This window comes from Embleya sp. NPDC008237 (assembly GCF_042956465.1).
Classification (GTDB): domain Bacteria; phylum Actinomycetota; class Actinomycetes; order Streptomycetales; family Streptomycetaceae; genus Embleya.
On the sequence record NZ_JBIBGL010000016.1, the window covers coordinates 76,350 to 132,295 of the forward strand.

The following is a 55,946-nucleotide window of genomic DNA, read 5'->3' on the forward strand; positions in this document are numbered from 1 at the left end:
CTCGTCCCGCGCCGCATCGGCCCGCCTCGCGCCTCGTCCCGCGCCGCATCGGCCCGCCTCGCGCCTCGTCCCGCGCCGCATCGGCCCGCCTCGCGCCCCGCCCCGCGCCGCATCGGCCCGCCTCGCGCCTCGTCCCGCGCCGCATCGGCCCGCCTCGCGCCCCGCCCCGCGCCGCATCGGCCCGCCTCGCGCCCCGCCCCGCGCCGCGCCGGCCCGCCGCGCGCCGTGCCGTGCCGTGCGTGTCCCTTGGGAATAGCTCGGTCGGGATCTCGCTTTGAGTGGGTGATTGAGAGTTCAACTACTGAGAGAGTGATCATCGTGCAGTTCGGGATCTTCACCGTCGGAGACGTCACCGTCGACCCCACCACCGGCCGGGAGCCCACCGAGCACGAGCGGATCAAGGCGATGGTGGCGATAGCGCTCAAGGCCGAGGAGGTCGGCCTCGATGTGTTCGCGACCGGAGAGCACCACAACCCGCCGTTCGTGCCCTCGTCGCCGACCACGCTGCTCGGCTACGTCGCCGCGCGGACCGAGCGGATCATCCTCTCCACGTCCACCACGCTGATCACCACGAACGACCCGGTGAAGATCGCCGAGGACTACGCGATGCTCCAGCACCTGGCCGACGGCCGGGTGGACCTGATGATGGGCCGCGGCAACACCGGGCCGGTCTACCCGTGGTTCGGCCAGGACATCCGCCAGGGCATCCCGCTGGCGATCGAGAACTACGCGCTCCTGCACGAGCTGTGGCGCAACGACGTGGTCGACTGGGAGGGCCGGTTCCGCACCCCGCTCCAGGGCTTCACCTCGACCCCGCGACCGCTGGACGGCGTCCCGCCGTTCGTGTGGCACGGCTCGATCCGCAGCCCAGAGATCGCCGAGCAGGCCGCCTACTACGGCGACGGATTCTTCGCCAACAACATCTTCTGGCCCCGGGACCACTTCATCCGGCTGATCAACCTCTACCGCGACCGCTTCGAGCACTACGGCCACGGCACGCGCGAGCAGGCCATCGTCGGCGTCGGCGGACAGGTGTTCATGCGCAAGAACTCGCAGGACGCGGTGCGCGAGTTCCGTCCCTACTTCGACAACGCGCCGGTGTACGGCCACGGTCCGTCGCTGGAGGAGTTCACCGATCAGACGCCGCTGACCGTGGGCAGTCCGCAGGAGGTCATCGACAAGACGCTGACCTTCCGCGACTCGTTCGGCGACTACCAGCGCCAGCTGTTCCTGATGGACCACGCGGGGCTCCCGCTGAAGACCGTGCTGGAGCAGCTCGACCTGCTCGGCGAGGAGGTACTCCCGGTGCTGCGCAAGGAGTTCGGGGCTCGACGCGCAGCCGACGTGCCCGCGGGCCCGACCCACGCGGCGCTGGTCGCCCGGCGGGACGAGACGGCGGCGCAGGCCGCGGCGAACGAGGGCGCGCCGGCGCTCTGACCCGCCGTACCCAGCGCGGTACGGGGTGCTCCGCACGGCGCCGCACCAACCGCCGGACACGCCGCGGTACGGGGCGCTCCGCACCAACCGTCGAACACACCGTCGAACACCCGACGAACACCCCACGCGAGAAAGGAAGAAGAGATCACCATGGCGCAACCGGTCAAGCTCGTGGTCGTTTCGGCCGGACTGGGCAAGCCCTCGTCCACCCGCATGCTCGGCGACCGACTGGCCGAGGCGGCCCGACGACAGCTGGTCGATCGGGGCGTCGAGGTCGACGTGCACACCGTCGAACTGCGCGACGTCGCGGTGGACATCGCACACAACCTGGTCACCGGCTTCCCGCCGCCGGGCCTGCGCGCCGCGATCGAGACGGTCACCCGCGCCGATGCCCTGATCGCGGTCACGCCGATCTTCACCGCCTCCTACAGCGGGCTGTTCAAGTCCTTCTTCGACGTGCTGGACAACACCGCGCTCGCCGGCAAGCCGGTGCTGATCGCGGCTACCGGCGGCACCGCGCGGCACTCGCTGGCCCTGGAGCACGCGCTGCGCCCGCTGTTCGCCTACCTGCGGGCCACGGTCGTACCGACCTCGGTGTACGCGGCGACCGACGACTGGGGCGCGGCGGCGGGCGCCGGCGGCGACGACCTGGCCGCGCGGATCGCCCGCGCGGGCGGCGAACTCGCCGACCTGGCGGCCGGACTGCCTCGGGCCGCATCCGTGCCCGCTGCGGAATACGAGGAAGTGGTCCCGTTCGCCGAGCAGTTGGCCGCGCTGCGCCGCGGATGAGGACACCGCGGAGAGGGGCCCCGCACACGAGAACGCCGTAGCCGGAACATCCACCCGGCCACCCGGGCGCCGAAGGTGCACTTCGGCGCCCGGGTCCACGATCGGCGCCCGCGTCAGGTGCGTTCGAACCACCGGCGCGGGTTGTCCACCAGCATCGTGGTCAGATCCTCGTCGGGCACGCCGTGCGCCCGCAGCGCCGGGAGCACGTCGTTCAGCACGTGCCGGTAGTGCCAGTCCGGCAGCAGCGGCATCAACTCCGGATCGATCCAATCGATATGGCACGCCGCGTCCTGGGAGAGCACCATGCTCGACGCATGACCCCGGCGACACATCTCGACCACGATCGCGACCCGCTCCGCGAACGGCATCGTGGTGTCCAGGCCGAACCGGTCCATCCCCAACAGGTAGCCCGCCTCGGCGAGTTCGGTCAGGTGATCGGCGTCGTCGGTGTCCCCGCTGTGCGCGAGTTGCACGCGTGCGGCGGGCACGCCCTCCTCGTTCAGCACCCGGCGTACGTGCGATCCGGTCCGGGTGCGCGGGTGGGTGTGCACCATGATCGGCACATCCGTCTCCAGATGCGCTCGGGCGACCGCACGCAACACCCGCTCGACGCCGCCGGTCAGGCCCGGTTCGTCGATCGCGCACTTGAGCAGCGCGGCCTTGACCCCGGTGCCCTGGATGCCCTCGCGGATGTCCCGGACGAACAGGTCGACCATCGGATCCGGCAGCCCCGGCAGCGCCCCCGGCCCTCGATGGCGGAAGAACGCCGGGACGTCGACATACGTGTAGATTCCGGTCGCGACCACGATATTGAGGTCCGGGACCTGTTCGGCGATCCGCCGCACGCGCGGCACGTTCCGCCCGAGCCCGTCCACCGTGGGGTCCACGATCGTGGTCACACCGGCCGCGCGCAGCGCGCGCAACCGCTCGACCGCGTCCGCGACCCGGGCCTCCTCGTCCCAGTCCGGGGACCAGTTGGCCTGACTGTCCGGAGTCAGCACGAAGATGTGCTCGTGCATCAGGGTCGTCCCGAGCGCGGCGGTGGGCACCGGCCCGAGCACCGTCTCGATCTCGTCCACCGGCACCTGCGACTCCTTCGGGCTGCGTCGGCTGTGTCGCGCCGGTCCGAGCCGGGCGGCACGGCGCCGCCGGCTCGGACCGGGTGGTCAGCCTTCCTGCGCTCGGCCCTCCTTCGCAAACTCCAGACGGGTCTGGAGTTTGCGCATTCCGGCCAGCCAGCGGTCCGGATCGGCGGCCCGGGCCGCGTACATCCGGGCCACCTCGGGATGCGGTAGGACCAGGAACGGCGTGCCGTTCGTGACCGCCTCGGCGACCACGTCGGCGACCTCCGCCGGCTCGATCGCGCCGTCGTCGAGAATCACCCGGGCGGCCTCCCCGGTCGCGCCGAGCAACCGCGTGCGCACGCCCTGCGGGCAGACCGCCTGGACCGTGATGCCCTTGGCGCCGTAGGTGATCGCCATCCACTCGGCGAACGCGTACGCCGCGTGCTTGGTGACCGAGTACGCCGACGCGTCCAGCATGGTGAGCACGCCGGCGGCGGAGACCGTGGTGACCAGGTGGCCGCGGCCCCGGGCCAGCCAGGCCGGGGTGAGCAGTCGCGCCGCGCGTACGTGCGCCATCACGTTGACGTCCCACGAGCGGCCCCAGGCATCCTCGGAGGCGTCCAGGCCCATGCCCTCGCCGATGCCGGCGTTGGCGCAGTAGATGTCGATCTCGCCGCCGAGCGCCTTGCGGGCACCGGTGATCAGCGCCGTGACGCCCTCCTCGCCCGCCGCGTCGCCGGGCAGCGCGATGCCGTCGATCTCGGCGGCGACCGCGCGGCACGCGTCCGCGTCCAGGTCGTTGACCACCACGCGGGCCCCGTCGGCGGCGAAGCGCCGGGCCAGCGCCGCGCCGATCCCGGCACCGGAGCCGGTGATCACCACGTTCGCGCCGGCGAGCGTGGTCATCCGACACCGCCGGACAGGCTCACGCCGCCGTCGATCAGCAGTGTCTGGCCGGTGATCCAACTCGCCTGCTCGGACAACAGGAACGCCACCGCGCCGGCCACGTCCTCGGGCACGCCGAGCCGGGCCATCGGGTACGCCGCCGCGACCTCTTCCTCGCGGCCCTCGTACAGCGCGGTCGCGAAGACCGTCTTGACCACGGCCGGGGCCACCGCGTTCACCCGCACCCGCGGCCCGAGTTCGCTCGCGAGCTGGGCGGTCAGGTGGGTCAGCGCGGCCTTGCTGACGCCGTAGAAGCCGATTCCGTGCGCGGGTCGCGCGCCGGCGAGCGAGGACACGTTGACGATCGCGCCGCCGTGCTCGCCCAGCCACGCCTTGTGCACGCGCTGGGTCCAGGCGAGCGCGGCGAGCAGGTTGACCTCCAGGATCTTGCGCCCGGCGTCCAGGTCGAGTTCCACCAGCGGGCCGTACACCGGGTTGATGCCGGCATTGTTGACCAGCATGTCGATCCGGCCGAACGCCTCCAGGGTCGCGCTCACCGCGGCGTCCTGGTGGACCGGGTCGTGCGCCTTGCCGGCGACGCCGATCGCGTGTTCGGGACCGCCGAGCGAGGCGACCACCTCGGCCAGCGTGTCCGCGCCGCGCGCGGTCACGCAGACCCGGTCGCCGCGCGCGACCAGGGCCTGGGCGATGCCCAGGCCGATGCCTCGGCTCGCGCCGGTGACGATGGCTACGGGACGGGACGAGTCGCTCACTGGGCGGCTGCCTCTCGGTAGGACTTGAGCTCGCGGTGGGCGAGCGAACGACGGTGTACCTCGTCCGGGCCGTCGGCCAGGCGCAGCGTGCGGGCATGCGTCCACAACGACGCGAGCACGAAGTCCTGGGACAGGCCGCCCGCGCCGTGCGCCTGGATGGCCTTGTCCAGGATCCACTCGACGGTGAGCGGCGTGGCGATCTTGATCGACTGGATCTCGCGGTGCGCGCCGCGGTTGCCGACGGTGTCCATCAGCCACGCGGTCTTGAGCACGAGCAGGCGCAACTGCTCGATGCGCACCCGGGATTCGGCGATCCACTCCTGGATCACGCCCTGATCGGCGAGCGGCCCGCCGAACGCCTCGCGGGCGACCACCCGCCGGCACATCAGCTCCAGGCCGCGCTCGGCCATCCCGATCAGCCGCATGCAGTGGTGGATCCGGCCGGGGCCCAGCCGCGCCTGTGCGATGGCGAAGCCGTCGCCGGCGTTGCCGACCAGGTTCGCGGCGGGCACCCGCACGTTGTCGAAGACCACCTCGGCGTGGCCGCCGTGCGGCCCGTCGGTGTAGCCGAAGACGTGCATCCCGCGGCGGATCCGCACGCCCGGGGTGTCGCGCGGCACCAGGATCATGCTCTGCCGGCGGTGGCGCGGCGCGTCCGGGTCGGTCTTGCCCATCACGACCAGGATCTCGCAGGTGGGCGCCATCGCCCCGGAGGACCACCACTTGCGGCCGTCGATCACGTACTCGTCGCCGTCGCGGACGATGCGCGTGGTGATGTTGGTGGCGTCGGAGGAGGCGACGTCGGGCTCGGTCATGCAGAACGCCGAGCGGATGGTGCCCTCCAGCAGCGGCTTCAGCCACCGCTCCTGCTGCTCGGGCGTGCCGAAGTCGTGCAGCAGCTCCATGTTGCCGGTGTCGGGCGCGGCGCAGTTGAGCGCCTCCGGGCCCAGATGCGGACTGCGGCCGGCGATCTCGGCCAGCGGTGCGTACTGGAGGTTGGTCAGACCCGCGCCCTCGGCGCCCGGCAGGAAGAGGTTCCACAGCCCGCGTTTGCGGGCCTCGGCCTTGAGCTCCTCGATCACCGGCGGCCGGCCCCACGGGTCCGCACCCGGCTCGGCCACCTGTTCGGTGAACACGGCTTCGGCGGGGTACACGTGCTCGGCCATGAACGCGAGCAGTCGCTCGCGCAGTTCCTCGGTCCGTGCGTCGTAGCTGAAGTCCACCGACGCCTTCCTCTCCCTGGTCGCGGACGGCGGGGACGTTTCGTGGCCTCGGGTTTCGTGGCCGTAGGGTGCGCGAAACGTGCCGTGCGCGAAATACGGTACCGACCGGTCGGTATCTTGGCTAGGGTAGCGTCGAACGCTCCCTCGAAAGGTTGGAAACCATGGCGGCTAGAGGTCGCGACAACGCGGCACCGGTTCTGTCCGAGGCCGATGAGACACCCCTGCCGCAGCGGCTGCTGCGGATCGCCTCGCGGATGTTTGCCGAGCGCGGCTTCGAGAGCACCTCGGTCCAGGAGATCGTGGCCGCAGCCGGGGTGACCAAGGGGGCGATGTACCACTACTACGCGTCCAAGGACGACCTCCTGGTGGAGATCTACCACCGGATGCTCGCGATGCAGACGGAGCGGCTGAACACCATCGCCGACGGCTCCGAGCCGGTCGTGGACCGACTGCGCGAGGCGGCGGCGGACGTGGTGGTCACCACGCTGGACAACATCGATGACGCGGTCGTCTACTTCCGCTCGATGCACCTGCTCGCACCGGACAAGCGGAACGAGATCCGGGCCGAACGGCGGCGCTACCACGAGCGCTTCCGTTCGCTGATCGAACAGGGCCAGCGAGAGGGCCTGTTGCGCGCGGACGTGTCGGCCGACATCGCCACGCACAACTTCTTCGGCGGCGTGCACCACCTGAACAGCTGGTACCAGCTCGACGGGCCGATGTCGCCGCGCGAGGTGGGCGACGTATTCGCGGACCTGCTGCTGCACGGGCTGGCGCCGACGACGGGGGAGCGGTAGCGGGTGGACGTGGCGGCTACGGCGGCGGATATTCGCTCGCGGCCGGCCGGGCATCCCGTCGAGAATCGACCATGCTCACTGACCATTGGCCGGTGTTCGGCCTACGGTTGACCACGCCTCGACTGGAGCTTCGACCGGCGAGCCAGGACGACCTGGTGGCGCTCGTGGAATTGGCCGCGCGCGGCATCCACGCCCCGGACCGGATGCCGTTCAGCGAGCCGTGGACACGCCAACCGCAACCGGCCTTCGCCCGCAACGGCCTGAAACACTTCTGGGCCTCGTGGGCGAACTGGGAGCCGGACGACTGGCGACTGGTCCTCGCGGTCGTGCACGAGGGCGTGATCGTCGGTACGCAGGACTGCGGCGCCAAGGACTTCGCCCGTCGGCGGGAAGTCGGCTCGGGCTCCTGGCTGGGCCTGACCCACCAGGGCCACGGCTTCGGCACGGAGATGCGCGCCGCGATGCTGGAGTTGGCCTTCACCGGCCTCGACGCCCGCTGGGCGATCTCCTCCGCCTTCCCGGACAACGCCCCGTCCCTCGCGGTCTCCCGACGCCTCGGCTACGCCGACGACGGCATCGAGATCCTCCCGGCCGACGAATCCGGCCGCCCACGCTCGCTCCGCCGCCTCCGCCTGACCCGAGAGGCATGGCACGAACACCGCACCATCCCCACCACGATCGAGGGCCTGGACGCGTGCCGGGAGATGTTCGGCGCCCCGTAGGCGGACCTCACCTGTCCGGCACTCCGTCCGCCGGGTCCGAGGTTCCGGTGTCGCCGGGACTACTTCGGCGTACCGCCGGGCGCCGGAATGACGCCGAGCTGCTGGAGGAAACCGAAAACGTCCTTGTCCGACCACTTCTCCGCGAGCCTGCCGTTTTCGATGCGGTGAATCACCGTCGCCGTCATCGTGAGCCGGTTACCGGTGGCGGGGATGCCGGGAAGGTCTCCCTCGTGCACTCCGTGGGCCGTCAGCCGGGTCACCACCTTGTCGCCCTCCGCGATCTGGTCCTCGATCTCGTGGGTCCCGGGCGTGGCCTCCCAGAAGAGACGGAACGCCTGCTTGAGCCCTTCGCGACCGGACCCGAGCCCCGGAAACGGTGGCGGTGAATGGTCCTGGTAGTCCTCGGCCACGAGGTCGTCCATGGCCTCGATGTTGCCCTTGTCGATCTCCGCGTAGAAGCGGCGAACCAATCGCTTGTTCTCTTCGCTCGACACGGGACTCCTACACGCACGTTCTGTACCGCCGGAACCGGCATGACGCCGAAAGCATGGCCGTCCAGCCATGGGACGACGCCACAGGCGCGCCGTGACTCCGTGCGCGATCACCCGGAAGCAGCCATGCGCGTGATTCGGAACGCCGGCACGGCAAACGTCGCCTGACGCGGCACTGGACTTCCGGGTGTCGTCGAGGCCGACTGAGGTCACCCGGCCCGAAGGGATGCGGCTACCACGCCACATCCCGCCGAGTAGTCGCAGACCTCGCCTCCCGAGAGCGCCACTGGCCGACGCCGCTCCTCGCGCTCGCCGACCGCTTGCGCATCGCTTGGAACGCGGTGCGGACGGCGGCGATTCAGTGGCGGAGGGCGTTGGTCAGTGCTGTCCAGGATGCCGCGCCGATTGTCAGGTGCCCGATGCTCGGGTCCTTCGAGTCGCGTATCGGGACGAGGCCCGGGAGATCATCGCGGACCTCGACGCAGTTGCCTTGATCCCCGTTGCTGTACGAGCTCTTGCGCCACGTGGTGACGTCTGCGTCTTCGGTTCCGTACATGGCTGCAGCTCCTTGATGGTTGCCCGGATCATCGCTGCCGACTCTTTCGGGGAAAGGGCGTAGGCGCGCAGACGATTGTACGCCGCTTGGAACCCCGTGACAGTAGTCGGATCCTCACGCAACTGCCCGGCATGGCTTCCTTCGAGGTAGGCCACGGGCTCACTGTCCGGCGGAGTCAACAGCGTCAACGATCCACCCAACTGCGGGTGTGCGCCGGAGTCGAACGGTAGAACTTGGATCGTGCCGTACGGCGTGTCCATCCGGGGCAACAGCGTTTCGAGCTGCGCGCACATGACAGCTGGGCCGCCGATCGGGCGACTGATGGCCGCCTGGTCGAGGATCGCGCCGTATTGCGGCGGGTGTTCCCGAGTGAAGATGCGTTGCCGATTGATGCGTGCGATCACGCGTCGTTCGATCTCGGCGTTGGATGCCCCGGGTTCGAAGCCGATGAACTGTGCGCGGGCGTAGTCAGGGGTCTGCAACAGCCCTGGCACGGTGTGCCCCGCGTACTCCCAGATCTCGATCGCTGTCGCTGCAATCCCCATGAACGCGCGGTAGCGGTCCGGGAATTGGTCGTGTTCTACCATCTCGTACAGCCGCCCGAACAACCCGTCCGTCTCGAACGCGATATCCAGCCTCGCCGGCATGTCCGGCGGGATCGGGCTCTCGCCGGTTTCGTATCGAGACAGTGCTGCCTTGCTGTAGCCCAGGACCGAGGCGCATGCCGTCAGTGACATCCCCAGGGCGTTGCGCTTGACCCGAATCTCACGCCCATACATCTGGCGTGGCGAGCCTTTGAGGTTGACGTCTTTTTCTTGGTATCGCACGGGTGTTCCCCCATTCCGTTCCAGTGCAAATCGGTAACGGTACCGAGATGCACAGGCTGGTCCTCCCGTCCCATGATGGGACTCAGAGCGACAGCGCGTGTACGGAATGGAGACAACTCCCCTTGCTCAAAACGTCGCAGGCCGAAAGGTGGGGCTGTGACGGGCGTAGGGAGTGGGGCTCAACTTTGGCGAGTCGCCCCACTCCCCGCGTGCCTCACAGAAAGGACACGTACCCACGATGACACATCAATTCGGGTGGACTCAACGTGGTTCGGTACCCGTGCCGGTGTTGGATCGCGACTGGCAGGACGAGCGGTTGAGCCTGCCGATCAGGGAGTGGGTCGGCGGGATGGATGCCGAGGCTCCCGCGTCTACCCGGCCTCCGCGGCCGCGAGTTCGGTCGCACCTTCGTTCGTTGTGGACCTGGCGGTTGTCGATTCGGATCCGCGTGGTGCGCCCGAGCGCAGGGAACGTCCGATGAGCACGAGACAGCGGGCTTCGGGGAGTACGCAGGGGGATCTCGATCGGGGGCGGGCGTTTTTCGAGCGCTATCGGCACGCGTGGTGTCGCGACGCCTATTCGGGTCGCGAGGGTGTGCTTATGGACGTGCAGGGGCGGCAGGTTCACCTGCGGTTGCGTAGCGGAATCGAATTCGCTTGCTACGTACGAGACTTGGCCATTCTGCGACCCCCTCCGCCGATTCTGTACCGGAGCGTGCGGTACGTCGGTGCGGGAGACGCGGCCCTTCGGCCGGACGGCACGCTGACGGAATTGTGCGCCGTGGACAAGGGCATGTTGGCGACCGTTCAACCGCCGGACGGCCCCGAGTGGTTCGCATTGTTGGCCGATCTCGAACGAGTCGGCTGCCTGTCGGGTGCGGTGGCCGATTGGTCGGAACCACCGTTCCTGTTCGATGAAGAGCAGGGGCGATGACGCCGATACCGATATCGATGCCACCACCGACCGACGCCGGCTCGACACGCACCAATTCGGGAGAAGCGACGATGGCGAACCACGCCAAGGACGACAAGGACGGGGACGCCAAGACTCCCCGACGGCAGCAGGATGGCCAATGGGACAGGCCCGTGCCGCCGAAGGACAAGGACCGCGACAAGGAGAAGGACAAGTGAGCACCTCGGTCGACTGGGACGGCGTGTTCGCGGACACGCCCCGGAGTTCGTATGTCCCGGCGGTGGTGTGGGGGAGTGACGATGCCCTGATCGACCGCGACACCGACCCCGAGGCGTGGGCGGACGCCGTTGCGGCCGACGCCCCGCTAGTCACCCAGATGGATGACGGCATGCCGGATGGGAACCTGATCCCGACATCGTCGTCGTCGCAACCCTCGCTCGTGCGGCTCATGCTCGAACAACTCGACGTCGACCCGGATCACCACATCCTCGAAATCGGGACCGGCACCGGGTGGTCCACCGCGTTGTTGTCCGCCGCGCTCACGGGCGGCCGGTTGACCTCGGTCGAGGTGGATCCCCTCGTGGCGATCCAGGCACACGAGTCCTTGCGGGCTGCCGACCCGATGCCGACCCTGATCGTCGGCGACGGGTTGCGCGGGTACAAGGAGGGCGCCCCCTACGATCGCCTCATCGCCACCATGGCGGTACGGAACGTGCCCTACGCGTGGGTGGAGCAGGTCCGGCCCGAAGGGGTGATCCTCACGCCCTGGGGCACGGCATACCACAACTCCGGGCTCTTGCGCCTGGTCGTCGCGGGCGACGGAACGGCGTCGGGCCGGTTCGTGGGGAACGTCAACTTCATGTGGGCCCGGTCGCAACGTCCGAGGTTCGAGGCCCGGCGGTTCGTGGGCGACGTGATCGCGGACCCGAGCGCGTGCAGGGTCCGCCACACGGCGACGGATCCGCGACCCCTCCAGGAGGAGCACGCGGATTTCGCGATCGGGCTTCGCCTGCCCGATGTCGAGCAACGTACGTTCTTCGGATCGGGCGCGCACGCAGGGGAGTTCACCACGTGGTACGCCGACGGGGAGTCCTGGGCATCCGTCGACTACGTACCGGACGCGGCCTCGTTCGAGGTGAACGAGGGCGGCCCGCGCGATCTTTGGCGAGAGATCGAGGCCGCGTACCAAGCGTGGCGTGCGCGCGGTGAACCCCGACGGGAACAGCACGGCGTCACGGTGACCGGCGATGGCCAGTGGACATGGCACGCCGGGTCGCGCGATCGGGTGGACTGCGGGTCGTCGACCCCCTGGAAGGCTCTGTAGAGCGTCCCTTCGATGTGGGTGTCGGAGCCGGAGCCGGAGCAGGGTCGCGGCGAGGGTGATTGTCGCGGTGCACGAGGCTGTGATCTTGTCGCGGCGATCGGCCGTGCCGCGGAGCTCGTCGGCGGACGGCGGGTACGAGCCGGGGCGAGTCGGCTCCGGCGGACGCCGGTCGGTGCCGGCCGGGATGCCGCGACGAATTGTCGGGCGCCCCGGAGGAGATCGGCGGTGGACGCCCGGTGTCGGGTGCTGTCGGTGGGTGAATAGAGTCGGCCCGTGGTGACCCGAATCCCCTCCCCGGAGGACCCCTTGCCGCCGGTGCCGAGCTTCGGTGTGCGCGCGGGCGAGAAGGCGTACGAGTATCTGTCCCGAATCGTCGAGGCGATGACTCGGGAGTTCGGAGTTCCCGCCGGCGAGGCGCACATCCGGGTCGACCGCTACTTCCGGCCCTACCGCTGGGACTTCACCGACGAGGATGACCGGCGCTCCCTGTTCGAGGACGACCCGAAATTCTGGGCCGGCACGATCTACTTCGACGTGGATGCGTGGCGACAGGAGAACGCGGCCGACTGGAGCCGACTTCGGCCGCGCAGGCTGCCCGAACCCGGTGATCCGGCGTTCGGTGGACTCGCCCTGGGGGAGCACCCGCCGCCTGTCGTCTACCGCGTGGTGTGGGACGGTGAACTCGACCTGCTCGCCTCGGTCGTGGCCGGTTGCCGACAGGTCACCGGCGGCCGGGTCGCCCGCCTGGAGAACGACCGCATGGCCGTCGCCATCCGTCCGGGACCGGGCGACCCCGACAGACTGCTGTCGGGGGCGGAAGACCCAGACGACGGGCTGTGGGACGTCTCGTGTACGCCCGAGCCCGACGCCCCGTGGCAGGACGTGTCCGCCGACCTGCGGGCGATCATGTTCCGGCTGCGCGCGGCGGGGCTCGTGTGCCGGCGCGTGTCGGTGCCCGGTCACGGAAGCCCGATCGCGATCCTGGACTGACCTTCGTGGGGGCCGCCAGGTACCCCGGCCGACTCGACCGCGCGACCCGACCCGACCCGGTCGCCCGGCCCGACCGGACCCGGTCAATCCACGGAATCCGCCATGTCGACGCTCATCCGAATCGCACCCGCCCGCTCGACCCGCCATGCGATACCCCGCAGCGCCACCGTCACGTCGTGCCAGGTCGCGTCGGCTCGGGGTGTGCAGGTCAGCAACCGGCCGCCGGCCTCGGCCGGGCCCAACGCCACCTGTACGGAGGGCAGTTCGAGCGCGTCGGGCGGGCCGGCCGGCACCGACGCCCCACCCGTGATCGTCGCCGCGAGCTCGTCGGCGGTCGGCTCGGCGCCCGCGGGCCATTCCAGCCGGCAGGACAGCGCGGTCCCCCACGCGCCGATCGCCTCGGCGACCTGCCCGGGATCGACCGGCGCGGGATCCGGCGCGGGTACGAACGCGGCCCGCTCGACCAGGTCGGCGAGGTTCTCCAGGTCGTCCTTCCCGAACTCGACCAGGTCGGCCCAGTCGAGCGAACCGCCCCGATCGAGGAAACGCATGCCCTCTGCGCACGTCGAGCCGGCCACGAAGGGAAGGATCGCCCACTCCACCCAGCGGAACGCGTCGCCGGGCCACCAGTTGTGGCCGTCGACCAACTTGCGGACGATCGCCGTCAGGGCCCTGCACACCGGATCGCCGGCAGGCACCGTGACGCCACCCGTCACTCGCCCCGGCCCGAATCCGCCCGCCTCGGCCCTGCCCCGCGCGATGCGCAACGCCATCGCGTCCTCCACCGACAACTCGTACAGCGAGTGTGTGGGCATCGACGCGTTTCCGGCGGGCACCTCTCCCGGGTCCGCCGACACCTGCACCCGTACCTCGTCGCCGTCCGGATCGAAGCCGATCTCCTTGAACCAGCATTGCACTTCGGGCCTGCCGGTCCTGGCCCACCGCGGCTCGAAATGCGAGATGTCCACCCCGCAGACCGGGTCACCGGGCCGGACGCACGTCAGCACGGTTCGATAGGGGGTGGCATCCTCGACCGCCGTGGCGACCTCCTCCACCGGGAGATCGACCATGGCCGCCGTCTCTCGCATCCCGTCGGGGCCGCCACCGCATCGTTCCACGAGGTCCGCGAGCGAAACGACGCGACCCGCGGTCAAACCGTTGTAGCCCACCGACGGCACGGCCCGGAACCGACCCGGATCGTCCGCCCGCCCCACCCCGCCGTCGCCCGCCCCGATCCCGTCCGTCACCCCGCGACCCTATCGGCCCCCCAACCGCCCGCCCCCGACGCTCACATGGTCCGGGTCGGCGGCATCCCCGAGCGTCCCGAGGCCGGCGTCTTGATCGCCAGGATCTGGTTGACGCCGATGCGGTTCTGTTCGAAGGCCAGGGCCGAGGCGGCCATGTACAGGCGCCACACGCGCACCCGGCCGGGGGAGGCCAGGCGTTCGGCCTGCTCCGCGGCGGCCTCCAGGTTGGCCACCCACGCGCGCAGGGTGGTCGCGTAGTGCTCGCGCAGCGCGTGCACGTCCCGGATCTCGAAGCCCGCCTCCTCCAGGACCGAGACCGTGCGGCCCACCGGTGCCAGTTCGCCGTCGGGGAAGACGTAGCGGTCGATGAACTCGTCGACCTGGTAGGCGGCTTCGTTCGGAGCCGGGCGTCTGGCGATCTGGTGGTTGAGCAACCGGCCGCCGGGGCGCAGGAGTTCGTAGAGGATGTCGGCGTATTCGCGGAAGCGGATCCGGCCCACGTGTTCGGCCATGCCGATCGAGGAGATCGCGTCGTAGGGTCCGTCGGCGTGTTCGCGGTAGTCCTGGATCCTGATCTCGACCCGGCCGGTCAGGCCCGCCTCGGAGACACGTTTGCGGGCCAGGTCGGCCTGTTCACGCGAGATGGTGATGCCGACCACCTGGACGCCGTAGTGCTCGGCGGCGTGCAGCGCCATCGAGCCCCACCCGCAGCCCACGTCCAGCAGCCGCATGCCCGGCCCCAGGGCCAGCTTGCGGCAGATCAGGTCGAGCTTGGCGCGCTGGGCGTCCTCCAACGTCGCGTCGGGGCGGTCCCAGTACGCACACGAGTAGACCATCGAGGGGCCCAGGATCAGCGCGTAGAAGTCGTTGCCGACGTCGTAGTGGTGCCGGATCGCCTCCTGGTCGCGGCGCAGGCTGTGCAGTATGCCCCGGCGGCGGCGGACCTCCTCGACGGGCGCCGGCGGCGGTACCGGCAGTCCGGTCAGGGTGAGTGCCTCGCCCACCGGGCGCAGCATGCCCAGCGCGGCGCGCGCGGACGGGCGCGGGCGTTCGAGGCGGCGGTCGCGGCCTGCGGGGCCCCGGGCCGCGCCGGCGCTCCCGGGCACCGGTTCGTCGCGGTGCAGCGCGATGCCCGCCAACCGGTCGAGCGCGTCGTAGAGGTCGCCGTCCACGTCGAGGTCGCCGGATACCCAACCGCGCGCGAAGCCCAGCTCGCCCGGCTTCCACATCAGTCGGCGCAGCGCCCGCCGGTTGCGGACGACCAGTGCCGGACCGTCCGGCGGCCCGGCCTCGCTGCCGTCCCAGGCCCGGATGCGGATCGGTGTCGGGCGGCCGAGTACCTGCTGGGCCAGCGCGGCCAGGCGGTCGGCGGTGTGCGGCATGACGGATTCCTCCGCGGTGTGGATCCCCGGGCTCCCTGCCGGGTGACACCCTGCCCCTACCCAACCCGGCCCGGATCGCGAACGGAATTGCTCCGTCCGGGGCGGATGACCACCCCGGACGGAGCACGACAGCACGACACGCGAAACCGACCGGCGTCACAGCACCTTGGACAGGAATGCCTTCGTGCGCTCGTGTTGCGGGTTGCTCAGCACCTCGCGCGGCACTCCGGCCTCGACGACGAGTCCGTCGTCCATGAACACCAGCGAGTCGCCGACCTCACGGGCGAAGCCCATCTCGTGGGTGACCACGATCATCGTCATGCCGTCCCTGGCGAGGTCGCGCATCACGTCCAGGACCTCGCCGACCAGTTCGGGGTCGAGTGCGGAGGTCGGCTCGTCGAACAACATCAGCTTGGGGTCCATGGCCAGTGCCCGGGCGATGGCCACCCGCTGCTGCTGTCCGCCGGAGAGCTGGGCGGGGTAGGCGTTCGCCTTGTCGGCCAGGCCGACCCGGGCCAGGAGCTGGTGGGCGCGCTCCCGGGCTTCGGGCTTGCTTATGCCCTTGACCTGGGTGGGCGCCTCCATGATGTTGCCCGCCGCGGTCATGTGCGGGAAGAGGTTGAAGCGCTGGAACACCATGCCGATGTCGCGCCGCTTGAGCGCGACCTCGCTGTCCCGGAGTTCGTAGAGCTTGCCGTCCTTCTCCCGGTAGCCGACGAGTTCGCCGTCCACCCACAACCGCCCGGCGTTGACCTTCTCCAGGTGGTTGATGCAGCGCAGGAAGGTGGACTTGCCGGAGCCGGAGGGGCCGACGATGCACATGACCTCGCCGGAGCCGACCTCCAGGTCGATGCCCTTGAGCACTTCCAGCGGGCCGAACGACTTGCAGACGTCCTCGGCCTTGACCATGGGTCGCGCCGGGTCCGCCGCCCCGGGCGTGGGCTTGTCGAAGTTGGTCGTCATCGGATCTCGACTCCCGAACGCCGGGTCGGGAACAGGTTGGCCCTGATCCGCTGGAGCGGGGTGGGCGGCAGCGCCCGGCTGGCCCCGCGCGAGAAGCGGCGTTCCAGGTAGTACTGGCCGATGCTGAAGACGGTGGTCAGCAGCAGGTACCAGAAGCAGGCCGCGAAGAGCAGTTCCATCACCGCGAGGTTGTTGGTGTACACGTCCTTCGCCTTCTGCAGCACCTCGGGGTACACCACGACGCTGGCCAGCGAGGACGTCTTGAGCATGTTGATGAACTCGTTGCCGGTGGGCGGCACGATCACTCGCATCGCCTGCGGCAGCACGATGCGCCGCAGGGTGCGGCCCTTGGACATGCCGAGCGCGTGGGCGGCCTCGGTCTGACCCTCGTCGACGGACTGGATGCCCGATCGCACGATCTCGGCCATGTACGCGCCCTCGTTGATGCCGAGGCCGAGCAGCGCCGCGATGGTCGGGGAGATCACGTCGTTGGTGTTGTGGCCCAGCATGGTCGGGAAGATCAGCGCGAGGTTGCCCCAGATGAGCAACTGGACCAGGACCGGCGTGCCGCGGAAGAACCAGATGTACAGCGACGAGACGGTCGAGGTGACCGGATTGCCGGAGAGTCGCCCGATCGCGGCGAGCACGCCGAGCACGAGGCCGAGCGCCATCGAGTAGAGGCTGATCTTGAGCGTGTTGACGGCGCCCTTGATGATCTGCTCGTCGAACAGGTAATCGCCGGTCACGCTCCAATGGATCTTCGCGTTCGCGAACGCGTTGATCAGGAGGCCGACCAGGGCCAGGACCACGACGGCCGCGACCCAACGACCGTAGTGCGGCACCGGGATCGCTTTGATGTGTTCCCGACGGGCCGGCTGTTTGTCGGAGGCGGCGGGGGGTGGGGGTGTGGTCACGGGAAGGTGACCTCCTCTTGGAGCACGAGTGCGGGCGCGGGCGCGGGTGGACCGATGGGGGGACGGTCCGCCGGGTCCGGCCCCGCCGCTCCGGGCGACGGGGCCGGACCTCGGATCAGGAAGTGCCGCCGTTGATGGTGACCTCGGAGACGGCGCCGGCCTCGACCTTCCAGTTGGCCAGGATCTTGGCGTACTCGCCGTTCTTGATCAGGGCCTCCAGGGCCGACTTCAGCGCCTGCTGGAGCTGGGTGTTGTCCTTGCCGACGCCGATGCCGTAGAGCCCGGCATCGATCTGATCGCCCGTGACCTCGAAGTCCTTGCCGTCACCGGAGGTCTGCGCGTTGTACGCGGCGACCGGGAAGTCGTTGAGGTCGGCGACGGCGGCGCCGCTCTTGAGCTTGAGCAGGGCCTCGCCGTCGTGCTCGTACTTCTGGATCGTGATCGCGCCCTTGCCCGACTCCTCGCACTTCTTGGACTGGGCGATCGCGACATCCTCGTTGGTCGTCGCCTGCTGCAACGCGACGATCTTCCCGCACAGGTCGTCGAGGGACTTGATGTTCTGCGGGTTGCCCTTCTGCACCAGGATCGAGGTACCGGCGCGGAAGTAGTCCACGAACGCCAGGCCCTGGCCCTGCCGCTCCTTCTTGTCGGTCATCGCGGACATGACCATGTCGAAGCGCTTGGAGGTGATCCCGGTGATCAGCGAGTCGAACGGGGAGTTCTTGTACTCGTACTTGACGCCGAGCTGCTTGCTGAGCGCGGCGGCCAGCTCGGGGTCGACACCGACGGCCTTGCCGCCCTTCATGAACTCGATCGGCGCGTACGCGATCTCCGAGCCGATCTCGAGCTTGCCGGACTTCTGGACGTCCGGCGGGAGCATCTTGAAGAACGGCGCGTTCTCGTCCTTCTTGCCGAGCGCGCTGTCGCCGCCGTCGTCCCCACAGCCGGTCAGGAGCATGGAGCCCGCGATCAAGGTTGCGGCGCAGGCGATCAGGCGGCGGTGGGTAAGGCGTCCGCTCATGTGCGGGTTCCTCCAGGTATGAGGGGACAACAGGGGGGCCGGCACGGTACGAGCTGGCTCGCGGTGCCCGATCTGCGGGCGGTTTGGGTGAATCCGGGATCGAGCTATGGGCATGAATGATTTCCTGGTGCTCTGAACTGGACAATGGGACAGATTGTTAAATACGAAGATCCAATTTGACAGAATGTCAAGCAGTGATCGGTGTATATCACCTCATCGGGCGCTTTTCCAGGGCATACCGAAACCGCTCTGGCAGGCCACGGTCTACGCGCATTGGCGTGATGATCGTCGGACCCCGCGTGATCCGCGTCCGCGCGCGGCGATGCCGGCACCCCGACGCAGCAGCAGGGCCACGTCGATCGCGGCGACGGCGATCGCGGCGGCGAACGGGGCGCCGGGCCGCCGGCCGCCGAGCAGCGCCCCCGCGCCGGCCAGGACACCGGCGCCGACCAGGGCGAGCCGCCCGGACCGGTCCGGGCGGCCGTACGCGAGCAGCGCGGTGGCGCCGAGCAGCGGCAGCGGGGCGAGCGCCCGGATGCCGGTCGGGCCGAGTCGGTGCGGCAGACCGCGCACGCCGCCGGCGTGGTCGACGTCCAGATCCGGCAGCGCGTCGGCCAGGTGCGCGCCGCAGCCCAGCAGCGCGGCGGCGGTGACGATCCACCACGTGGGCGCCGGCCGCCCGGGCAGCCCGAACGCCACGAACGCCGGCAGGCTGCCGAAGCCGACCGCGTAGGGCAGCCACGACCAGGCGGTGCCCTTGACCCCGAGGTCGTAGGTCCACGCGGCGGCCACCCCGACCACATGCGCGGTGCCCGCCGCCGGCCCCGACGCGTAGGACAGCGGCAGGCACAACACCAGCGCGGAACCGGCGGCGAGCGCCACCCGCTCGGCCCCGACCAGGCCGGCGACCACCGGCTTGCCGGTCCGCCCGGCGGCCCGATCGCGGGCGGCGTCCACCGCGTCGTTGCACCACCCGACCGACAACTGCCCGCTGAGCACCGCCGCGCCGACCAGCGCGCAGCCCCCGGCGTCCCGGCCGGCCGCGGCGGCCAGAGCGGTCACCAGGGCCGTGACGGCGACGGTCGGGCCCGGGTGGCAGGCGAGCACGAGGCCGAGGGCAGGGGCCCGTTCGCGGGGGCGCGCGGGGGCGGTCACGGACGGGCGGCTCGGCACTGCGGCTTCGCTCACGTGGGTGACCTTTCCGGGGGTCGGCGCGGGAGGGGCGCATGCGGGTCGTGTGCGCGGGCAAACGACGTGGGTTCGGTGTTCCCGCTGGGCACTGTTCCAGCGTTCCCGCACCCGTTCGGCGCAACCGCCCCAGCAGCCACACCCGTTCGCCGTCCAGCATTTCCGTCGCCTCACCCAGCCGGGGGTTCGCCGTGACCCGCATCGCCGCCGTCCGTGGTGCCCTGCCGCCGCACCGATATCCACAAGCCGAGATCACCGAGGCGTTCGCGGGACTGTGTCTGCCGGTCGGCGCCGATCGCCGCGTCCTGGACCGGCTGCACGCGAGCGCCCGGGTGGACACCCGCCATCTGGCGCTGCCCCTGGACCACTACGCCAAGCTGGACGACTTCGGCGCGGCCAACGACGCCTACCTGGACGTCGCCGTCGACCTCGCGGCCGAGGCGATCGAGTCCGCTCTCGGCGCCGCCGGGCTCAGCGCGCTCGACGTGGACCTGATCGTGTTCACCACGGTGACCGGCCTCGCGGTGCCCTCGATCGACGCCCGCCTGGTCGGCCGGCTCGGCCTGCGCCCCGACGTCAAACGGCTGCCGGTGTTCGGCCTGGGCTGCGTCGCGGGCGCCGCCGGGATCGCCCGGGTGCACGACTACCTGCGCGGATGGCCCGAGCACGTCGCGCTGCTGGTCTCGGTCGAACTGTGCTCGCTCACCCTCCAACGCGCCGACGCCTCGATCGCCAACCTGGTCGCGGGTGCCCTGTTCGGCGACGGCGCGGCGGCGGTGGTCGCCTGCGGGGACGCGCGCACCGGGCCGGGGCGCGGCCCCAGAGTGGTGGCCGGCCGCAGTCGCATGTATCCGGACTCGGCCCGGGTGATGGGCTGGGACGTGGGCGGCTCCGGGTTCCGGATCGTGCTGGGCCCGAACGTCCCCGACGTGGTCCGCGAGTACCTGGCCGGCGACGTGCGATCCTTCCTCGCCGAACACGACCTGAGCCCGGCCGACATCACCGCGTGGGTGTGCCACCCGGGCGGCCCCAAGGTGCTCGAAGCCGTCGCCGAGACACTCGAACTCCCGGCCGGAGCCCTCGATCTGACGTGGCGTTCGCTGGCCGCGACGGGAAACCTGTCGTCCACCTCGGTGCTGCACGTGCTGCGCGACACGATCGCCGCCCGGCCCGAACCCGGTACGCCGGGCCTGATGATCGCGATGGGCCCGGGGTTCTGCTCCGAACTCGTCCTGGTGGAGTGGTAGGCGCGATGTACTGGTACTTCGTCCTGGTGGGCCTGGTCGCCCTCGAACGCCTCGCCGAGTTGGTGGTGGCCCGCCGCAACCTGGCCTGGAGCCTGGCCCGGGGCGGCGTGGTCAGCGGCCGGCGGCACTATCCGCCGATGGTCGTGCTGCACGTCGGACTGTTGGCCGCATGCGTGCTCGAAGTGTGGCGGAGCGAGCGGCCGTTCGTGCCCTGGTTCGGCTGGACCATGGTCGTCCTCGTGCTTGCCGCGCAGGCGCTGCGCTGGTGGTGCATCTTCGCGCTCGGCCCGCGCTGGAACACCCAGGTGGTGGTCGTGCCGGGGCTGCCACTGGTGCGCAGCGGGCCGTACCGGCTGACCTGGCTGCGGCACCCGAACTACGTCGCGGTCGCGGTCGAGGGCCTGGCGCTGCCCCTCGTACACGGCGCGTGGGTCACCGCGCTCACCTTCACCGTGCTCAACGCCGCGCTGATGGTGGTCCGGATCCGCTGCGAGTCGGCCGCGCTGTCGGCGGCGACCGCGTGATCGACCTGCTCGTCGCGGGCGGCGGGCCGGCCGGCCTGGCGACCGCGATCCACGGTGCGCTTGCGGGACTGCGTGTGGTGGTGGTGGAGCCGCGGCCGGCGCCGGTGGACAAGGCCTGCGGCGAGGGACTGATGCCCACGGGCGTGACCGCGCTCGCCCGACTGGGCATCACGCCCGCCGGACGGCCGTTGGCCGGGATCCGGTACCTGGACGCCCGACACGCGGTCGAGGCCCGGTTCCGGGCCGGGCCGGGGCTGGGCGTCCGGCGCACCACGCTGCACACCGCGCTGTACGAACGGGCCCGCGCGCTCGGGGTCGAGCACCGGGTCGGCCGGGTCGGCGACGTGCACCAGGACGCACACGGGGTGACCGCCGCCGGACTGACCGCACACTGGCTGGTCGCGGCGGACGGCCTGCACTCGCCGATCCGGGCCGCCCTGGGGTCGACGCCGCCGGATCGACGCGCTCGGCGATACGGGCTGCGCCGGCACTTCGCGGTCGAGCCGTGGACCGACTTCGTCGAGGTGCACTGGTCGCCGCACGGCGAGGCGTACGTGACGCCGGTCGGGCCGGACCTGGTCGGCGTCGCGGTCCTGGGCCCGCGCGGGCGGCCCTACGACGAGCACCTGGCCGCGTTTCCCGCACTGCGGGCCCGGCTGGCGGGCGCGGCGGCCGGCGACGTGCGCGGCGCGGGACCGCTGCGCCGCCGGGTGCGCACCCGGGTCGCGGGCCGCGTCCTGCTGGTCGGCGACGCGGCCGGCTACACCGACGCGCTCACCGGCGAGGGCATCGCGCTGGCCCTGGCCTCGGCTCGGGCCCTGGTCGGCGCCCTCGTCGCGGGTTGCCCCGAGCGCTACGAAGCCGACTGGCGCCGGCTGTCCCGCCGGCACCGGGTCCTCACCGAAACCCTCCTCACCGCCCGCGCCCGCCCGCACACGGCCCGCCTGATCGTCCCCGCGGCCCACCGCCTGCCGACGGTGTTCGGCACGGTCGTCAACGCGCTGGCTTAGGCCGTCTCGGGCCCGGGTCGGCCGAGCCCACCGCGGACCGGCGAGCCGGGCCTATTTTTGCGCCGCCGCCCGCAGCGAGCGGCACAGCGCGTCGACCGCCGCCGGGTACGAGTGGTCCGGGGGAGTCGCGTATCCGACCACCAGGCCGTCCGGGGCCGGGCCCGTCGCGTCCGGGTGGCGGAAGTCGGCGAGGCCGTCCAGGGTCAGGCCCTGGCGGGCGGCGGCCTCGACCGTGGCGGGTTCGCTGCCGGCCGGCAGCCGCAGCACGGCGTGCAGACCGGCGGCGATACCGGTCGCGACGACGTGCGGGGCGTGTTCGGCCAACGCGGCGAGCAGGTGGTCGCGCCGGTCGCGGTAGCGCCGGCGCATCCGGCGGATGTGCCGGTCGTAGTGGCCGCCCTCGATGAAGTCGGCGAGGGTGAGCTGATCGGTGACGCCGGCCCATGCCTCGCGCACGCCCTTCACCGCCAGGACGTCGTCCACCAGGTGCTCGGGGAGCACCATCCAGCCGAGCCGGATCGCCGGGGACAGGCTCTTGCTGACCGAGCCCACGTACACCACCCGGTCCGGATCCATGCCCTGGACCGCCCCGACCGGACGCCGGTCGTAGCGGAACTCGCCGTCGTAGTCGTCCTCCAGCACCAACCCGCCCCGCGCTCGCGCCCAGTCCAGCACCGCGAGCCGCCGCTCGGGCGACAGCGGGCCGCCGGTGGGGAACTGGTGAGCCGGCGTCAGCACCGCCACGCGGGCGCTCGGCAGGGCGGCCAACGCGTCGGTGTCGGCGCCGTGTTCGTCGATGCCCAGGGGCAGCGTCCGGATCGACGCGGCGGCCAGGATCGAACGATGGAAGGCCAGCCCGTACGACTCCACGGCGGCCGGCCCGCGCAACACGCCGGCGAACAGCAGCCGCAACGCGTGCGCGAAGCCCGAGCAGATCACGATCCGGTCCGGGTGGGTGCGCACCCCGCGCACTCGCGCGAGGTAGTCGGTCAGCGCGAGCCGCAACTCCGGACGCCCCTGCGGATCGCCCGGCCCGAACGCCTCGTTCGGCGCGGCGTTCAGCGCCCGCCGGGCCGACGCGGCCCACGCGGTACGCGGGAAGGACGCCGCGTCCGGCTGCCCCTGGCGCAGATTGTGCGTTGCCCCGGCGGGCCGCGCCGGCAGCCCGGTTCGGGCCCGGCGGCGCGGCGCGGCGAGCGGTTCGGCCCGCCGGGCGACTCGGGTCCCGGAGCCCTGACGCGCCGTCAGCCAGCCCTCCGCGACCAGTTCGGCATACGCGTCGGCGACCGTGTTCCGGGCGATGCCCAGATCGACCGCGAGCGACCGGTACGGCGGCAGCGGCGTGTCCGGAGCCAGCCGACCGGTCCGGATCGCCTCGCGGATGGCGCGGATCAGCACGGCCCGCCGACTGCCCGTACCGGACAGCTCCAGATGCAGGTCACGGCCGATCCATCCGGCCGAATTGACCTCGATTTCCGACATGGAAATGAACCCTATACCCGGTCGTTTGCGCACCTAGATTCGTCGTCATGAGCAGCGCGCACCACATCTCGAACCGAATCGCGATCGGCGTCGCCGAGCGCGTCGGCACGGACGAGCGGGGGAAGCACCGATGAGCATCACCACCACCCGAGGCGGGACCACCGGCGGCACCGGTACCGACGCGAAGACCACCGGCACCGGCGCCCGTCGGTCCGCGCTGGTCCTGGCCCTGCTCGCCTTCGCCCAGTTGATCATCTCCGTCGACTACAACATCGTCTACGTCGCACTGCCCGAGATCGGCGACGGCCTCGGCTTCACCGCGCAGAGCCTGCAATGGGTGGTCAGTGCCTACGCCGTCGCGTTCGGCGGCCTGCTGCTGCTCGGCGGCCGGGCCTGCGACCTGTACGGACCACGCCGGATGTTCGTCCTGGGCCTGGCGCTGTACGCGGGTTCCTCACTGGCCGGCGGGCTCGCCGGCAGTCCCGGGCTGCTGATCGCGGCCCGCGCCGTGCAGGGTGTGGGCGGGGCCTTCCTGTTCCCCGCGACGCTGACCCTGGTCGGCACCCTGTTCGCCGAGGGCAGGGAGCGCAACCGGGCGTTCGCGGTATGGGGCGCGGCGGGCGGCAGCGGGATGATCGTGGGCTCGCTGCTCGGCGGGGTACTGACCCAATTCCTGGGCTGGCAGGCGGTCTTCTACGTCAACGTCCCGCTCGCCGGCGCCGCCGCGCTGACCGCACTGCGGCTGATCCCCGCGGACGGCGCCCGGCGCGCGGACCGCCGCTTCGACCTGGCCGGCGCGCTCACCTCGACCGTGGGCACCATCGCGATCGTGTTCGCGTTCGTCCAGGCCCCCGAGTCGGGCTGGACCTCCGCGCCGATCCTGGCGAGCGTCGCCTTCGGGGTGGTCCTGATCGGCGCCTTCCTGTCCATCGAGCGCCGCAGCCCGGACCCGCTGATGCCGCTGCGCCTGCTGCGCGGTCGCAACCTGAACACCGGCATGGCGGTCACCTTCCTCTACATGGCGACGATCGGCACACTCGCCTACTTCCTCACCGTGTACTTCCAGGAGGTCAAGGGCTACACCGCGCTGGAGACCGGCCTGGCCTACCTGGTCCCGATGCTCGCGATCACCGCGGGCTCGCTGCTCGGCGGCCGGGCGGCGACCCGCTTCGGAACGCGCACCGCGATGATCGCGAGCCTGCTCGTCGGCGCCGCGGGCACCGTCGTGGTCGGCCTGTCGATGTCCGCCGGCGCCTCGTACCCGTCCATGGTCCCCGGCTTCGTCATCCTGGGTCTGGGCCAGGGCGCCGGCTACACGCTGATGTTCGGCGCGGCCGCGGTCGGCGTGGCCGGGCACGAGCAGGGCATCGCGTCCGGCATGGCCTCCACCGCCCAACAGATCGGCGGCGCGGTGGGCCTGGCGATCCTGGTCGCGGTGGCCAACGCCCACGCGTCCACGCCGGCCGGGCTGCGTACGGCGGTGCTGATCGCCGGCGCGGGCGTCGGCGCGACCGCACTGGTGGCGCTGCGCTTCGCCCGCGGCACCTCGGCCGCGGAGCCGGTCGCGGCCGGCACCGCGACCACCGAACCGGCGGCGATGATCCCGGCCACCCGGTGACCGCAGGCGGCTCGCCCGCCCCGACCCGACCCCACGGCCCGCAGGCGGTTCGCACGCGCGAACCGCCTGGGGGCCGTATCGCGTCGTCCGCAGACCGCCAGGGCCTGCCGACGCGGGATCGAAGACAGGCGCCGGACCCGCTACGGCTTGCGGGCCACCGCCCCCAGGACCAGGCGCTGGGTGACCGACAGGCTCGCCTCGTCCACCGGCTCCTCGGGGCGCCACAGGTCGATGTGGACCAGGCCCGGCTCGGCCGGCTCCAGACCGTCCAGGTAGGCCGCGATCTCCGCGCGCTCGCGGAAGCGCCCGCTCTTGTGCGAGCCCTGCATCACCTGCTCCATCCGCTCCGACTCCGGGCCGCTGCGCAGGAAGTGGGTCAGGAACAGCCAACTCCCGGACGGCAACGCGTCGAGGTAGGTGCGCAACAACCCGCCCGGATCCTCGTCGTCGTTGATGTGGTGGATCACCCCGAGCAACATCAGCGCGACCGGCCGATCGAAGTCGATCAGGCGCAGCACGTCCGGGTTCTTCAGGATCGACTCGGGCTCACGCAGGTCGGCGGTGATCACCGTGGTCCGCTCGTTCTCGGCGAGCAGCGCACGACCGTGCGCGAGCACGATCGGGTCGTTGTCCACGTAGACCACGGTGGCCTCCGGCGCCACCGCCTGGGCGACCTGGTGGGTGTTCTGCGCGGTCGGCAACCCGGACCCGATGTCGACGAACTGCCGGATGCCCTGCTCGACCAGGAAACGCACGCCGCGGTGCAGGATCCGGCGATGCGCGCCGGCGTCGTGTTCGAGGTCGGGCGCCACCTCGATCAACTTCCGGGCCACGGCGCGGTCGGCGGCGTAGTTGTCCTTGCCGCCGATCAGGTAGTCGTAGATGCGCGCGACGCTCGGCACGTTGACGTCGATGCCGGCGGGCGGTCGCTCGCCGGCGGGCTCGGTCGACCACACTCGGTCTCCAGCGTTCTCGGACATGATCTCAACACCTCGGGGCCGCCGGTCGGGGGTGGGTGCGGCACACCGCCGATGGTAAACCGCAGGTAACGCCCCCCGTGATCAATTGCCTTGCCGTCGAAGGCAGTTCGCGATCACGCGAACGGACAAGTCGGGTGATGTACGGCCCTGCCGGTTATCTGCACCGGCCCGATCGCCGGCCACGGCCCGGCAGACCCGGCGCAGGCGGACCGGCCCTCCCGCGCCCCCGGCCGTCGCTAAATCCGGCGACACCGCCGACCAGGCCACCTACGCTGACGATCTCCTCGGGTGGCCGTCTACCACCCGCCGTACCCGGCGCGACCAACGCGCCCGCAACCAAGGGAGTTGCCGCCATGCCGCGCACCCTCGTCCGCGACCTGTCCGAGCATCTGGGCGAGCGGGTCACCGTGCACGGCTGGATCGATACGCTCCGGTTGCAGCGCCGCATGCAGTTCGTCGTGCTCCGCGACCACACCGGCCGGGTCCAGGCCGCGCACGCCCGCGCCGGCGCCGACGACCCGATCGAGGCCGCGTTCGAGCGGATCACCGTCGAGTCGGCGGTACGGATCACCGGCAGGGTGGTGGCCAACGAGACGGTCCGCCTGGGCGGCCTGGAACTGCTGCCGGAACGGGTCGAGATCCTCTCGGCCGCCGAACCCGGCCTGCCGATCGACGCACACACCGGCCCCGACCGCCGCCTCGACTGGCGCTTCCTGGACCTGCGCCGCCCCGACCGGCGGCTGGTCCTGGACGTACAGACCACCGTCGAACAGGCGATGCGCCGAGTCACCGCGGCCGAGGGCTTCACCGAGCTGCACACGCCCAAGCTGATGGGCACGGCGTCCGAATCCGGTGCCGAGGTGTTCACCGTCGACTACTTCGGCCGCCCCGCCTACCTGGCCCAATCGCCGCAGTTCTACAAGCAGATGGCCATCGCGGCGGGCGTCGACAGGGTCTTCGAGATCGGCCCGGTCTTTCGTGCCGAACCGTCGTACACCTCCCGACACGCCACCGAGTTCACCGGCGTCGACGCCGAACTCGCCTGGATCGACGGCGTCGAGGACGTGATGGCCTTCGAGGAGCGACTGCTGCGGGCGGTACTGGCCGACGTCCGAGCCGAACACGGCGCGACGATCGAGGAGCTGCTCGGCGTCGAGGTCACCGTCCCGGAGCGGCCGTTCCCACGGATCACCATGGCCGACGCGCTCGCCCGACTGCGTGCCCGGGGCTGGGACCCGGCGGGCACCAGGGTCGATCTGGACCCCGAGGGCGAACGGGCGCTGTCCGCCCTGATCGCGGCGGAGACCGGACACGAGTTCGTCTTCGTGACCCGCTTCCCGGCCGGGATCCGGCCGTTCTACCATCTGCGCCCGGACGACGACCCCACCGTCACGGAGAGCTTCGACCTGCTCTGGAAGGGCGTCGAGATCACCACGGGCGCGCAACGCGAGCACCGCCACGACCGGCTGCTCGCACAACTGCGGGAAAAGGGCATGGATGCGGTACCGCTCGCGTCCTACCTGGACTGCTTTCGCTACGGCATGCCGCCGCACGGGGGCCTGGGCCTGGGGCTGAGCCGACTGCTGATGCTGCTCCTGGACCTGCCCTCGATCCGGGACGCGACGTTCCTGTTCCGCGGCCCGCACCGGCTGGCACCCTGACCGGCACGGCCGGGGGTGTGGCGCCGGGTACGGACGGAGGTCGCCGAGGGGCGGTCCGTCCGTACCCGGGGTCCTGCCTAGTCCAGGTAGTCGCGCAGCACCTGGGAGCGGGACGGGTGGCGCAGCTTCGACATGGTCTTCGACTCGATCTGGCGGATCCGCTCGCGGGTGACCCCGTAGACCTTGCCGATCTCGTCGAGCGTCTTGGGCTGACCGTCGGTGAGCCCGAAACGCATCGAGATCACGCCGGCCTCGCGCTCGGCCAGGGTGTCCAGGACCGAGTGCAGCTGTTCCTGGAGCAGGGTGAAGCTGACCGCGTCGGCCGGGCGGATCGCCTCGGTGTCCTCGATCAGGTCACCGAACTCGCTGTCGCCCTCCTCGCCGAGGGGGGTGTGCAGGGAGATCGGCTCGCGGCCGTACTTCTGCACCTCGACGACCTTCTCCGGGGTCATGTCGAGTTCCTTGGCCAGCTCCTCCGGGGTGGGCTCGCGGCCCAGGTCCTGGAGCATCTGGCGCTGCACGCGGGCCAGCTTGTTGATCACCTCGACCATGTGGACCGGGATGCGGATGGTCCGCGCCTGGTCGGCCATGGCCCTGGTGATCGCCTGACGAATCCACCAGGTCGCATAGGTGGAGAACTTGAAGCCCTTCGTGTAGTCGAACTTCTCGACCGCACGAATGAGACCGACGTTGCCCTCCTGGATCAGGTCCAGGAAGAGCATGCCGCGGCCGGTGTAGCGCTTCGCCAGCGAGACCACCAGGCGGAGGTTGGCCTCCAGGAGGTGGTTCTTGGCGCGCTTGCCGTCCTCGGCGACGAGCTCCAGCTCGTGCCGGAACTGCGGCGTGAGGCCGGGCTCGGAGTCCAGCTTCTCCAACGCGAACAGGCCGGCCTCGATGCGCTTGGCGATCGACACCTCCTGCTCGGCGTTGAGCAGCGAGACCTTGCCGATCAGCCGCAGGTAGTCCTTGACCGGGTCCGCGGTGGCACCCGGTGTGGTCACCTGCTGCTGCGGGGCGTCGTCCTCGTCCGTGGTGAGGACGAAGCCGCTGGGTCCGACCTCGGGGGCCGCGGCCTCGGCGGGCTCGTCGAACAGGTCTTCTTCGACCAGTGCCTCGTCGCCGTCCTTGGGGGCGGGCGACTCGACGGCGGTCGTCTCGGTGGCGGTGGTGGTCTTCTTGGCCGCCGTCTTCTTCTTGGCTGCAGCCTTCTTCGGCTTCGGAGCAGATTCCACGACGGACTCTCCCGATTCCGTTGCCGCGGGCGTGACTTGCGCGGGCAAGGTCTCTGTGTTCTTGACACGGGTTGAGCGCGTGGATAGCGTCTTCTTGACAGATCGCCGAGTTGTGGCTACGTCTCTCCGTTGGGTCTCTTTGACCGGGTTGACGGTCAACGTCACACCGGCCTCATCGAGGACCTCGTTGAGGCTACGGAGGATGCTCTTCCACTGCGTCGCAGGGATGGCATCGGTTTCGAAGGCTCGGCGTATGTCCTCGCCGGTAATCGATCCTTCGGCACGGCCACGCTCGATGAGCGCCACCAGAGATTCCGATTCGGCGATTCTGTTGGGAAGCGTGCTGGACGAGCTCGGGGTCACAAATAACCTCTCGGTTCACGCGGGCATGCTGCGGCGCCGCAACTACACCGAATCGATGACGGATCCGCGGGACCGGACCCGTCGGCGCTGCCGGCGCCACTCAAGGCATCGCTCCGATCGGCAAAAGTGTTACGCCCCCGCGAGCGTGACCTGGGTCACGTCGGCCCGCAGCGGCTTCGAGCGGTGGGTTCCCCAGTGTGCGGGACGGCCCGGTGATCTGCACGGTCGCGCCGGTGGCCCCCTGGGTTGCGGGGTCGGCGCCGCCGTCGTGGCCGCGGATCGACGGTATCCGAGCGCCGGTGGCAGTGGGTCGGATTTTTCCTGAGGGTGCGGGTGGGGTCGGGCACCGGCGTCGGTCCTACGGTCCTGAACCTGTCTTGAGAATGCCCGCCCTCCGCCGCGTTACGCACGGGACGGGCCGGCGCGCCGTGCCGCATGTGCCTCGGCGGCCCGCTCGGCGCCGGCTCGGGCGGACCGGCCACGGGTGCGGCGGGGGGTCGGCCGGAAAGCGGCGGGCGGATTCTTCCGGCCCGGTGCACCGGTAATGGACGGGCCGGCGGGGTGGTCGGTAAATCCCGGGACCGGGTTTGCGATTTTGTCGGCCGTCCGAGTGAAGAGGGTCCCCGATGTTCGCGGCGCCGGATGGAATATCGCGCACGGGGCGAATCGGGAAAGATCATTCCCCGGGTATTTCGCTAATCGACACGGCGCCCGGTGATCGATCGCAATGGATCGATTCGACAAAATCGATCGGGATTCGGCTGCACGGGATTGATCGGGTGCGGGAGATGTCACGCGTCGATGTTCGTGTGGGTGCACCGGCGGCGGATATGCGCGCCGTGAATCGTTGTCGAATTCGATCATCGCCGGGCTTTACGACGGGCTGGAGCGCCCGGTGCGCCGGCCGACGGGTGCGCCGGCCGGGCGGAGGAAGCCGGGCCGGGGCTCGGGGTGATCGTGCCGCGGGCGGCCGACGATCGGGTCGTCGGCCGCCCGGGGGTGGGGCAGGTGGGTCAGGCGGTCCAGGCGCCGGTGGGGGCCGCCGTGCGGACGAACTCGGTGAAGTCGCGGCCGGGGCGACCCAGGGCGCGCGGGATGCCGTCGGAGACCTTGGCCTCCAGACCGCGCAGGATGCCGTTCAGGGCCGAGGTCCAGATGGCCGCGTCGAGCTCGGACATGCCCTGGTCGACCAGCGCGGCGGTGTATGCGGCGGGCTCGACCGGGATGTAGCGGGCCCGATGGCCGGTCGCGGCGGCGATCTCGGCGAGGGCCTCGTCGAAGGTCACCGCGCGGGGGCCGGAGAGCTCGTAGGTCCGGCCCGCGTGGCCGGGGTCGAGCAGGGCCGCGACCGCGACGGCGGCGATGTCCTCGGTGTCGACGAAGGACACCGGGGCGGTGCCGGCCGGCAGGTACAGCTCGCCGGATCGGATGTCGTCACGGAAGAAGCCCTCGCTGAAGTTCTGCGCGAACCAGCCGGGGCGCAGGATCGTCCACTCGGCGCCACTGTCGCGGACGGCCGCTTCGAGCTCCAGGCGTGCCTGGTTGGCCGGGTCGTCGGCGGCGAAGTAGCCGGGAGTGTCGACGCCGCGCGCGGAGAGCAGGACGATCCGTTCGACCCCGGCGGCGCCGGCCTGCCGGACGAAGGCCGGGCCGGTGGGCACGCCGTCCAGCGGGACCAGGTAGACCGCGGAGACGCCGGCCAGCGCGGGGCCCCACGTGGAGTCGTCGGACCAGTCGAAGTGGTGTGCGGTGGAGCGCGAGGCCGGCCGCACGGCGGCGCCTCGGGCGCGGAGCGCGTCGACCACCCGGCTGCCGGTCTTGCCGGTGCCGCCGAGAACGAGGATCGGGTGCTGCGTCGGTTCTGTCATGGCTCCAGCCTGGGCGCGGCCGGACCGGGCGACCATGGGCGAGAAGCCGGGGGACATGTGCGTACGTCCGGTCAGCCGTCGCCTTCGACACGGCGGGTCCGCGGCGCGCGCACGTTCCCATCCGTCCAAGACCGTGCGCCCGCCGTGCCCAGACTCGGCAGGGTGGGATTCGCGCGATCGAAGGAGCCGACCATGCCGCAGACCGTCACACCGCAGTCGGTGGGTGGCCGAGCCGGACCGGGCCTGGTCAGGCCGCGCGGGTGCTGCGGTAGGCCGTCGGGCTCAGGCCGCGGACGCGTTTGAAGGCGGTGCTGAATGCGAACGGGTCGGCGTAGCCGACCCGGCGGGCCACGGCGGCGACCGTGGCGTCCCGCTCGGTGAGCAGGTCGGCGGCCAGGGCCATCCGCCACTCGGTCAGGTAGGTGAGCGGCGGCTTGCCGACGCGGGTGGTGAAGCGTTCGGCGAGCGACGTGCGCGAGACGCCCGCCTCCGCGGCCAGGGCGGCGATCGTCCACGGCCGGGCCGGTGCGTCGTGGACCGCACGCAGGGCGGCGCCCACGACCGGGTCGGCCAGGGCCAGGTACCACGCGGGCGGTTGCGCCTCGGGGCGGTCGAACCAGGCGCGGAGCGTACAGACCAGCATCCAGTCGAGCAGGCGGTCCAGGACGAACTGTTGGCCCGGTTTGTCGGCGGCGACCTCGGCGGATACGAAGCCCAGGACCGCGTCGCAGCCCTCGTCGTCCGGGACGAGCAGGGACTGGGGGAGTGCGGCGGGCAACCGGCGGCCGATGTCGGCGTGTGCGCGGTAGGCGCCGGAGAGCAGTTCGGTGGTGGCGTCCGTGTCCCGGTTCGGCTTCGGCGACGCGTCCCGATCCGGGTGGGCGTCGGCGACGAAGGTGACCGGGGGGCAGCCGCGGACCAGGGCGGTGTCGCCCGGGCGCAGCGGCAGCGCCGGGCCGCCGTCCGGGACGAGCCGGCCGCTGCCGCGGATCACCGTGTACAGGGTCAGCGGCGCACCGGAGGCGACCTCGGCGGATGCCTCCGGCGGCAACAACCGTCGGTCGAACAGCGCGCCGTCCGCCCTGATCCCGCGCAGCAGGTCACCCAAACCGTCCATGTGGTGAGCCTAAGGCAGCAGGTCGGGGCGCCGATCCGGCTCGACCGGGCCGGACAGCCGGGCCCGTGCGCGGGTCAGGCCGGCGAGCAGGGCGTCGCGGACCTCGGTCGGCGCGATCACGTCGTCGTAGGAGAGCGCGTTCGCCGAGCGCCACGGGCCGCTCGCCTCGTTCGCGGTGAGTCGGCGTGCCGTGTCCGCGTCCTGCTTCGCGGCGGCGGCGCCGGCGGCGGCCGGGATGCCGCCGAGGGTGACGCCCGGGAGCGCGTACGAGACGGTCTGCGCGTCGAACGGGTTCATCGCCATCACCGAGCTGCCGAAACCGAACGCCTTGCGGAGCGTCAGGTGCAGTTTCGGGACCCGCAAGCGGTGCTGGGCCGCGAACAGTCGAGCCGCCGCGCGCAGGACGCCCGACCGCTCCGCGGCGGTGCCGGCCAGCACGCCGGGGTTGTCGGCGAGGAAGACCACCGGGAGGTGGAACGCGCCCGCGATCGAGACGAAGCGGGCGGCCTTGTCGGCGGCGTCGGTGTCGATGGTGCCGGCCCGGACCGCCGGCTGGTTTGCCAGTACGGCGACCGCGTGGCCGCCGAGGCGGGCGAGCGCGGTGACGATGGAGGCGCCGTGTGCCGGTTGCAACTCCAGGACCGTGCCCGCGTCGAAGACCTCGGTCAGCACGGCCCTGATGTCGTACGGGCGACGCGCGTCCGGCGGGATCAGGTCCAGGAGCGCCTCGGTGCGGCGCGGGCCGACGTCGGCGTTGCCCGACTCCGGTCCCGCGTACGGCGGAAGTTGCCAGGCGTGGGACGGGAAGTAGGAGAGATATCGGCGGGCCAGCCGGAGCGCCGCCGCGTCGTCGGGGACGGCGTTGTGCGCGACGCCGCTGACCACGCAGTGCACCCGGCTGCCACCGAGGGTGTGCTTGTCGACTCGTTCGCCGGTCGCGGCGGCGACCAGTGGCGGGCCGGCGGTGAACAGGGCGCCGGTGCCCTCGACCATGATCACGAAGTCGGACAGCGGTGCGGTCAGCGCGCCGTGTCCGGCGGAGGGGCCGTGCACGATCGCGACGGTGGGGACCAGGCCGGCGAGGTCGACCAGGGCCTGGAGGTCGTTGGGCGTGGCGGTGTGCCCGGCGAGCGCATTGCCCGCGCGGTGGCCGGCGCCTTCGAGCAGGGTCACCAGCGGTGCGCGTTCCTGGCCGGCCAGCCGCACGAGCCGGGCCCGCTTCGCGGCGGCGCCCGGGCCGATCGAGCCGCCCTGGACGGTGAAGTCCTCGGCACCCACGAACACCGGGCGGCCGTCCAGCAGCCCGGACCCGGCGACGAACGCGTCGGAGGGGATCTCGGCTCCGCCGGCGAGCGTGCCGATCTCGGTGAACGAGTGCTCGTCCAGGAGCGCGGCGATCCTGGCCCGGGCGGGCAGCCGACCGGGGACCGCCGCCGCGTAGCGGGTGACCTTCGCGGGTCCGCCCATGGCCCGCGACCCGGTCCGACGCTGCTCGAGATCGGCGAGCAACGACTGCCAGGCGGCCCGGTTGTCCGACTCGGGACGACCTCCCATGTGCACGGATCCCCCGTCGTTCGAGCGTCGCGGGGCGACGCGTGATGTGCGGCGCCGGGTGGCGCGTGGTGCGTGACGCCGCGCGGCGCGTGGCGAGGGACGCGTGTCGCATGGCGCACCGTTGGAGGCGGGCCGCCGTAGGGGGCGGACCGCCGCGTGAGCCGGGCCAATGTAGCGCCGGCCGCGCGCGGGTGACAGAGCCGTCGGGGAGTCGGCCCCAGGCACGGGTGGTGCGTGGTTGCGCCGGCTGCGGGGTGCTCCTGGGCTTGGTGGGCGGCTCACCGGAGGGGAGATTCCTGGATGAAAGGTGTGAATCGCGCCCTGTCGGCGTGCACGGCATTGCTCATTCGTGCTTGAAACTGCTATCAAATGAATAGTTTCAAGCATGGGAGTGCAGCAGTGCGCACTCCATACCGTCCAGGACCCGGGAGCGCCATGACGACCGTGAGCCACACCTCTGCCGAGATCGCAACCCAGCCCGAGCTGTGGGCCCGCGCCGCCGCGCTGGCCGTGGACTGCGCAGGATTGCCCAAGTCCGGTGAGCGGGTCGCGATCGTCGGGTGCGGCACCTCGTGGTTCATCGGCCAGGCGTATGCCGTGCTGCGCGAGCGGGCCGGACTCGGCGTCACCGATGCCTTCGCGGCGTCGGAATTCCCGGGCGTACGGGACTACGACCGGGTGATCGCGCTGACCCGCTCCGGCACCACCACCGAGGTGCTGCGGCTGCTGGCGGACATCCGGGGCACCGTCGCGACGACCGCGATCACCGGAACCCCGGGCACGCCGATCATGACCGCGGCGGACGAGATCGTGATGCTCGACTTCGCGGACGAACAATCGGTCGTGCAGACCAGGTTCGCCACCACGGCACTCGCGCTGCTGCGGTCGCACGTGGGCGAGGACCTGACGGCGGCGATCCGGGACGCGAAGGCGGCTCTCGCCTGGGTGCCCGAACCGGAGTTCGTGGCGGCGGAGCAGTTCAGCTTCCTGGGTACGGGGTGGTCGACCGGGCTCGCCGCGGAGGCCGCGCTGAAGATGCGCGAGGCCGCGTGCGCGTGGACGGAGAGCTACCCGGCGATGGAGTACCGGCACGGTCCGATCAGCATCGCCGCGCCGAACCGGATCACGTGGGTGTTCGGGCCCGCGCCGGAGGGCCTCGCCGATCAGGTCGCGGCCACCGGTGGCACGTTCGTGGCCGGCGCGCTCGACCCGATGGCGGAACTGGTCCGGGTACAGAAGCTCGCGGTCGCGGTCGCGGAGAGCCGGGGGCTGAACCCGGACGAGCCGAGGCACCTGACCCGGTCCGTGGTGCTGGACGCGTCGTGAGGGTCCGCATCGGCGAGACCGTCGAGCGGATGGTCGGCGACGGGGCCCGGAACGGGCGGGAGGCTTCGTGATCCTCACGGTGACGCCGAATCCGGCCTGGGATGTCACGTACCACTTGGAAGAGCTGATCCGGCACGGCGCGAACCGCCCGCACTCGGTCGGCGGGCGGGCCGGCGGCAAGGGCATCAACGTCGCGCGCGTGCTGCGCTCGCTGGGGGTCGCCGTCGCGGCGGTGGCCCCGCTGGGCGGCGGGACGGGTGAGCGAATACGGGCCGACCTCGCGGCGGCGGACATCGCGTTGACGGCGGTGCCGGTGTCCGGCGAGACCCGCTGCACCACCACGATCGTGGAGACCGGCTCGGGCGGTGCGACGTCGTTGAACGAACTCGGCGCCGCGCGGACCGCGCAAGAGTGGGCCCGAGTGGTTGCCGCCACGGCCGAACTCCTGCCCGCCGCATCGGTATTGGTGCTGTCGGGGAGTCTGCCGCCGGGGGTCTCGGTGGACGGCTACGCGGAGTTGGTGACGCTCGCGCGGGCCGCGCGGGTGCCGGTGGTGTTGGACGCGTCGGGGCCGGCGCTGGTCGCCGGTGTCGCGGCCGGGCCGGATGTGGTCAAGCCGAACGCCGACGAGTTGGTCGCGGCGACGGGCGAGAGCGATCCGCTGCGGGCGGTGGCGCGGCTGCTGCGGGAGGCACGGGCCGGCACGGCGGTGGTCGCCTCGTTCGGCCCGGAGGGCATGGTCGCCGGGACCGGCTCGGGTTGGTGGCGAGCCGTACCGCCGGCCTCGGTACACGGCAATGCCACCGGCGCGGGCGACGCGGCGGTGGCGGCACTGGCGCGCGGGCTGGCCGGGGGCAGCCCGTGGCCGGATCGGCTGCGGGACGCGGTGGCCCTGTCGGCGGCGGCGGTTGCCGCGCCGGCGGCGGGGGACGTGGACGGCGAGCTGTACCGGACCTGGCGGCCGAGGGTGCGGGTCGACGCGGTGGAGCCGCCGCGATGAGGTACGGCCGACGGTCCCGCGGGACGTGGGTCGGAGCCTGGGCGGGCCGCGCGGATGCGGGTGCGGGCGGGCTCGGGGTTGATGGTGGTCGGGATCGTTCACGAGGAGAGATGACATGCCGTTGACCTCGACGGGGATATTGACCGACGCGGCGCTCGCGGACGGAGTGGGAGTGGCCGCCTTCAACGTGATCACGTTGGAGCACGCGGAGGCGGTGCTGATGGCGGCGGAGGCGGCGGGGCTGCCGGTCGTGGTGGCGATCAGCGAGAACGCGGTGAAGTTCCGGCGGGAGCGGCTGGGTCCGCTCGCGGCCGCGTGTCGGGTGCTTGCGGAGGAGGCCGCGGTACCGGTCGCGCTGCACCTGGACCACGTCGAATCGGTGGACCTGTTGCAGGCCGCCGAGGGCACCGGGATCAGCTCGGTCATGTTCGACGCGTCACGGCTGAGCTATGCGGACAACGTGGCGGCCACCTCGGACGCGGTGGCCTGGGCGCACGAACGCGGGATCACCCTGGAGGCCGAACTCGGCGAGGTCGGCGGCAAGCCCGGCCATCCCGCGCTCGACGCACACGCGCCGGGAGCGCGCACGGATCCGGACGAGGCCGCCGCGTACGTGCGGGCGACCGGCGTCGATGCCTTGGCCGTCGCGGTCGGCAGCAGCCACGCGATGCTGGATCGCACCGCCACGCTCGACCACGACCTGATCGCGCGGTTGCGGGCGGCGGTGAACGTGCCGCTGGTCCTGCACGGGTCCTCGGGTGTGCCGGACGCCGAACTGCAAAGAGCGGTGGCCGCGGGGATGACGAAGATCAACGTGGGTACGGCGCTCAACATCGCCTACACCGGGACACTGCGGTCGCGGTTGGTCGCCGAGCCCGGGAAGGCCGATCCACGGCCGGCACTGGACGCTTCGCGCTCGGCGGCGGCGGATGTGGTCGGGGACCTGTTGCGGGTGATCACCGGGGGGTCGTGAACCCGAGTGTGCACACGACTGCGGTGTGGGGGCGGGGCCTTGTTGTCCTCAAGCGCCGGGCGGGCTGAGGGGGTTCGTGCCCCGTGCTGCGGTGTCGGGGGACGGGGCTTGGTTGTCCTCAAGCGCCGGGCGGGCTGAGGGGGTTCGTGCCCCGTGCTGCGGTGTCGGGGGACGGGGCTTGGTTGTCCTCAAACGCCGGACGGGCTGAAGAGGTTGTTCGTGTCGGGCGCTGCGGTGTGGGGGACGGGGCCTTGTTGTCCTCAAGCGCCGGACGGGCTGGAGGGGTTCGTCCTGCGTGCTGCGGTGTGGGGGGCGGGGCTTGGTCTGTCCTCAAGCGCCGGGCGGGCTGGAGAGGTTGTTCGTGTTGGGTGCTGCGGTGTGGGGGCGGTGCTCGTGTTGTTCTTGAGGGACGGACGGGCTGAGGGGGTGGGTGGGGGCTCAGCCCGTCCGGGGTGTTCTTTTGGGGGTCAGCCGAAGAGCCAAGTGGTCAGGCGGGTCCACCAGTTGGTGGGTAGGGGGTCCAGTGGTGGTACCGGTGGGGTGGTGGGGCGTGGTGGGCGGAGGGGGCGGGTCCATTCGGTGGGCTCGACCAGGGGGACCGGGGTGAACTCGACCGGCAGCGAGGTGAGGTAGCGGGCCCAGGTGGCCGCGTGCCAGGCCGGTGGGCGGTCGGGGTGGGCCAGGCGGATGTCGGGAAGCCGGCTGTTGAGCGTGTCGATCGCGGTGTCCGTGATGGCGCGGCCGATGTCCTGTCCCGGACACAGGTGCGCACCGCCGCTGAACGCCAGGTGGGCGCGGTTGTTGTGGACCGGGACGGTGAGGTCGGTACGGATCTGCGGGTCGACGTTGCCGGCCATCACGCCGAGTACGAGCAGGTCGCCGGCCTTGATCCGACGTCCGCCCAACTCGGTGTCCACCAGCGCCCAGCGACCCGGGATGACCCACAACGGCGGTTCGTCCCACAGGACTTGCTCGACCGCGTCGGGAAGCGTCAACCGCGCGCCGGCCAGCGAGGCGGCGAAGCGGTCGTCGGTCAGGACCACCCGTAGCGTGTTCGCGATCAGCGCGATGGTCAGCTCGTTCGCCGCGACCATCACCAGCCGGAGGTGGTGCAGGACCTCGTCCTCGGACAGCTTGTTCGGATGCTCGATCAGCCAGGACGGGAAGTCGGCGGCCGGTTCGGCGCGCTTGCGGTCGGCCAGGTCGCGCAACGTCTGCAGGATGAACTCGTTGCATTCGAGCGCGCGTTCACCCTGCATCATCAGCTCGGCGCTGGCCTCGACCAGACGTGCGCCCATCTCGTCGGGCAGACCGTAGAGCTGCGCGATGACCAGCATCGGCAACTGCTGTGCGTACTGGGCGACCAGGTCGGCGTGGCCGTCGGCCGCGATCCGGTCGATCAGTTCGTGGGCGAGTCGTTGCACGTGCTTGCGGATGCCGCGGCGGTCGAAGCGGTCCAGACTCTCGGTGACCACGGTGCGCAGCCGTTGGTGCTCGGCGCCGTCGCTGGACACGCAGTCCGGGCGGTACTCCATGATCGGCAGGATGGTGGCGTCCGGCGGGATGCGACCCTCGCGCCAGTCGCGCCAGTTGCGCGCGTCCCGGGAGAATCGGCTCGGCGTGCGCATGACCTCCAGGTTTTCCCGGTACCCCAGTACCAGCCAGCCCGGGAAGTCGCCGTCGACCAGGATCGGTGCGACCGCTCCGTACTCGGCGCGCAACCTCTCGTACGCGGCACCCGGGTCCGCGATGGTCTCCGGGCCGTACAACCTGGTGATGCCCTCGGTGGCCGTCGCGCCCGCGTGCGCGGGGCAGCCCGGCGGCGGAACGGGGGGAGGAGCGGTCATTGCGTCTCCCGGTTCGTGGTGAGCGTGTAGAGGTATTGCATGAGGGCCATCAGGACGTCCCGGCTCGAACCGCGGCTGCGGGCGTCGCAGTCGACCATCGGTACGGACTCGTCCAGGTCGAGTGCGCTGCGCAGTTCGTCCATCGAGTGGATCGGCGACTCGGGGAACGTGTTGACCGCGACCACGAACGGCACGCCGCGATCCTCCAGCCGGCCCATCACGTCGAAGCACACCTCCAGGCGCCGCGTGTCGACCAGGACCACGGCACCGAGGGCGCCGTCGAACAGGCCGTTCCACAGGAACCAGAAGCGCTCCTGGCCGGGGGTGCCGAACAGGTAGAGCACCAGCCGCTCGTTGAGGCTGATCCGGCCGAAGTCCATCGCCACGGTCGTGGTGGTCTTGGCCTCGATGCCCGCGAGATCGTCGATTCCGACGCCCGCCTGGGTCATCGTCTCCTCGGTGGTGAGCGGCCGGATCTCGCTGACCGCGCCGACCAGGGTGGTCTTGCCGACGCCGAATCCGCCGACGACCACGACCTTGACCGCGGCGGCGGCCGTCGCGGGCAGCATGTCCTCGGGGCGCGGCCCGGCGAGGGTCTCAGAGCCTTTGTAGTCCATGCATCACCGCCTTGAGCAGATCGATGTCGGGCAACGAAGCGGCCGGGATCGGTGCCCTGGCCTCCAGGTGGTTCGTGCGCACCATGTCCAGCAGCACCAGCGTCAGCACGCTGGTCGGCAGCCGCATGTGGGCGGAGATCTCCGCCATCGACAACGGCTGTTCACACATCCGCAGGATGGCGGCGAGCTCGGGAGCCATCCCGCGCTGCGGTTCGTGCTTGGCGACGAACAGCGTGACGAGGTCCAACCGGTTCTGGGCCTCGGGGTTTTCCCCGACCATGTACAGCCGTTCGGGGTACGGATCGCGCCGTGAGCGCCGCGGCACACTCACGGAAAGGCCCCGTCGCGGCGCGGCGGACTGGTCAGGTGTTCGCCGATCCGGATGACCAGGTCGCGCATCCGGTGCCCGAGCAGGCCGGTGTCCACCTGGCCGTCGGCCAGTACCGCGAGATAGGCGCCGGCGCCGGCGGCCATCATGTAGAAGTAGCCGCCGTTGACCTCGATCACGACCAGGCGCATCCGGCCGTCCCCCTTGGGGAATTCGGACGCGATCGCGGCGGCGAGGCTTTGCAGGCCCGCGCACGCGGCGGCGAGCCGGTCGGCGGTGTCCGCCGCGGTGTTGTGCTGGGCCATCCGCAGGCCGTCCGCGGACAGCAACACGATGTAGCGCGTGAACGGCACGCTCTTCGCCAGATCGGCGAGCATCCAGTCCATGTTCGGTCGGTACCCCGTCATCGATATCCCCCGTTGTCCCACGAATCGTCCCCGCTCTCGGATCGCCGTTCGGTGGGCGGAAGTTCGCCGTTGATGCCACTGAGGAAGGCGTCCAGCCCGAGTCCCGGCGGGGTGTCGTCGACGCTCGGCACGGCGGGCTTGGACGCGGTCGCGCGGTGCTCGCCGCGGGGTGCCGCGGCGCGCGGGACGGTGCCCAGGCTGCGCCGACGGCGTTGCGGGAGCCCGTTCGCCCCCAACTCGGTGCCGACGGGTGTGTCGGTCATCATGTCGTGCAGGGACGGGAGTTCGTCCAGGTGCTGGAGGTGCTCGGGCATCGGGTACATCGGCGGCACGTTCGCGGTGATCTGGTTCTGCGGGATGACCACGACGGCGCGTACGCCGGAGTAGGCCGACGGGCGCAGCATCACCTTGAAATGGTTGGCGTGCGCGAGGCGGGCCACCACGGTCAGGCCCAGGCGCGGGGTCTCGCCCAGGTCGTTGAGGTTGAGCGCCTCGCCGTCCAGGGACAGGATGCGCTCGGCCCGACGGCGGGCCTCTTCGCTCAGGCCGACGCCGGCGTCCTCGATCTCGACCGCGATGCCGGTCTGCACCTCGGTGGTGCTCAGGTGCACGGTGGTGGAGGGGGGCGAGTATCGGGTGGCGTTGTCGAGCAGTTCGGCGATCGCGTGGATCAGCGGCTCGACGTGCTGGGCGATGACCGCGACCTCGACGACCGAGTGCAACTTGACCCGGCGGTAGTCCAGGATGCGCGACATCGCGCCGCGCAGCACGCTGTACATGCCGATGTCGGTTTCCCACTGGCGACCGGGGCGGGCGCCGCCGAGCACGGCGATGCTGTCGGCCATCCGGCCGATCAGCGCGTTGCCGTGGTCGAGATGCAGGAGGTCGCGGAAGACGACCGGGTCGTCGCCGTGCCGGTCCTCCATCTCCCTCATGTCCTGGGCCTGTTGGTGAATGGTGGCCTGAACGCGGCGGGCGATGTTGACGAACGCGCGCTGGGCGGACTCGCGCAGGTCCTCCTCGGCGCTGACGGTGTCGATCACCGAGCGGATCACGTTGCGGTGCGCGACCGCGAACTCGGTCGGGTCGTCCGGTTGCGGGGCGACCTTGCGCATGACCTCCGGTACGGGTTCGCCGGCCTGGAGGCGGCCGATGGCCTCGGGCAGCAACTCCTCGGCCAGCCGGACCGTCTCCACCTCCTGCGCGGCGAGTCGACGGCGCAGCCCGACCTGTTGCTGCTGGAGTCGCATGTGCAGTTGGGCGATGATGCGCCCACGGCGGCCCGCCTCGGCGGCGCACACGGCGACGGCGACGGTCGCGAGTCCACCGCACAAGGCCACCGCGGGGCGAGCCTGGGAGGAGACCGCGGCCACGGCTGCGGTCGCGCACGCGGCGGTCACGAGGAGGGGGAGTACCCACGCGAGGGCCGGCCGTCGGCCTCCGGGGGACGATCCAGCGAGAACCATCGGCATCCTCGAAAAGTCGGAATCGAATCGTGCGGGTGTCCTGCGGACCGCACGGCGGACTCTTTTCCGGCCGCCGGCGGGGATGGTCGGGTGGTCCCGTGTGGGCGGGGCAAAGCCTCGTCGGGCAGGGGAAGTACCGTCGCGGGCGCCAGGCTACGCGGACGCGTGGGGCGGATCGGGCGTGCGACGCACAAGCCGCTCGAACGGGTGAATCGATGGGGAATGGGACATCCCCGATCCCAAACGCGATATTGGGCTGGACCTCGCCTCGCCGCGCCCTCGCTCTCGTAGCTCGCGCGATTCGGGTCGTCTCGCCTCACCGCGTGCCCGCCCCGGGCCACCGCGACTTGTCACGTCGGTGACCCGGGCCGCCCCGCCCTGCCGCGTGGGTGGCCCGGGCTGCCCCGTCCCGTCGGTTCCGCCCCCCATACCCCTCAGTGGTGGAGGCGGCCGGTGAAGTGGCGGGTGAAGTTGTCCTGGGTGTTGGCTGTGATGGTGATGTCGTAGTGGCCGGTAGGGTCGGCGGGGGCCGGGACATGGTTGGTGGTGTGGGGTGGGACGAGGAGGGTGCGGGGGGTGCCGATGCCCTGGATCGTGAAGGTGATCGGAGCGCCGCCGGAGTTGGTGAGGGTGAGGTCGAGGGTGCGGCCGGGGCGGTCGACGGCGGTTGCCTCCGGGTGGCCCTTGGTCGGGTCGGTCCAGGTGCGGACGTCGCCCTTGAAGCCGCGCAGGTAGCCGTCGGGCCCGTGTACGTCGATGTCGTACGGCCCGCCGCTGACGCTCTGCGCGCTGAAGAAGTCCTCGACCGCGCCGCCGACCGGCACGGTGTACTGCCACGCGCCGAACTTGCGGTGGTTGACCGTGTAGATCGAGAAGCCCGCCCCCAGCCGGCCGGTGTTCTCGATCCGGATCCACAGCAGGCCCTTGTCGGCCTCGGTACGCGAGGACGTGGCGAACCCGTAGTCGATCGGCAGCGCCGGCCGATCGCCGCTCTCCTGGACCGGCTGCCGCTGCACGATCGGCGGGATCAGCGGCGGCAACTTCCACTTCTGCCGGGCGAGATCGTCGAGCAGCGCACGGGTGTCGGGCAGCGTCGGGAACGAGACGTCCTTGTCCGTGAACGTGAACGCGCTCATCAGGTCCCCGCACACGGTGCGCCGCCACGCGGAGATGTTCTCCTCGCGTACGCCGGTCCAGTTCTCCAGGAAGCGCAGCACCGAGGTGTGGTCGAAGACCTCCGAGCACACCCGACCGCCGTGGCTCCACGGCGAGATGACGATCATCGGCACGCGCGGGCCGAGGCCGATCGGCGCGCCGGAGATGTACTCGTCCGGCGTACCGGGCGGTGCGGTGGGCGGCACGACGTGGTCGTAGAAGCCGTCGTTCTCGTCGTAGTTGAGCAGGACCACCGTCTTGGCCCACACCTCGGGGTGCGCGGCGAGGGCGTCGAGTACGTAGGTCGCGGTGAAGTGCGCGCCCTTGGCCGGCGGATAGTTCGGGTGTTCGGACTCCTCGGTGGGCGCCACGATCCAGCTCACCGCCGGCAGCGAGCCGGCCGCGACGTCGTCGGCGAACGCCTTCGGGCCGCGCCGCGCCATGCCGTTCACGTACAGCGGTGAACTCTGCGGCGCGGTGCGGAAGGCGTCGAACCAGGCGAGTGCGTTGTCGTCGTAGTTGTCCTCCTGCTGGTAGACCCGCCAGGAGATGCCCGCGGCCTGGAGCCGCTCCGGGTAGGTGGTCCAGCGGAAGCCCGGTTCGCTGTTGTCCACGACCGGCCCGCCGGCGCGGCCCGCCGGATCCACGGTGCCGGTCCACAGGTACAGGCGGTTCGGGTTGGTGGAGGCCATCGCGGACGAGAAGTACTGGTCGCACACGGTGAACGCGTCGGCGAGGGCGAACTGGTACGGGATGTCTTTGCGTTGGTAGTGGCCCATGGTCAGCCACGACTTGGCCGGGATCCAGTTGTCGTACTGCCCGTTCGCCCACGCACTGTGCCCGCCGCCCCAGGAGTGGTCCAGGCCGGGGACCTGTTGGGCGTTGCTCGTCGCGGTGTCCAGGTGCCAGGGCAGCAGTGTGGTGCCGCCGGCCGATCCGAGCAGCCGCTGGTGCAGTACGTCGCCGCCGCCGGGGAAGCGGACCAGCGAGCGGTCGCCGTAGCCGCGCACGCCGCGCAGTGTGCCGAAATAGTGGTCGAACGACCGGTTCTCCTGCATCAGGATCACCACGTGCTCGACGTCGTCCAGGGTGCCGGGTGTCCCGGCGGTGGCGGCGACGGCTTCCGCGACGGCGGGCGAGACACCCGAGGCGACGGCGAGCCCGGCGCCGGATGCGGCGGCGGCCCCGAGAAAGCCACGACGGGAGAGGGGAGACATGCGGGCGGACCTCCAGGACGAGTCGGCAGCCGAGCCGGCCGAACCGACCGGAGCGGGCGAGTCGAGTACGGACGCCGTCCATCCTGACGGTCCGTCAGCTGCCGGTGGGAGACCCTGGGGTTAACCGATGGGTAACATTCCGGCGGCAGCCATCCCGTCGTCGCCCCACGGTGCGCCCGCGCCCCGCCTCTTCGGCGGAGCCGTCCGAGCGTCTGCGCTACTTCAGCGGGGCCGTGAGCGGCACGCCGTCCAGGCGCTTGAGGAGGCAGGTCAGGGCGCGGTCGTTCTCGTTGATCCAGCTGCCGGCGGTGGGATGCAAGGTGAGCTTGGAGAGCGGGAGTTCGCTGTTGCGTTGGGCGGCACCGGTGACCAGTTCGGTGCACTTCCTGCCGATGTCGTCCTTGAAGGTCATGCTCGTCGGCGACATGTTCGACGGCAGCGTGAACTCGCCGACCACCTCGGCGTCGTGCGGCGACGTGCAGCCGACGGTGACGATGTCCTCGCCCTTTTCGTTGATGCATTCCCCCTTGTGCAGCTCGACCATCTTGACCCGGCCGGTGCTCTTGGACGCCGTCCCGGACGGGGTGGGGCCACCGCCGCCGGTGGTCTTGGCCGCCGACGGGTCGGCCTTCGCCGGCAGGGTCGGTGCCGGCGGCATGGTGATCATCGGGGGCTTGGACCCGGAGGAACTCCCCTTGTCGTCCTTCTTCTTGTCGTCCTTGCCGAGGCAGCCGACGAGCAGCGTCGAGGCGAGCAGAACGGCGAGCGCGGCGGCGGACGAGCGGGCGACCGCCCGACGACGGCCCGCGCGGGCGGTCGAGGACATGCCGGAGAACCGGGAAACGCGCATGGGAAATCGGAGCCTCTCACTGGGAAATCGCCCAGAGTCTTTCGGAGGCTCGTGTTCCGGTCTTCAGGGGCTTCCCTTGTCTCGCCGGTATCTCCGGCACATCACTCACAATCCCTATATTCGGGGCAAGGGCAAGGGCAAAGTGAACCAAGGCCAAGACCGAGGGCACCCGCGGTTCGGGGCAAGCGCGCCGTCTACGCCCCGGGAGTGTTCTTCGTGCGCTGGTAGTGCCGGGCCACCCGGGCGCGGTTGCCGCAGCCCGCGGAGCACCACTCGCGGCGCGGGTTGTTCTTGACGAAGTGCAGCACGCACCCCGGACCGTGACAGGGCCTCAGCTCGGCCCGGTCGGGACCGGTGACCAGGTCGATCGTGGCATCCGCCAACTCGGCCAGCACCGCGGGGATCGGCGCGGCCTCGGTACGCGTGCTCGCCGTCGGCCAGGTCAGCTCGCGCCAGTGCGGGGCGGCGCGGGTGTACGCGTTGAGCCGGGTCGGCACGTCGGCGGCCGGCGCGGTGCCCGTCATCGCGGCCCGCAGCAGCGCGGCGATGCACTCGCGCAGGTCGAGGGCCGCCGCCAGGTCCGCCGCGTCCACCGCGAGCAGCGCGGCGTCGGAGGGCGGGCCGGCCAGGCGCGGGGCGATGTCGCGCAGCCAGGCGGCCAGGTGCTCCGGCTCGGCCAAGCCCTCGTGTGGTACACCCCGTACCGCGTAGCGGGTGTTGGCCAGCTCCACCGGAAGCGGCTCGCCGAGCAGGGGCGCTCCGCCGGTGCCGAGGTCCGCGATTCGTGTGCTCACAAAACTAATGCTAGCGGCTTGGCTCACCCATGTGAATCGACGTGCTCCGCCGACCTCGGCCTCGACTCGGCGACCGGGGGCAGCCCGGCGGAAGCCCCGGTGCGCGCGGGCGAGTGTCGCCGCGCGTGAGTGACTTGGCACACACGGTGCGATGTGACGAGGCAGGCATCCCTGCCCGGTCGGAGTCGGAAGGGATGCGTGAAGGTCGTGATCGACGGAAATCGCGGGAATTTTTGGGAGCTTTTCGACCGTATTGTCGGCTGAGCCTGCCCGGTGCCGGCCACGGTTGTGTTCGCACCACCCGGAGGCGGGCTGCCGTGTGAGGGGTGGGGCCAGCCCCACCGGGAGAGGGAAGTGAGCACCATGGGGAATGCGTTGCGCGATCCCTAGGTTTGAACCAGACGGGCCGACAGGGCTCGCAGGGGGTCAAGGAGAGTCACGTGAACAACCGCAGCCGGGTCGCAGAGCAGGACACCACTCAGCCGTCGACGCCCGGCACGGTCGCCTCCTTCGCCCGCTTCGTGGTCTTCGGTGGCGGCACGGGGCTGGCCTCCAGCGCCGCGCTCGTCGCGCTCTCCGGGCACCTGCCGATCGCCGTCGCCAACGCGGTGATCACCGTGGCCGGCACCATCCTGGCCACCGAGCTGCACAGCCGGTTCGCCTTCCGGGCGGGCCGCGCCGACTTCAAGGCGCACTTCCAGGCGGGCGGTTCGGCGGCGGTCGCCTACCTGTTCACCACGGCGGCGGTGCTCGGCCTGCACGCGGTGCAGACCGCGCCGAGCATCATGGTCGAGCAGGGCACCTACCTGACCGCCTCGGGCATCGCCGGACTGGCCCGGTTCGCCTTCCTGCGGCTCGCGGTGTTCGCCGGTCCCAAGACCAAGACGGGGTCGACCGCCACCGCGACCGTCACCGCTGCCACCCGCACCCGCGTGCTCGGCCGCGACGCACTGGTCGCCGCCGCCTGACCGACCCTCGAACCCGGGTCCGCCCCACGACTTCCGACGGAAGCCGTGGGGCGGACCCCGTTTCGCGTCCCTCCAACCGAAGCGGGTGGGGCAGGCCCCGCTCCGACCGAAGCCGGTGAGGCGGCCCGTTTCGCGACCCCCGACCGAAGTCGTGGGCCGGGTCCATTCGCGACTTCCGACCGAAGCCGGTGGGCCGGGCCCGTTCACGACCTCCGACCCAAGGCGTCCTGCGGACCCGCTTCGTGCCGGACCTATTCCGCCGGCAGCCCGGACTCGCGCAGTCGACGGCGATGCGGCGGCAGCAGCAGTACTTCCAAGGCGTCGGCGCACGCCTGGGCCCGGTCGCGGAACCACGGGATGCGTTCGTCGGTCATCACGGCGGGCGTGGACCGCACGGCCAGCGCGGCGTGCGCGTGGCCGGCCCGGTTCAGGATCGGCACCGCCAGGGTGCGTACTCCCGGGACCGACTCGCCGTCGTTGAGCGCGTAGCCGATCGCCCGGGCCGCGTCCAACTGGGCCTGGAGCGCTACCGGGTCCACGATGGTGCGCTCGGTCTGCGGAGCCAGCGGCAGCAGCGGCTCCAGGCCGCCGTCCGCCGGATCCGCCCAGGCCAGCAACACCTTGCCCAGCGCGGTCGAGTGCAGCGGGCGGCGCAGTCCGAGGCCGGTGCCCGGCTGCACCGAACTGCCGACCAGGACCAGCGCGTGCCGGCCGCTGCGGATGGCCAGGTCGGAGGTCGCCGAGGTACGCCGGGACAACTGCTCCAACTCGGGTGCCGCGTGGTGCAGTCCGCGTTGGTGGTAGGCCAGCAGGCCCAGTTCGGCGACCACCGGGCCCAGTCGGTAGCGGCTGGTGCGGTCGTCCTGATCGAGGAAGCCCGCGCCGACCAGGGTGCGGGCCAGCCGGTGGGCGGTGGACACCGACAGGTCCATCCGGCGGGCGATGTCCGACGCGCTCAGGTCGGCGCCGGTCGCCCGGAAGCAGTGCAGGATGCCGAGGGCCCGCTGTACGGCCTGCGCCCCGGACGGTGTGGAGGCCGCGCGCGGCGCGTTCGTGTCCACCGTGCCCATTGGCATCCCCCGACTCGCCGTTCGACCGGAAGTTTTCACCATACGGCAAGCCCGTGGACGACTGTCTGCCACGGTCCGCATCGGAGCGCATTCGGATATCCCACATCGTGGGAAAGTTTGATCGTGCGGCGCGGAGCGTGCCAGGATCCACCCGAAGCACCATTCGGTGCACCGGTGATGCACGTACACCGGTTGTGGACATGCGCCGGTGATGCACCTACGCCGGTCATGGACATGCGCCGGTGCTCGACCCGAACCGGTGATCGACGAAACGAGAGGGAGGCCCCGGTGTCCGCAGACGCGTTGTACACCGCGCCGCTCTCCACCGCCCGCGCGCTGCTCACCAGCCGCCGGCACATCGACCTCGCGCGCGTCGCCAGCGCCGGCTGTCGCTGACCCACCGCCGTACCGAACCTCCGTACGCCCGCGCTCGACCGAGCAATCCGGCCGACTCGATCGACCGGACCGATCCGGTCGGCCGGATCGGTCCGATCGACCCGGCCGCCCTCGGCGCTCGCGCACACCCCCGGTCGTCGCGGCGCCCGCGAAGCGTAGGTCTCCCAGCGCGCATCACACAACGCATCATCCGTCGACCCCTGCCCGGACCGATTCGGTCCCGGGTCGATCCGCGCCGTGCCCAGTGCCGTGCGTGCCCGGTGTCATGACCGGAATCGCACCGGCGGGGCCGCGCGGACCCCCGCCGCCGCTACGAACGCGAACGGAAGTATCGCCATGACCGCCCTGACCGGCGCCCGCCCCGACGAACTGTGGTTCACCCGCTGTCCCGTCCCCACCGCAACCGGCATCGCGGCCGATCTGGGCCTGCTCGACGCCGAGTTCGCGGCCGAGGGGATCACCGTGCGCTCGCTCCAGGACGTCCCGGCCGACGTGGCCGCCGATCACCACTACACGCATGCGCTGCCCGGGCTCTTCCGCGAGGGCGGCAACGTGCCCGCGCTGTGGGCGCGGTCGCGCGGCGAGGCGACCCGGCTGGTCGGGCTGACCTGGATCGAGGAGAGCCAGGCGATCCTGGTCCGGGCGGAGAGCGGCATCACCGCACCCGAGCAGTTGCGCGGGTTGCGGTTGGCGATTCCCCGGCACGACATCGCGATCGACTTCTGGCGGGCGATGGCGCTGCACGGCTTCGCCGGGGCGCTCTCGCTGGCCGGCGCCGAACTGGCCGACGCGCGCCCGGTCGAGGTGCCGGCGGCGCGCGGAATCGGGCAGTGGGAGGCCGAGTTGGCCGCGCTCGACCGTGGCGAGGTGGACGCCGTGTACGTCAAGGGCGCGCTCGCGGTCGAGGCGGCCGTACGGCACGGCGCGGTGGTGGCGGTCGACCTGGATGCGGCGAGCGATCCCGGCGCCCGGATCAACAACGGGACGCCGCGGCCGATCACGGTGCACCAGGATCTGCTGGACCACCACCCGGAGTTGGTCACCCGGTTCCTCGCGGTGCTGGTCGAGGCGGCGGACTGGGCGCCCGGGCATCCCGCCGAGGTGGCCCGGATCCTGGGCGCCGAGACCGGTGCGGGCGCCTTGGGGGTGGCCGGCGCGTACCGCGAACTCGGCCCGGACACCCTGCGGATCGACCTGTCCGCGGAGCGGCTGGACCTGCTCGCCCGCCAGGAGCGATTCCTGTACGGACAGGGCTTCCTGGCCGCGCCCGTGGATGTGCACGCGTGGGCGGCCCCCGAGCCGCTGCGGCTGGCCCGCGAACTCGCCGACGCACGCCGCGCGCAGGCCGACATTCCGGCCCGACCGCCGCGCCTCACCCCCGAATCGACCCGGCCGCTCGGCCACACACCCACGCCCACGGCCGACCCCACACCCACATCCGCACCGTCGCTCGACACCGAACAGTCCCGCATATCCACGCTGGAGGCATCCCATGAGTAGCCGGCCCCCTCGTCGTACCCGCCTGCTGTCCGCCGTCGCAGTCGCGACCGCGACGCTGATTGCGCTGACCGGCTGCGGCTCCTCGTCGAAGGACGCCGAGGCGTCGACGGCCGGCGACGCCAAGGGCGGTGTCACGCTGCGGATTCCCGACCCCGGCAACAACGGGGTGCTCGCGCTCGGCAAGAAGGACGGTTCGCTGGACGCGGCGTTGGCCAAGGTCGGCGCCAAGGTCTCCTGGACCGGCAGCGCGGGCCCGTTCGCACCGGCCGCGCAGGCCATCAACGCGGGCCAACTCGACGTCGCGCTCGGCTCGATCACCTCCGCCGTGGCCGCCCTCGGGCAGAAGCCCAGCTTCAAGCTGTTCGGCGCCACCGCCCCCGACCTGGCGGGCGAGGGCATCCTGGTGAAGAGCGACTCGAAGATCCACTCGATCCGCGACCTGATCGGCAAGAAGGTGGCCTGCTCGCAGGGCGGCACCAGCGAATACCTGCTCCTGGCCGCGCTCGAACAGGCCGGCATCCCGGCCGACAAGGTGGAGCGGGTCTACCTGCGGGCCGACCAGACCGCACCGGTGTTCGCCGCCGGTCAGGTCGACGCGTGGGCCACCTGGGCCACCTACTCGGTGCCCGCCCTGGCCTCCGGCAACGCGCGCTTCCTCGCCGACGGCCGCGCGCTCGGCTCGGACAACTACTCGGTCTGGGCGGTGCGCAACGCGTTCGCGGACAAGCACCCCGAAGTGATCAAGGCCTTCTACGCCTACCTGCACGAGGCCGGCACCAAGGAGATCGCCGACCCGACCGCCTACATCAACGTCTTCACCGACACCGGCCCCACCGCGTACGGCGCAGAACCCAAGCGTATCCAGGTCGAGTTCACCAAGCAGGGCGCCACAGTGGAGCCGATCCGACCCGCCGACGTGGACCGCTTCGGCAAGGTCGCCAAGTTCTTCCTGGACCAGAAGGTCACCCCGAGCCTGGTCGACGTCAAGCCGCACCTGCTGGACGTGGCCACCCTGGCGGGAGCGAGCGGATGACCGCGCCCACCCTGGTCGAGGCCGAACCCCGGAAACGCGCGTATCCCGGCCTGGTCACCCCGCGCCCACGGCTGCCGCGTCCTCGGCCACGTTTCCTCAGCCCGGCACTGCGCGCGATCGGCCCACTCGTGCTGATCGGCGGCTGGGCCTGGGCCTCGCACAGCGGCGCGCTCAGCCCCGACCTGCTCGGCTCGCCCGCCGACGTCTTCCGGGCCGCGCGCGAGATGTGGGACAACGGCCAACTCCCGGACGCGCTCCGGGTCTCGCTGGGCCGCGCGGGCCTGGGCCTGGTCTTCGGGCTGACCATCGGACTGGCCCTGGGCGTACTCACCGGCTTCTCCCGGCTCGGCGAGGAACTCCTCGACTCCTCGGTGCAGTTGCTGCGCACCGTGCCCTTCCTGGCGCTGGTCCCGCTGTTCATGGTGTGGTTCGGCATCGGCGAATCCGCCCGGGTGATCCTGATCGCGGTGGCCACAGCGTTCCCGATGTACGTCTCCGCCTCCGGCGGCGTGCGCAACGTGGACCGCAAGCTGGTCGAGGCGATGCGCAGCTTCGGCGTCGGCCGGATCGCCCTGGTGCGCGAGGTGGTCCTGCCGGGCGCGCTGCCCGCGCTGCTGTCCGGACTGCGACTGTCCATGACGCTGAGCGTGATCGCGCTGATCGCGGCCGAGGAGATCAACTCCACGGCCGGGATCGGCTATCTGATGAGTCAGGCGCAGAGCTTCTCGCGAACCGACATCCTCACCGTCTGCATCCTGGTCTACGCGATCCTGGGCCTGCTCGCGGACGTGATCGTACGCATCCTCGAACGGGTGCTGATGCCGTGGCGCGGCCAGGGACACGGAGCGGGCCGATGAGCGTCGAGACCGCGGTACACATCGAGGGACTGCGCCGGGTGTTCGGCACCCGCGCCGTCCTGGACGGCGTCGACCTGGACATCGCCCGCGGCGAGTTCGTCGCGCTGCTCGGCGCGAGCGGCACCGGCAAGACCACCCTGCTGCGCATCCTCGGCGCGCTCGATCGCAGCGACGGCGGTACGGTCCTGGTCCCCGAGGCCCGCACCATCGTCTTCCAGGAACCGCGCCTGGTGCCCTCCAAGCGGGTGTTGGGCAATGTCGTGGTCGGACTGCCCCGGGGCCGGGCCACCCGGGAGATCGGGCTGCGCGCGCTGACCGAGGTCGGTCTGGAGCGGCACGCCCAGGCCTGGCCGGCGACCCTGTCCGGCGGCGAGGCACAGCGCGTCGCGCTCGCCCGCGCGCTGGTGCGCGAGCCGGAACTGCTGCTGCTGGACGAGCCGTTCGCGGCGCTGGACGCGCTGACCCGGATGCGTATGCAGGACCTGGTGGGCGAGTTGTGCCGGCTGCACCGGCCCGCCGTGCTCCTGGTCACGCACGACGTCGAGGAGGCGATCCGACTGGCCGATCGGGTCGCGGTGTTGCGCGACGGAAACCTCGTCACCGACGAAGTGGTCGCCGTCGACCGGCCCCGCGACCCCACCGATCCGGCCTTCTCGGCGCTACGGCGCCGATTGCTCGCCGATCTGGGGGTGCACACCGCGGAGACCGCCGCCGTCCCCGTCGCCGCCGCTTCCTCCGACGGCCGCTCGTCCTCGCGTTCGCCTTCGTCCGCGCCCTCGGCTGCCTCCGCGTCACACCCGTCTCCGTCTCCCTCCTCCTCCCTGTCCCTCTCCTCCTCCCCGTCTTCGACCGGAGTGATCTGAATGACCGTCACCATCGGTGTCCACGGCAGCAACCCGTCGCTGTACCTGCTCGCGCGCCTGGGGATTCTCGAACGCGCCCTGGAGCCGCTGGGCGAGACCGTGACCTGGGTGCCCGTGGAGGGCACCCGGGTCGGCGAACTGCTCGGCGACGGCACGATCGACTTCGGCGGGACCGGCTCGACGCCGCCGATCGTCGGTCAGGCGCAGGGCCACGATCTCGTCTACGTCGCGGTGTCCGCGCCGCGCCCCGAGCACGGGGCGCTGCTGGTCGCCGACGAGGGGCCGGTGCGCGCGCCGGTGGACCTCGAGGACGGCACGGTCGTGCTGAGCATCGGCTCCTGGCAGACCCACTTCGTGGCCAAGGCGCTGAACGACGTCGGACTGTCCTACCGGGACGACATCACCGCGGTGCGACCGGAGGCGGGCCGGGACCAGGCCGCGCGGCTGCGCTCCGGCGAGATCGCCGGCTGGGTCGCGCAGGGCCCGGAACTGGTCGCCGCGCGGCGCGAGCCCGGGCTGCGGGTGCTGCACCGGGTCGGCGAAGTGATCACCGACCGCTCGGTGTTCTTCGCGAGCCGTGCGTTCGTCGAGGAGCGGCCCGACCTGGTCTCGATCGTGGTGGCCGCGCTGCGCGGGGCCGACGAATGGGCGGCCGCGCATCTGGACGAGGCGGCCGCCCTGCACGCGGCCGAGCTGCCGGGGACGCAGGCGGACTGGGCCGAGGCGCTGGCCGCGCTGCCGTGGCGGCTGGAGCCGGTACCCGCGTCGTTCATCGCCGAGCAGCAGGAGGCCGCGGACATCTTCGCCGCCAACGGGTTCATCGACCGGCCGATCACCGTGGCCGACGCGCAGGCGGACGCGTTGACGCCGGTCGTGGCCGCGGTGCTCGCGCCGGCGGACGGCGGTGCGCGATGAGCACCGAGGTGCTGTGGTACGTGATTCCGCGCGAGGGTCCCTATCCGTGGGAGCCCGCCGGACGGCGTGCGGTCGATGCGGACTACCTGCGGCAACTCGCGGGTGCGGTGGACCGGTTGGGCTTCAGCGGCGCGCTGCTGGCGACCGACCTGTACGACGTGTGGACGCTGGCCGGCGTGGTGGCCGCCGCCGCGCCGACGTTCCGGCCGCTGCTCGCGGTGCATCCGGGGCTGATCGCGCCGACGCTGCTGGCGAAGATGGCGCTGAGCTTCGAGGCGTTGTTCGGGGCGGGTCGGCTGCGCTTCAACGTGGTCAACGGTTCGACCGAGAGCCTGCGCGAGTACGGCCTGCATCTGGACCACGACGAGCGCTACGAACTGAGCGCCGAATACTGGTCGATCGTCAAGCGGCTCACCGCGGGCGAGGTCTTCGACCACAAGGGCAGGTTCTACGACCTGCGGCAGGCCGGCGCGGGTCTGCGCGAGTTGCACCGGGACGGTGGGCACGTGCCGATGTGGTTCGGCGGTTCGTCGCCGGCCGGCATCGAGATGGCCGCCGAGCATGTCGACGTCTACCTGACCTGGGGCGAACCGCCGCACCTGCTCAAGGAGAAGCTGGAGCGGGTACGCGAACGTGCCGCCGCGCACGGGCGGGCCCTGCGGGTCGGCCTGCGGTTGCACCTGATCGTTCGGGAGAGCGAGAACGAGGCGTGGGCGGCGGCCGATCGGCTGCTGGAGGTGACCAGCCACGCGACCTACGCCCGGCAACTGGGCCAGGCGGCGGACGCGGACGGGGTGGGCTGGGAACGACAGTTCCGTCAGCACGGTGGCCGGGTCCCGGCGCGGGCACGGGAGTTGGAGGTGTACCCGAACCTGTGGCCGGGGATGGGGCTGTTCCGGCCCGGGCCGGGCACGGCCGTGGTGGGCAGTACGGCCCAGGTGATCGAGCGGCTCCAGGAGTTCGAGGCGATGGGCGTGGACACGTTCATCCTGTCCGGCAATCCGCTGCTGGAGGAGGCCTACCGGGTCGGCGAGACGGTGTTGCCGGCGCTGGGTGTGCGGCCACGGGTGGGCTGAGGACGGACGGGCTGAAGACGGTGGACCCGGCGCGCCGGTGCCGGTGTCGGATGCGACGGGGCCTCCTCGGGGGAAGGCCCCGTCGCAACCCTAGGCCTTCCCGAGGAGGGCCCGACGACTCAGGCGGTCTTGAGCGCACCGCCGTCCACGAGGTGATCGGTGCCGGTCACGCTGCCGGCGAGCGGGGAGGCCAGGTAGGCGACGGTGCTCGCCACCTCGGCGGGTTCGACGAAGCGGCCGGTGACCATGCCGGTCGCGCCGGGGAGGGCAGCGAGCAACTGCTCGTGGGGCAGGCCCATGGACGCGGCCAGTTGCGCGCCGTAGCCGTCCGGCGCCTCCCACATCGCGGTACGCACCGCGCCGGGGGAGACCGTGTTGACCCGGACGCCCTGCGGGCCGAACTCCTCGGCGAGGGCCTTGCCGAACGCGGTCAGCGCGGCCTTGGCGGTGGTGTACGGCACCGGTCCGCTGTGCGGAGCCCGAGCGCCGAGCGAGGAGATGTTCACGATCGCGCCGCGCGCGTCGATCAGTGCGGGCAGCGTGGCGCGGGTGGTACGCACGGCGGCCAGGAAGTTCAGCTCGAACGAGTTCAGCCACTGCTCGTCGGTGAAGCTCAGGAAGCCGCCGGTCTGGTCGTTCCCGCCCGCGTCCCCGCCGCCGACGTTGTTGACCAGGATGTCCAGCCCGCCGAACTCGGCGGCGGCGCGTTCGGCCAGGCGGGTCGGCCCGTCGGGCCGGGCCAGGTCGACGGACATCGTCCGGGCGCCGGTCGCGACCAGTTCCGGCGTGATGGTGCGGGCGGCGGCCAGGACGCGCACACCCTCGTCGACGAGGGTGGACACGATCGCCAGGCCGATGCCTCGGCTTGCGCCGGTCACCAGGGCGGTCTTGTCGTGGAGGCGCAGGTCCATCGGGACTCCTTTGTCGCGGGGTGGGTGCGGTCCGAGCCGCGCTGTATCAGCCGAGTACCGAACGAGCCGGTGCCGAACGAGCCGGGTGGCGCATGTGCCGGATGCCGCGCGATGAGATGGGTGCCGCATGGCTTAGATGAAGCTTGTGTGATGCCGTTAATCTAGAACATGCGTCATTCATGTTGCAAGTACGAGGTGATTGGCGACTCTGTCGTA

General features: G+C 71.4%; 52 protein-coding genes and 1 pseudogene. 24 read left to right on the forward strand and 29 right to left on the reverse strand.

What is annotated here, in order from left to right:
* Positions 1–318 precede the first annotated feature (318 nt).
* Positions 319–1,437 carry an LLM class flavin-dependent oxidoreductase gene (locus ACFZBU_RS34755; RefSeq protein ID WP_391587708.1) on the forward strand — a complete coding sequence of 373 codons (1,119 nt, stop codon included), beginning with the start codon at positions 319–321 and terminating at the stop codon, positions 1,435–1,437.
* Between the two features lie 150 nt (positions 1,438–1,587).
* Positions 1,588–2,226 carry an FMN reductase gene (locus ACFZBU_RS34760; protein WP_391587709.1) on the forward strand — a complete coding sequence of 213 codons (639 nt, stop codon included), beginning with the start codon at positions 1,588–1,590 and terminating at the stop codon, positions 2,224–2,226.
* Positions 2,227–2,339: 113 nt separating this feature from the next.
* On the opposite strand, the gene ACFZBU_RS34765 is transcribed toward ACFZBU_RS34760, so the two are convergent.
* The 4 genes from ACFZBU_RS34765 to ACFZBU_RS34780 form a co-directional block, all read right to left on the reverse strand.
* Positions 2,340–3,311: a phosphotriesterase gene (locus tag ACFZBU_RS34765; RefSeq protein ID WP_391587710.1), complete on the reverse strand. Its 972-nt coding sequence runs from the start codon at positions 3,309–3,311 to the stop codon at positions 2,340–2,342.
* 81 nt (positions 3,312–3,392) lie between these two features.
* Positions 3,393–4,196 carry an SDR family oxidoreductase gene (locus tag ACFZBU_RS34770; RefSeq protein WP_391587711.1) on the reverse strand — a complete coding sequence of 268 codons (804 nt, stop codon included), beginning with the start codon at positions 4,194–4,196 and terminating at the stop codon, positions 3,393–3,395.
* Positions 4,193–4,948, reverse strand: coding sequence for an SDR family oxidoreductase (locus ACFZBU_RS34775; protein WP_391587712.1), 756 nt, complete (start codon positions 4,946–4,948; stop codon positions 4,193–4,195). The genes ACFZBU_RS34770 and ACFZBU_RS34775 overlap by 4 nt, the downstream gene beginning before the upstream one ends.
* Complete coding sequence (locus tag ACFZBU_RS34780) at positions 4,945–6,171, reverse strand: acyl-CoA dehydrogenase family protein (protein ID WP_391587713.1); 1,227 nt, start codon at positions 6,169–6,171, stop codon at positions 4,945–4,947. The genes ACFZBU_RS34775 and ACFZBU_RS34780 overlap by 4 nt, the downstream gene beginning before the upstream one ends.
* A 161-nt stretch (positions 6,172–6,332) precedes the next feature.
* Between ACFZBU_RS34780 and ACFZBU_RS34785 the strand changes: the two genes are divergently transcribed.
* The gene (locus ACFZBU_RS34785; RefSeq protein ID WP_391587714.1) at positions 6,333–6,968 is read left to right on the forward strand and encodes a TetR/AcrR family transcriptional regulator; all 636 of its coding nucleotides are present in this window, start codon (positions 6,333–6,335) and stop codon (positions 6,966–6,968) included.
* Positions 6,969–7,039: 71 nt separating this feature from the next.
* Positions 7,040–7,690, forward strand: coding sequence for a GNAT family N-acetyltransferase (locus ACFZBU_RS34790; protein ID WP_391587715.1), 651 nt, complete (start codon positions 7,040–7,042; stop codon positions 7,688–7,690).
* A 59-nt stretch (positions 7,691–7,749) separates the two neighbouring features.
* Here the strand turns inward: ACFZBU_RS34790 and ACFZBU_RS34795 are convergent, their stop codons facing one another.
* The 3 genes and pseudogenes from ACFZBU_RS34795 to ACFZBU_RS34805 form a co-directional block, all read right to left on the reverse strand.
* Complete coding sequence (locus tag ACFZBU_RS34795; protein WP_391587716.1) at positions 7,750–8,184, reverse strand: ester cyclase; 435 nt, start codon at positions 8,182–8,184, stop codon at positions 7,750–7,752.
* Between the two features lie 355 nt (positions 8,185–8,539).
* Positions 8,540–8,737: a DUF397 domain-containing protein gene (locus ACFZBU_RS34800; RefSeq protein ID WP_391587717.1), complete on the reverse strand. Its 198-nt coding sequence runs from the start codon at positions 8,735–8,737 to the stop codon at positions 8,540–8,542.
* A 35-nt stretch (positions 8,738–8,772) separates the two neighbouring features.
* Positions 8,773–9,516 (reverse strand): annotated as a pseudogene (locus ACFZBU_RS34805) (helix-turn-helix transcriptional regulator); the annotation flags it as partial.
* 828 nt (positions 9,517–10,344) lie between these two features.
* Here ACFZBU_RS34805 and ACFZBU_RS34810 point away from each other — a divergent pair.
* The 4 genes from ACFZBU_RS34810 (at position 10,345) to ACFZBU_RS34825 (ending at position 12,790) form a co-directional block, all read left to right on the forward strand.
* On the forward strand, positions 10,345–10,497 hold the full coding sequence (locus ACFZBU_RS34810) for a hypothetical protein (protein ID WP_391587718.1): 153 nt from the start codon (positions 10,345–10,347) through the stop codon (positions 10,495–10,497).
* Positions 10,498–10,568: 71 nt separating this feature from the next.
* Positions 10,569–10,694, forward strand: a complete 126-nt coding sequence (locus tag ACFZBU_RS34815; RefSeq protein WP_391587719.1) for a hypothetical protein — start codon at positions 10,569–10,571, stop codon at positions 10,692–10,694.
* Positions 10,691–11,800: a hypothetical protein gene (locus tag ACFZBU_RS34820; RefSeq protein ID WP_391587720.1), complete on the forward strand. Its 1,110-nt coding sequence runs from the start codon at positions 10,691–10,693 to the stop codon at positions 11,798–11,800. The genes ACFZBU_RS34815 and ACFZBU_RS34820 overlap by 4 nt, the downstream gene beginning before the upstream one ends.
* A 273-nt stretch (positions 11,801–12,073) precedes the next feature.
* Positions 12,074–12,790, forward strand: coding sequence for a hypothetical protein (locus tag ACFZBU_RS34825; protein WP_391587721.1), 717 nt, complete (start codon positions 12,074–12,076; stop codon positions 12,788–12,790).
* Positions 12,791–12,873: 83 nt separating this feature from the next.
* On the opposite strand, the gene ACFZBU_RS34830 is transcribed toward ACFZBU_RS34825, so the two are convergent.
* From ACFZBU_RS34830 to ACFZBU_RS34855, 6 genes are all read right to left on the reverse strand, one after another.
* A complete protein-coding gene (locus ACFZBU_RS34830; protein ID WP_391587722.1) occupies positions 12,874–14,037 on the reverse strand; it encodes a hypothetical protein in 1,164 nt (387 codons plus the stop codon).
* 41 nt (positions 14,038–14,078) lie between these two features.
* Positions 14,079–15,419, reverse strand: coding sequence for a class I SAM-dependent methyltransferase (locus ACFZBU_RS34835; protein ID WP_391587723.1), 1,341 nt, complete (start codon positions 15,417–15,419; stop codon positions 14,079–14,081).
* Between the two features lie 156 nt (positions 15,420–15,575).
* Positions 15,576–16,382, reverse strand: a complete 807-nt coding sequence (locus ACFZBU_RS34840; protein ID WP_391587724.1) for an amino acid ABC transporter ATP-binding protein — start codon at positions 16,380–16,382, stop codon at positions 15,576–15,578.
* Positions 16,379–17,296: an amino acid ABC transporter permease gene (locus ACFZBU_RS34845; RefSeq protein ID WP_391587725.1), complete on the reverse strand. Its 918-nt coding sequence runs from the start codon at positions 17,294–17,296 to the stop codon at positions 16,379–16,381. Before ACFZBU_RS34845 ends, ACFZBU_RS34840 begins: the two co-directional genes overlap by 4 nt.
* A 115-nt stretch (positions 17,297–17,411) precedes the next feature.
* The gene (locus ACFZBU_RS34850; RefSeq protein ID WP_391587726.1) at positions 17,412–18,317 is read right to left on the reverse strand and encodes an ABC transporter substrate-binding protein; all 906 of its coding nucleotides are present in this window, start codon (positions 18,315–18,317) and stop codon (positions 17,412–17,414) included.
* Between the two features lie 264 nt (positions 18,318–18,581).
* The gene (locus ACFZBU_RS34855; RefSeq protein WP_391587727.1) at positions 18,582–19,505 is read right to left on the reverse strand and encodes a UbiA family prenyltransferase; all 924 of its coding nucleotides are present in this window, start codon (positions 19,503–19,505) and stop codon (positions 18,582–18,584) included.
* A gap of 191 nt (positions 19,506–19,696) precedes the next feature.
* Between ACFZBU_RS34855 and ACFZBU_RS34860 the strand changes: the two genes are divergently transcribed.
* Genes ACFZBU_RS34860 through ACFZBU_RS34870 form a run of 3 tightly spaced genes read left to right on the forward strand, consistent with a single transcriptional unit; the run spans position 19,697 to position 22,286 of the window.
* Positions 19,697–20,752, forward strand: a complete 1,056-nt coding sequence (locus ACFZBU_RS34860) for a type III polyketide synthase (RefSeq protein ID WP_391587728.1) — start codon at positions 19,697–19,699, stop codon at positions 20,750–20,752.
* Positions 20,753–20,757: 5 nt separating this feature from the next.
* Positions 20,758–21,276, forward strand: coding sequence for an isoprenylcysteine carboxyl methyltransferase family protein (locus ACFZBU_RS34865; RefSeq protein WP_391587729.1), 519 nt, complete (start codon positions 20,758–20,760; stop codon positions 21,274–21,276).
* Positions 21,273–22,286, forward strand: a complete 1,014-nt coding sequence (locus ACFZBU_RS34870; protein WP_391587730.1) for an NAD(P)/FAD-dependent oxidoreductase — start codon at positions 21,273–21,275, stop codon at positions 22,284–22,286. The genes ACFZBU_RS34865 and ACFZBU_RS34870 overlap by 4 nt, the downstream gene beginning before the upstream one ends.
* 51 nt (positions 22,287–22,337) lie before the next feature.
* On the opposite strand, the gene ACFZBU_RS34875 is transcribed toward ACFZBU_RS34870, so the two are convergent.
* Positions 22,338–23,768 carry a PLP-dependent aminotransferase family protein gene (locus ACFZBU_RS34875; RefSeq protein ID WP_391587731.1) on the reverse strand — a complete coding sequence of 477 codons (1,431 nt, stop codon included), beginning with the start codon at positions 23,766–23,768 and terminating at the stop codon, positions 22,338–22,340.
* Between the two features lie 136 nt (positions 23,769–23,904).
* On the opposite strand from ACFZBU_RS34875, the gene ACFZBU_RS34880 reads away from it, so the two are divergent.
* Positions 23,905–25,386 carry an MFS transporter gene (locus tag ACFZBU_RS34880; RefSeq protein WP_391587861.1) on the forward strand — a complete coding sequence of 494 codons (1,482 nt, stop codon included), beginning with the start codon at positions 23,905–23,907 and terminating at the stop codon, positions 25,384–25,386.
* Positions 25,387–25,526: 140 nt separating this feature from the next.
* On the opposite strand, the gene ACFZBU_RS34885 is transcribed toward ACFZBU_RS34880, so the two are convergent.
* The gene (locus ACFZBU_RS34885; protein WP_391587732.1) at positions 25,527–26,366 is read right to left on the reverse strand and encodes an SAM-dependent methyltransferase; all 840 of its coding nucleotides are present in this window, start codon (positions 26,364–26,366) and stop codon (positions 25,527–25,529) included.
* Positions 26,367–26,719: 353 nt separating this feature from the next.
* On the opposite strand from ACFZBU_RS34885, the gene aspS reads away from it, so the two are divergent.
* Complete coding sequence (gene aspS / locus ACFZBU_RS34890; RefSeq protein ID WP_391587733.1) at positions 26,720–28,027, forward strand: aspartate--tRNA(Asn) ligase; 1,308 nt, start codon at positions 26,720–26,722, stop codon at positions 28,025–28,027.
* 77 nt (positions 28,028–28,104) lie between these two features.
* Here the strand turns inward: aspS and ACFZBU_RS34895 are convergent, their stop codons facing one another.
* The 4 genes from ACFZBU_RS34895 to ACFZBU_RS34910 form a co-directional block, all read right to left on the reverse strand.
* Positions 28,105–29,622: an RNA polymerase sigma factor gene (locus ACFZBU_RS34895; RefSeq protein ID WP_355548087.1), complete on the reverse strand. Its 1,518-nt coding sequence runs from the start codon at positions 29,620–29,622 to the stop codon at positions 28,105–28,107.
* 1,013 nt (positions 29,623–30,635) lie between these two features.
* Positions 30,636–31,490, reverse strand: a complete 855-nt coding sequence (locus ACFZBU_RS34900; protein ID WP_391587734.1) for an NAD(P)H-binding protein — start codon at positions 31,488–31,490, stop codon at positions 30,636–30,638.
* 247 nt (positions 31,491–31,737) lie between these two features.
* A complete protein-coding gene (locus ACFZBU_RS34905) occupies positions 31,738–32,607 on the reverse strand; it encodes an AraC family transcriptional regulator (RefSeq protein ID WP_391587735.1) in 870 nt (289 codons plus the stop codon).
* 9 nt (positions 32,608–32,616) lie between these two features.
* Positions 32,617–34,161 (reverse strand): acyl-CoA carboxylase subunit beta, encoded by a 1,545-nt coding sequence (locus ACFZBU_RS34910; RefSeq protein ID WP_391587736.1) that lies wholly within the window; start codon positions 34,159–34,161, stop codon positions 32,617–32,619.
* A gap of 444 nt (positions 34,162–34,605) precedes the next feature.
* On the opposite strand from ACFZBU_RS34910, the gene ACFZBU_RS34915 reads away from it, so the two are divergent.
* The 3 genes from ACFZBU_RS34915 to ACFZBU_RS34925 all read left to right on the forward strand — a co-directional run bounded on the left by ACFZBU_RS34915 (position 34,606) and on the right by ACFZBU_RS34925 (position 37,460).
* Positions 34,606–35,487 carry an SIS domain-containing protein gene (locus ACFZBU_RS34915; RefSeq protein WP_391587862.1) on the forward strand — a complete coding sequence of 294 codons (882 nt, stop codon included), beginning with the start codon at positions 34,606–34,608 and terminating at the stop codon, positions 35,485–35,487.
* A gap of 67 nt (positions 35,488–35,554) precedes the next feature.
* Positions 35,555–36,487 carry a 1-phosphofructokinase family hexose kinase gene (locus tag ACFZBU_RS34920; RefSeq protein ID WP_391587737.1) on the forward strand — a complete coding sequence of 311 codons (933 nt, stop codon included), beginning with the start codon at positions 35,555–35,557 and terminating at the stop codon, positions 36,485–36,487.
* A gap of 115 nt (positions 36,488–36,602) precedes the next feature.
* Complete coding sequence (locus ACFZBU_RS34925; RefSeq protein WP_391587738.1) at positions 36,603–37,460, forward strand: class II fructose-bisphosphate aldolase; 858 nt, start codon at positions 36,603–36,605, stop codon at positions 37,458–37,460.
* A 467-nt stretch (positions 37,461–37,927) separates the two neighbouring features.
* Here ACFZBU_RS34925 and ACFZBU_RS34930 read toward each other — a convergent pair whose 3' ends face one another.
* The 8 genes from ACFZBU_RS34930 to ACFZBU_RS34965 form a co-directional block, all read right to left on the reverse strand.
* Entirely contained in the window at positions 37,928–39,307 is a 1,380-nt protein-coding gene (locus ACFZBU_RS34930) for a cytochrome P450 (RefSeq protein ID WP_391587739.1), read from the reverse strand.
* Positions 39,304–39,924 carry an ATP/GTP-binding protein gene (locus ACFZBU_RS34935; protein ID WP_391587740.1) on the reverse strand — a complete coding sequence of 207 codons (621 nt, stop codon included), beginning with the start codon at positions 39,922–39,924 and terminating at the stop codon, positions 39,304–39,306. The genes ACFZBU_RS34930 and ACFZBU_RS34935 overlap by 4 nt, the downstream gene beginning before the upstream one ends.
* Positions 39,905–40,204: a DUF742 domain-containing protein gene (locus ACFZBU_RS34940; protein WP_391587863.1), complete on the reverse strand. Its 300-nt coding sequence runs from the start codon at positions 40,202–40,204 to the stop codon at positions 39,905–39,907. Before ACFZBU_RS34940 ends, ACFZBU_RS34935 begins: the two co-directional genes overlap by 20 nt.
* A 47-nt stretch (positions 40,205–40,251) precedes the next feature.
* Complete coding sequence (locus ACFZBU_RS34945) at positions 40,252–40,638, reverse strand: roadblock/LC7 domain-containing protein (RefSeq protein ID WP_391587741.1); 387 nt, start codon at positions 40,636–40,638, stop codon at positions 40,252–40,254.
* A gap of 17 nt (positions 40,639–40,655) precedes the next feature.
* A complete protein-coding gene (locus ACFZBU_RS34950) occupies positions 40,656–42,125 on the reverse strand; it encodes a sensor histidine kinase (protein WP_391587742.1) in 1,470 nt (489 codons plus the stop codon).
* A gap of 434 nt (positions 42,126–42,559) precedes the next feature.
* Positions 42,560–44,497: a phosphocholine-specific phospholipase C gene (locus ACFZBU_RS34955; protein ID WP_391587743.1), complete on the reverse strand. Its 1,938-nt coding sequence runs from the start codon at positions 44,495–44,497 to the stop codon at positions 42,560–42,562.
* Between the two features lie 217 nt (positions 44,498–44,714).
* Complete coding sequence (locus tag ACFZBU_RS34960; protein WP_391587744.1) at positions 44,715–45,347, reverse strand: septum formation family protein; 633 nt, start codon at positions 45,345–45,347, stop codon at positions 44,715–44,717.
* A gap of 194 nt (positions 45,348–45,541) precedes the next feature.
* Positions 45,542–46,141 carry a CGNR zinc finger domain-containing protein gene (locus ACFZBU_RS34965; protein ID WP_391587745.1) on the reverse strand — a complete coding sequence of 200 codons (600 nt, stop codon included), beginning with the start codon at positions 46,139–46,141 and terminating at the stop codon, positions 45,542–45,544.
* Positions 46,142–46,581: 440 nt separating this feature from the next.
* Here ACFZBU_RS34965 and ACFZBU_RS34970 point away from each other — a divergent pair, with 440 nt between their 5' ends.
* Positions 46,582–47,109, forward strand: coding sequence for a hypothetical protein (locus ACFZBU_RS34970; protein WP_391587746.1), 528 nt, complete (start codon positions 46,582–46,584; stop codon positions 47,107–47,109).
* 251 nt (positions 47,110–47,360) lie between these two features.
* On the opposite strand, the gene ACFZBU_RS34975 is transcribed toward ACFZBU_RS34970, so the two are convergent.
* Positions 47,361–48,179: an IclR family transcriptional regulator gene (locus ACFZBU_RS34975; protein WP_391587747.1), complete on the reverse strand. Its 819-nt coding sequence runs from the start codon at positions 48,177–48,179 to the stop codon at positions 47,361–47,363.
* A gap of 288 nt (positions 48,180–48,467) precedes the next feature.
* On the opposite strand from ACFZBU_RS34975, the gene ACFZBU_RS34980 reads away from it, so the two are divergent.
* From ACFZBU_RS34980 to ACFZBU_RS35010, 7 genes are all read left to right on the forward strand, one after another.
* Positions 48,468–48,575, forward strand: a complete 108-nt coding sequence (locus ACFZBU_RS34980; protein ID WP_391587748.1) for a putative leader peptide — start codon at positions 48,468–48,470, stop codon at positions 48,573–48,575.
* 336 nt (positions 48,576–48,911) lie between these two features.
* Entirely contained in the window at positions 48,912–50,075 is a 1,164-nt protein-coding gene (locus ACFZBU_RS34985) for an ABC transporter substrate-binding protein (protein ID WP_391587749.1), read from the forward strand.
* The gene (locus ACFZBU_RS34990; RefSeq protein ID WP_391587750.1) at positions 50,068–51,108 is read left to right on the forward strand and encodes an ABC transporter substrate-binding protein; all 1,041 of its coding nucleotides are present in this window, start codon (positions 50,068–50,070) and stop codon (positions 51,106–51,108) included. Before ACFZBU_RS34985 ends, ACFZBU_RS34990 begins: the two co-directional genes overlap by 8 nt.
* Positions 51,105–51,965: an ABC transporter permease gene (locus ACFZBU_RS34995; RefSeq protein ID WP_391587751.1), complete on the forward strand. Its 861-nt coding sequence runs from the start codon at positions 51,105–51,107 to the stop codon at positions 51,963–51,965. Before ACFZBU_RS34990 ends, ACFZBU_RS34995 begins: the two co-directional genes overlap by 4 nt.
* Positions 51,962–52,828 (forward strand): ABC transporter ATP-binding protein, encoded by an 867-nt coding sequence (locus tag ACFZBU_RS35000; RefSeq protein ID WP_391587752.1) that lies wholly within the window; start codon positions 51,962–51,964, stop codon positions 52,826–52,828. Before ACFZBU_RS34995 ends, ACFZBU_RS35000 begins: the two co-directional genes overlap by 4 nt.
* The gene (locus tag ACFZBU_RS35005; protein WP_391587753.1) at positions 52,829–53,743 is read left to right on the forward strand and encodes an ABC transporter substrate-binding protein; all 915 of its coding nucleotides are present in this window, start codon (positions 52,829–52,831) and stop codon (positions 53,741–53,743) included.
* Positions 53,740–54,819, forward strand: coding sequence for an LLM class flavin-dependent oxidoreductase (locus ACFZBU_RS35010; RefSeq protein WP_391587754.1), 1,080 nt, complete (start codon positions 53,740–53,742; stop codon positions 54,817–54,819). Before ACFZBU_RS35005 ends, ACFZBU_RS35010 begins: the two co-directional genes overlap by 4 nt.
* 119 nt (positions 54,820–54,938) lie before the next feature.
* Here ACFZBU_RS35010 and ACFZBU_RS35015 read toward each other — a convergent pair whose 3' ends face one another.
* Positions 54,939–55,730 carry an SDR family oxidoreductase gene (locus ACFZBU_RS35015; protein ID WP_391587755.1) on the reverse strand — a complete coding sequence of 264 codons (792 nt, stop codon included), beginning with the start codon at positions 55,728–55,730 and terminating at the stop codon, positions 54,939–54,941.
* Positions 55,731–55,946 lie beyond the last annotated feature (216 nt).

Excerpts from the sequence above, each read along its gene's own strand:
- ACFZBU_RS34955 (WP_391587743.1), bottom strand. The coding sequence starts at position 44,497 with ATGTCTCCCCTCTCCCGTCGTGGCTTTCTCGGGGCCGCCGCCGCATCC.
- ACFZBU_RS34910 (WP_391587736.1), bottom strand. The coding sequence starts at position 34,161 with ATGGGAGGTCGTCCCGAGTCGGACAACCGGGCCGCCTGGCAGTCGTTG.
- ACFZBU_RS34900 (WP_391587734.1), bottom strand. The coding sequence starts at position 31,490 with ATGACAGAACCGACGCAGCACCCGATCCTCGTTCTCGGCGGCACCGGC.
- ACFZBU_RS35010 (WP_391587754.1), top strand. The coding sequence starts at position 53,740 with ATGAGCACCGAGGTGCTGTGGTACGTGATTCCGCGCGAGGGTCCCTAT.
- ACFZBU_RS34875 (WP_391587731.1), bottom strand. The coding sequence starts at position 23,768 with ATGTCGGAAATCGAGGTCAATTCGGCCGGATGGATCGGCCGTGACCTG.
- ACFZBU_RS34885 (WP_391587732.1), bottom strand. The coding sequence starts at position 26,366 with ATGTCCGAGAACGCTGGAGACCGAGTGTGGTCGACCGAGCCCGCCGGC.
- ACFZBU_RS34770 (WP_391587711.1), bottom strand. The coding sequence starts at position 4,196 with ATGACCACGCTCGCCGGCGCGAACGTGGTGATCACCGGCTCCGGTGCC.
- ACFZBU_RS34835 (WP_391587723.1), bottom strand. The coding sequence starts at position 15,419 with ATGCCGCACACCGCCGACCGCCTGGCCGCGCTGGCCCAGCAGGTACTC.
- ACFZBU_RS35005 (WP_391587753.1), top strand. The coding sequence starts at position 52,829 with ATGACCGTCACCATCGGTGTCCACGGCAGCAACCCGTCGCTGTACCTG.
- ACFZBU_RS34800 (WP_391587717.1), bottom strand. The coding sequence starts at position 8,737 with ATGTACGGAACCGAAGACGCAGACGTCACCACGTGGCGCAAGAGCTCG.
- ACFZBU_RS34995 (WP_391587751.1), top strand. The coding sequence starts at position 51,105 with ATGACCGCGCCCACCCTGGTCGAGGCCGAACCCCGGAAACGCGCGTAT.
- ACFZBU_RS34950 (WP_391587742.1), bottom strand. The coding sequence starts at position 42,125 with ATGGTTCTCGCTGGATCGTCCCCCGGAGGCCGACGGCCGGCCCTCGCG.
- ACFZBU_RS34790 (WP_391587715.1), top strand. The coding sequence starts at position 7,040 with ATGCTCACTGACCATTGGCCGGTGTTCGGCCTACGGTTGACCACGCCT.
- ACFZBU_RS34985 (WP_391587749.1), top strand. The coding sequence starts at position 48,912 with ATGACCGCCCTGACCGGCGCCCGCCCCGACGAACTGTGGTTCACCCGC.
- ACFZBU_RS34785 (WP_391587714.1), top strand. The coding sequence starts at position 6,333 with ATGGCGGCTAGAGGTCGCGACAACGCGGCACCGGTTCTGTCCGAGGCC.
- aspS (WP_391587733.1), top strand. The coding sequence starts at position 26,720 with ATGCCGCGCACCCTCGTCCGCGACCTGTCCGAGCATCTGGGCGAGCGG.
- ACFZBU_RS35015 (WP_391587755.1), bottom strand. The coding sequence starts at position 55,730 with ATGGACCTGCGCCTCCACGACAAGACCGCCCTGGTGACCGGCGCAAGC.
- ACFZBU_RS34930 (WP_391587739.1), bottom strand. The coding sequence starts at position 39,307 with ATGACCGCTCCTCCCCCCGTTCCGCCGCCGGGCTGCCCCGCGCACGCG.
- ACFZBU_RS34850 (WP_391587726.1), bottom strand. The coding sequence starts at position 18,317 with ATGAGCGGACGCCTTACCCACCGCCGCCTGATCGCCTGCGCCGCAACC.
- ACFZBU_RS34905 (WP_391587735.1), bottom strand. The coding sequence starts at position 32,607 with ATGGACGGTTTGGGTGACCTGCTGCGCGGGATCAGGGCGGACGGCGCG.
- ACFZBU_RS35000 (WP_391587752.1), top strand. The coding sequence starts at position 51,962 with ATGAGCGTCGAGACCGCGGTACACATCGAGGGACTGCGCCGGGTGTTC.
- ACFZBU_RS34990 (WP_391587750.1), top strand. The coding sequence starts at position 50,068 with ATGAGTAGCCGGCCCCCTCGTCGTACCCGCCTGCTGTCCGCCGTCGCA.
- ACFZBU_RS34815 (WP_391587719.1), top strand. The coding sequence starts at position 10,569 with ATGGCGAACCACGCCAAGGACGACAAGGACGGGGACGCCAAGACTCCC.
- ACFZBU_RS34975 (WP_391587747.1), bottom strand. The coding sequence starts at position 48,179 with ATGGGCACGGTGGACACGAACGCGCCGCGCGCGGCCTCCACACCGTCC.
- ACFZBU_RS34865 (WP_391587729.1), top strand. The coding sequence starts at position 20,758 with ATGTACTGGTACTTCGTCCTGGTGGGCCTGGTCGCCCTCGAACGCCTC.
- ACFZBU_RS34940 (WP_391587863.1), bottom strand. The coding sequence starts at position 40,204 with ATGGTCGGGGAAAACCCCGAGGCCCAGAACCGGTTGGACCTCGTCACG.
- ACFZBU_RS34960 (WP_391587744.1), bottom strand. The coding sequence starts at position 45,347 with ATGCGCGTTTCCCGGTTCTCCGGCATGTCCTCGACCGCCCGCGCGGGC.
- ACFZBU_RS34945 (WP_391587741.1), bottom strand. The coding sequence starts at position 40,638 with ATGGACTGGATGCTCGCCGATCTGGCGAAGAGCGTGCCGTTCACGCGC.
- ACFZBU_RS34935 (WP_391587740.1), bottom strand. The coding sequence starts at position 39,924 with ATGGACTACAAAGGCTCTGAGACCCTCGCCGGGCCGCGCCCCGAGGAC.
- ACFZBU_RS34840 (WP_391587724.1), bottom strand. The coding sequence starts at position 16,382 with ATGACGACCAACTTCGACAAGCCCACGCCCGGGGCGGCGGACCCGGCG.
- ACFZBU_RS34925 (WP_391587738.1), top strand. The coding sequence starts at position 36,603 with ATGCCGTTGACCTCGACGGGGATATTGACCGACGCGGCGCTCGCGGAC.
- ACFZBU_RS34760 (WP_391587709.1), top strand. The coding sequence starts at position 1,588 with ATGGCGCAACCGGTCAAGCTCGTGGTCGTTTCGGCCGGACTGGGCAAG.